This window comes from Gudongella sp. DL1XJH-153, assembly GCF_049310905.1.
Classification (GTDB): domain Bacteria; phylum Bacillota; class Clostridia; order Tissierellales; family Tissierellaceae; genus Gudongella.
Window position 1 is genome coordinate 57672 of the sequence record NZ_JBMEMN010000004.1, and the last position, 57671, is coordinate 115342.

The following is a 57671-nucleotide window of genomic DNA, read 5'->3' on the forward strand; positions in this document are numbered from 1 at the left end:
ACAAATACGGTTTTAATGAGTCTGACATGCCCTTTATCAGGAATCATATTAGACTAGCGATGGGCCAAGACCCAAAGGGTGAGAAATCCTTTGATGATGAATTGAGTGTTCTCAACAGCTCAATGAAAATCTACCAACCTGTTGTTTCCAAACTGGAAGGTCCTTGTAAGCAATGTAATTCAATTTATTGCGAATGTAACGAGTTGGGAAAGTATGAGTCCGGAATGTATAACAGACTGAATGAAACTATAAGCTGTGGATATAGTGATTTTACATGTGATTTTGGAGCTGTGGCTGACAAGATTGAGTTTATGCCGGTAATTGATCTATTAAGGGACGGGGACTCTCCTGTCTATGTTACTGTTGCTCCAGCTATAGTTGGTCAATTTGGTGAAGAAATAAGTATGGGAAAATTGAGAAGCGCTTTAAAACTTTTGGGCTTCAAAGATATGATTGAGGTTGCTTTATTTGCAGATATTCTTACTATCAAGGAAGCATATGAGTTCAATGATCTCGTTAAAAGCGAAGATGATTTTTTCTTGACAAGCTGCTGTTGTCCGATGTGGTTCAATATGATCAAGAAAGTCTACCCAGATATATATGATTACTTGTCTCCATCGATTTCTCCCATGATTGCATCTGGTAGAGTATTGAAAAAGCTATATAATAATGCTAAAGTTGTGTTTATTTCACCATGTGTTGCGAAAAAAGGTGAAATAAAGGAACCCGACTTGCAAGGTGCGATCGATTATGTGCTTAATTTTAGAGAGCTAAAGGAAATTTTTGATGCCTTGAATCTTGATTTTAGTGATCTATACGATGATGATAAGGATCAGGCATCCTTTGGAGGAAGAGTTTATGCACGAACTGGAGGAGTTAGTTTTTCAGTTAAAACAGTATTGAACAGGCTGGAGCCTACCAGGGTGATCAAGCTAAAATCCCTCAAGGTAAATGGTATCAAGGAATGTAAAAGGGTATTGGATTCCCTTAAAAGTAGAAAAAAAGGTGATCCCAACTTTATTGAAGGAATGGGTTGTGTAGGTGGCTGTGTAGGTGGACCTAAGACAAATATTGATCTTGAGAAGGCTACAAGGCTGGTTAATGATTTTGGAGAGGATTCTTTTATACTTACCCCGTTTGACAATCAAAATGTTATGAAGATATTGGATCAGTTTAATGTCAAATCTATCCAAGAGTTTATGGAAAATGATGAACTGAAGGAAATTTTATCCAGAGAGTAAACAGTAGTGTACCATCCTTATTATCTGAGAAAGGATAAGCCCCCATAAAATGGACAGGCTAAACTTAAATGTCCATTTTATGGGAGCCTATCAGTCAGATGGCATAATATAACCATCTACTAGAACTCATTTTTATTTCCTATATGGGCTACTCAATTTCCACAAATTGTATAGATTATTTTACTCTATCCGGAGGGGACAGATGCCCCATGTCCATTCCATCCATGGTGTCAAAAATTGGGGATTCTGTGTTATCTGCTGCATTGCCAGGAATCATAATATGTCCCATACTTGAAAAATGCAAGTCATTGTTGTTAACATTTATCACACATTCCATATCCATATCATGCATATCCTCCATATCTTCAAAAGCTGGGTTTTTGTCGCTTGCTTTGGCTTCGAAGCCATTTTCTGCAGCAAAAACTGTTCCTGTTGATAGCATCGTCAGTGCCAGCATGAATGCCATAAATACAGATGCTTTCTTCATACATAACCACCTCTCATGTTTCTTTTACTTCCACTAGTATCGTTCATCATATTTACACCCTGCACCTATACTCCAAAACATCCCCTCGATTCCCTTTGTCTTAAGCACAATATTCTTATGGACTTTACAATCCCAAAATTACTGGCTTTTGAAGCTTGGTTTATTTTGTGATTATATTATACTTTTCCATACGATAAATTAGAGTGTGTCTGGTTATTCCCAAAAGTTTAGCAGCATTAGTCTGATTCTGATCTGTTCTTTCCAAGGCTTGCATAATCAGATTCTTCTCTACTTCTTCAAGGGATATCCCCTCTTCAGGCAAAACTATACTTGAACCTACCAAATTGTTTTGACTTTTTATTTCATTAGGTAACAAGTCTTCTGTTATTTCTTGTCCAGATGCTAATATGACACATCTTTCCACTATGTTTTGCAGTTCCCGGATATTTCCAGGCCAATCATATTTCATCATTAAATCCAAGGCTTCATTACTGATCCTAAACCTATTCTTGCCCATTTGAGATGAAAATTTATCTATTGAATATTCAATTAGAAGTGGAATATCATCCTTTCTTTCACGGAGTGGCGATATCTTGATGGGTACAACATTTAGTCTATAATATAAATCCTCTCTGAATTTATTATCATCCACCATTGACTTCAGATCCTTGTTGGTTGCAGCAATTATTCTAAAATCACCCTTTATTGTTGTCTCCCCTCCAACACGTTCAAACTCTTTTTCCTGCAAAACCCTCAGAAGCTTTACTTGCATGGCTTCACTTATTTCACCAATCTCATCCAAGAAAACAGTGCCTCCTTCAGCCAATTCAAACTTACCCTTTTTCCTGGAAACCGCTCCTGTAAAGGCTCCCTTTTCATATCCAAACAGTTCACTTTCCAAGAGATTCTCCGCGAAAGCTCCACAGTTTAGCTTGATTAACGGTCCTTTATTTTTTTTGCTTAATCTATGAATTTCATCTGCTATTAGTTCCTTACCAGTACCACTTTCACCAAGTATTAGAACATTGGCTTCAGTTGGTGCGACTTTGTAAACCAGTTTCAATACCTCTTCCATGGACCTGCTCTTAAATACTATCTTTGAACTGCTTTCATCCAGTCTTTCCCTAAGATAATTAATTTCATCATTTAAGCTCTTGTATTCCAATGCCTTTTTTATGACGACTTTTAACTCATCTATGTCAAAAGGCTTGGATATATAATCCAGGGCTCCAATTTTCATGGCTTCAACAGCAGTGTCAGTAGTACCATGAGCGGTAATCATTATAACAGGGATCTTGGGATTGATTTCCTTTATCTTTCTTAATGCTTCAAGTCCATTCATCTTGGGCATTTTCAAATCCATTATAATTAGGTCCGGTTCCTCAGCTAAACCCTCCACAGCTTCCTCACCGTTATCAGCGCTTATAATTTCATATTCTTCTTTGGACAAAGCTTTTTTTAAGGCCCATATCATATTTGGCTCATCATCGGCAATTAATATTTTCCTGATCACTTTTTCACCTTCTCTCCACTGTTCTAATTGCGAATTCCTATTCATATAATGGTAAGTAAATCACTACTATAGTACCCTCATTAACTACACTATCAATTGTAATGTAGCCATTGTGATCCTGGATAATCCTATTTGATACTGACAAACCAAGCCCGGTGCCATCTTCCTTGGTTGTAAAGAAAGGATTGAATATTTTGCTTAAATCTTCCTTTTCAATCCCAGTCCCATTGTCTCTAAAGCTAATGCTTACACCTAAGTCGCCAACCTCAGTGCTTATCCAGATTTTACCACCGTTTTCCATGGACTGTATGCTGTTTAATAATATATTAATAAATACTTGCTTCAGCTTCTCCTTATCACCCATAATGACAATTTCTCTTCCAATGTCACAAAATATTTCTATTTTCTTATTTATGGCATATTTATTTATTATGATTAATACCTCATCAATTAATGCTCCAGTATTAACTTTCTCAACTATATTCACATCTGGTCGTGCAAAATTCAGAAGTGTTTGGATTACCTTATTAGCCCTATCCACTTCCTTAACAATAATACCTAGACCTTCCACCATGCTTTCCTGATCCTCTTCCTTTTGAAGTGTTTGACTGATTGTTTTTATTATACCCATGGGATTTCGTATTTCATGGGCTATACCGGAAGCCAACTCGCCAACTGCTGATAATCTATCAGCTCTGGCAGTTTGTGCTTCAAGATACTTTTCATTGGAATAGTCTTCAATTACGATTACAAGTCCCTGGATTTTATTGAGTATGTTTAGAAGAGGTGAGACGGTTAACTTAAGGTATTTCTCCTCATCGTCAACCTTGATAACAGTTTTAATATCTGTATATTTGAATTTCTGTAGTTTTGTCTGGTTCAATATATCCACAATACTATAATCAAATACACTTGAAGCATTTACTCCTATTGCATCTTGTACCCCAAGGATCTTTTCACCTTCTCTGTTTAGTGCTGTAATCACTAAGTTTGTATCAACTGCCAAAACACCACTATCAATACTATCTACAATGTTTCTTGTATAGTTTTGAAGTTTTGTTATCTCGACAATATTGTTCTCTAAAAGCTTCTGTTTCCTGTAATCACCCTCTACTAGCCAGCCTGTAATAAATCCAATACTTAAAAATAGCATTATTTCCAGGTATTGATTTATCAGTATAATGCTTAGTTCAGTGTTAAATAAAAAAATATGGGGAGCATATAACAAGGACACAATTATAGAGGTTATAAGTCCTCCCTTTAGTCTATATTTAAATGATGCCAGGATTATTGGGATATAATATAACATCCTATAAAAATTATGAAGCTCTCTTACCGCTGTGAGGTTGGAATAATGCAATAAAGTAATTATCACTAATAATACTCCAATAATCCAAGTATTTTTATTGTTCAATGAATCTCTTAACATAGGCTTGATCAACTCCAAAGTAGTACATTATTATATCAGTCTTACCCTTTATCACATTATATATCATTTGAAGGACTAATCATAACTGAAACTGAATCAATCGAACGCAAATCAATGTTTACGGAACTCGACTGTATTAGATAAATCATTAAAATTAAGCCTGAGACATCAAAATCTTCCGGGCAAACCAACTACTCACAAAAGCAACTACAGAAACTCAACTGAATTTCTGTAGCTATATGCTTTTCCTTATTTTCTATTTTACTTCTACCCCAGTTACCTCATATCCAACATCACTTATTGCTGCTCTGATGTCTTCATCCTTGACGCTGCTTTCAACTTCAATTAAAGCATACTTATCTTCAAGAAGTACATTGACATTTGAAACTCCTTCTAAATCTCTTAGAGCCACATCTACATGATGTGCACAATTCTGGCAACTCATTCCTTCAATCATCACTTTCTTTTCCATATGTTTTTCCCCTTTCAAAATAAATAGTGAACTCTGTCTATAAAGACAATACTATCTTACTGGTCTAAATCTCTTTAGCCTTAAAGCATTCAATAATACTGACACTGAGCTCAGACTCATGGCTGCTGCCGCAAATATCGGACTTAACAATGGTCCGCCAAAGAGATATAATACTCCCATGGCTACTGGAATACCCGCAGTGTTATATGCGAATGCCCAAAACAGATTTTCCTTGATGTTTCTTATGGTGCTTTTACTCAATTGTATAGCTGTTGGTACATCCATTAAGTCACTTCTCATTAAAACGATATCCGCTGATTCCATGGCAACGTCCGTTCCAGATCCAATTGCAATTCCAATATCCGCCTGTGCAAGAGCAGGAGCATCATTTATCCCATCTCCAACCATAGCAACGTTCTTGCCTTCAGCTTGAAGTTTCTTAACCTCACTTGCCTTATCTTCAGGAAGCACTTCAGCCAATACAATGTCAATTCCCACTTGCTTTGCAATTGCTGCGGCAGTTCTCTTGTTGTCTCCAGTAATCATTGCTACTTTTATATCCATTTCATGAAGCTTTTCAATAGCTCTTTTGCTGTTCTCTTTCACGGTGTCAGCTACAGCTATTATTCCTGCAATTGAATTATCTATGGCAATATACATAGGCGTTTTTCCTTCTTCTGCCAATTTGTCAGATGCTGCCTCCAGTTTGTCTATGTCTATCCTTCTTTCTACCATAAGCTTTCTATTTCCAGCGAGAACAGCCTTCCCATCTATGATGACTTCAATTCCATGTCCTGGTATGGCATTAAACTTCTCCACCTTCTTAAATTCCAATCCTTTTTCTTCTGCATCCTTTACTATGGCTTCACCCAGGGGATGCTCGGATCCCTTCTCTGCTGATGCTGTCAATTGTAGCAGATCTTCTTGCTTCACATCATTTGCCACAACTATGTCAGTAACCTTTGGTTTTCCTTCCGTAATGGTACCTGTTTTATCAAATATTATTGTTCTTATTTTGTGAGTAGTTTCCAATGCAGCACCACTTTTTATTAAAACACCATTCTCAGCCCCTTTACCTGTACCCACCATTATAGCTGTTGGTGTTGCCAGACCTAGTGCACAAGGACATGCGATTACAAGTACTGATATAAATATCGTCAATGCAAACACTGTGGTTTGTCCTCCTATGAAATACCAGGCCAGAGCTGAAACAGTCGCTAGTACTATAACCACTGGAACGAAATATCCAGAAATTATATCAGCCATCTTTGCTATTGGTGCTTTAGAGCCTTGTGCATCCTCTACGAGCTTTATTATTTGTGCTAAAGCGGTATCCTTTCCAACCTTTGTTGCCTTGTACTTTATTGTTCCATTCTTGTTTATGCTGGCACCTATGATGTCATCTCCAATATTCTTTTCAACTGGAATACTTTCACCAGTAAGCATGGATTCATCCACTGATGTGATGCCTTCAACCACTTTACCATCTACAGGCATCTTTTCTCCAGGCTTAACAATTATAATATCTCCTACTTCCACTTCTTCTATGGATATTTCCATCTCTTTGCCATCTTGAATTATTGTTGCTGTCTTAGGGGCAAGTCCCATTAGCTTCTTTATAGCTTCAGATGTTTTCCCCTTTGTAACTGATTCAAGATATTTCCCCAGGAGTATAAGTGTTATTATTACAGCAGCGGCTTCAAAGTATAAATCATCGGCATACTCCGTATAGCCTCGAGATATCTGTACTACAGCAAATACCCCATATATCACTGCTGCTGAGGTTCCTATAGCTATCAGAGAATCCATGTTGGGACTCTTTCTGATTAAAGCTTTAAATCCAACAGTATAGAACTTATAACCCGCGATTACAGAAGGTATCACTAGGACAATTTGAATCAAGCCGAAGTTTAGAGGATTCATCATTGGATCTATTGCTGCAGGTAATGGAAATCCCAGCATGTGACCCATTGTAAAATAAACCAATGGGATTGCGAATATGGCTGAGACTATGAACTTTCTCCATAATGTCCTGATTTCTTTTTCTTTTCTCAATTTATCAACATCTTCAGTAGTATCTTTTTCCTCTATGGCCTTGTACCCAGCTTTTTCAATTGCCTTCTTTACTTCTGATACACGCACCGACTGGGGCTCATAACTAATGTTTAACTTCTCAGTTGCAATATTAACATTTGCCATAACTACACCTTCAAGCTTTTTAACAGCTTTCTCAATGTTCTGAGCACATGATGAGCATGTCATCCCTTCTATGTTCAACACCTTGTTTACTGTATCTGACTTTGCTCTGTAACCTGCATCTTCTACGGCATTTTGTATATCCTCAATTTCAACCATGTTTTCGTCATAACTTACACTTAACTTTTCAGTTGCCAGGTTTACACTTGATTCGTGCACACCATTGATTTTGCTTGTAGCTTTTTCAATGGTACTTGCGCATGATGCACAAGTCATTCCTTCTATACGTAATGACTTAGTGACCATAAAAATCTCCTCCTCTTGATCTACAATAACTATTTCCCAATCACTTTTGATAACAAAGTAATTATTTCATCTATTCTTTCATCTCCATTTTCTTTGTTAAATGCTTCTGTTACGCAATGATTCATATGCTGCTTAATAATTAATAGATCTGCTTTCTTTAAAAGCGATTGAGTTGCTAATATTTGATTTGATACATCGACACAGTATCTACCTTCCTCAATCATCCTAATAGTTGCTTCCACCTGGCCTTTTGCAGTTTTTAGGGATTGTAGGGCTCTGTATTGTTCATCATTCATCTAGGTCCCTCCTTTCTCCTTCCCTTGTGGGTAGGGGTGCACTTGTATAATCTTATGATCACATTCTGCCAAGCTTCACAACCTCCATTGAACCTACCTATTACCAACCTACATGAACAAAACCCTATATACAATAAACCCAACTATGAGTACTCCAAATATAACCAACAAAGGAGTTATGCTTTCGTTATACTGGTCAGTATTTTGACTAGCATCTCCTTCGCTGCTCCAATCCTTAACTCTTTGATTATTATGATTGTGACCGCCTCCACAGCATCCCATTTCGATTCACCTCCTCAGAACGATCTTTAGATAATTTTTCTTCCCATCCGCCCCCGGGTGGGGGTGTCTCTTGTTTATATTTTACCCTTCAATTATGACGAAAATATGACTGTTTCACACAATTTCAATTTATTCTTTCCCATGATGGAATAATCAAGAAGCTCAAATTAAGAAATGTATATATTCCCTCCCTTAAATAATTGCCTCTCTAACGAATAATTTCAGATATTCTTAACTCCATTTCTTTGCTTTTCTGGATTTTTTTATCTGCAAAACCTAAGACCAGGTAAGATAGCCCAAGGGAAAGAACACTAGCTCCCGCAGCAATAAGTTCCTTCGTACCATTATATCCAAAGTATTCTGCACCATTTAGACCAAACGACATTCCCAGTATCATTGCCACCAGTGGCATAACATAAACCAACATCACAATTTTTATCAGTTTCTTTGTGTCTGAGTGTAATTTTACCAGCTGTCCAACTGATACATTTAACTCATTCCTTACTCTTACTTCCATTGATGATGTTTCACATCCTCCCTTACAGGAAGAACATTTGTCACCACAGGCTCCCTTTCTGACAATTTCTATAACCGCTGAATTTTCATCAACTGATTTTACAAATCCTATCTTATCCATATTAACCTCCTTGGCCCCTGTTATGCCTACCTTGATTTAACAAGAAATCTAGTTTGTTTTTACAAATTCAATTTCATGGGGCTCCTTGCCTATTTTAATCGTATTCACAACTTCGTAGCTTTCTAGATCTATAACTGATATATCTTCAGATTCAAGATTGGATACATATGCAATATTGCTATTGGGCAATATTGTTATATGATTTGCTTGTCCACTGGTCTCGATTGTACGTACTATTTTCTTCTTATCCATGTCAATTACACTAATATCATTTGAAAATCTGTTTGTGGTCAATATAGCTTTACCATCGTTTGACACAGCAACTCCGTGAGTCCCCTGACCTGCTTGGATTGTATCTACCTCAAAACCTTTTTCAATGTCCACGACTGATACTGTACCATCTTCTACATTAGCTACATACAGGTACTTATCATCAGGTGAAAGTTCTGATTCATTGGGCATTTTCCCAACTTTGATTGTCGATACAATTTCTAAACCTTCCACATCGACCACTGATATATTCGATGACATCACATTATTGATATATGCAAATTTACTATCCTTGGTAAAATCTATATGAGATGGACTCTTCCCATCTGACTCTATGGTTTTTATAATCCTACCTTCCTTTGTATCAATGATACTAATATAGTTGAATTGTTCACCTTCCTTTAAATCACCACTTGTAGCAAACAGATATTTTCCATCTGGAGTTATGTCTATACCATGTAGATTTCTTCCAGTATCAATAGTGTCCAAGGTCTTTCCACTATTTACATCTACAATGAATATCATCCCATCTTCTAGGTTTCCTGTATAAATTTTTTGACCATCTTTGGAAACAGCAATTCCATGGGATACATAATCCCCAATCTTAATTTCATTCACCAATTCACTACTGGAAACATCAATAACAGATATGGATCCATCTCCTGCATTAGGCACATAGGCTAAATATTTACTTTCTCCTATTGTGTTTGAATATACTAAACTCATGGCAATAATGACTACTATTATCAGAATTATTCTATATTTCACGTATACAAGCCTCCCATGTTATCTATATGATTTTTTCGAAGCTATCATTGCAAAAGGGACAATATCTCCAATCAAGATCAATTAACCTCCCACAACAATTGCATGCTCTTTTAACACCTTCATGGCAGTGGGGACAGAATTCAACATCATGATTTATTGCAGTTCCACAGTTCTTGCACGTCTCCTCTTGTTCAATTATTTCATCTGCTTTGTCATCTATCATAAATATCAAATATAATATGATAGCATAAACAGCATATAGTATCAGGTTCATATTCTTCCCTTCCAATCCAATTGTTAATGAGTAATGATTTGTCCCATTATCTTTATCCCAGCAACGATGCCTAGCTCCATATCCAATTATAGTAGATCAGAATTGAAGCAATCATCATCACTAGAATCAATAACACTTCTTTTGTTGATATACTATACTTCTTGTCCTCTACTTCTTCATTGTCTTTATATCTGGTACTCAATAATTTCAAAGATATAAAAGAAATTAGAATTAATCCTATGCTGGTCGCATGGGCTACTGTGAATGGTTCTATGAATATGGGGTTAGTTCTGAAGAATTCAACAATGAACCTATTGATTGAGAAACCAATCAGGTAGGTGAAAAACAGTTGTCCATCATATTTAACAGATTTTCTTCTAGCCCATATTACTCCAAACAATATAAAATTCAGCATTGACTCATACATTTGAGTTGGGTGTAGCACTTGACCATTCCTAAAGATTCCCCAGAAATATTCATTCTTCATTGCATATCCAAATACATCACAGCCTACTCTTCCTATTGCTTGTCCTAGAATAATCCCTGGCGCCATTATATCAGCTGCTCTCCACAAATTAATCTTCTTGACCCTAGCATAAATCAAGGAAACTAAAGCTCCACCAATCAAAGCCCCTTGAATGGATAGACCGCCATCCCATACTGCTATGATTTTACCTGGGTTAGTTAAATAATACTCCAAGTTGAATACCAAAACATAATACAACCTTGCCCCTACTATTCCAAAAATAACTGCATACATCATCAAATCTGTAATTGCATCTGTTGAATATTTTTTTCTTTTTGCTTCCTTAATTGCTACCAAGACACCCAGTACTATTCCTAAACCTATAAACATTCCAAATGCATTCATTGAATAATGTCCAAAGCTAAATATTGTCTTCATTTACTTTTTCCTTTCCCAAGGTCTATAACATCCCTTTCCCACTTAAATGTCATCTTCTCAGGTCCACCTATGCCTTCAAAATCAAGTTGAACACTACCCAAGTCTGATATATCAGTGTCTTGATTTAGATAAGTTTTGGGTAGTTTCAGCAATCCTGATACATGATGTCCTTGACTGGTCGAGTCCCAAATGAAGCCATCATCTATTATGGTCCCATCCCCGAAGCTCAAAATAGCCAATTCATCGTATTTGATTGTTTCCAGGTTAATAAAATGATTGTTTAATGTTATTCTAAAGATCATGAATTCTTCATTATCTTCAATTAAGTTACTGTACACTACTCCCATATCAATGTTATTTTTTCTATCAAATCTGGCTACCAAGTCTTCACTCAATGTTTGATCAGCACTACTCTCATTCCAATCAATTACTTCTTCCATATCCTGTGCAGCTGTATCCATATTTGATTTTTCTTGATCTGCAATGACATCTTGATCTAATTCATCCTTATACTCAGCAATCACTTCATCTTTTATAGCTTTTTCTTGTTCCTCTATAACAACTTGATTTTCTTGATCTTCAATGATCTCTTCCTCATCTTGGATTACTCCATCCTGGTCTGCTATAAGCTCTTCTTTATCACTTGCTGGTTCATCTTGCTCATTACCTGCCAATGTCTCATTTGTTATATCTGCATTTCCAGAAACTACCCAAATACCCACAAATATCACAGTAATTAACAATATTGTCGTTATAAAAAATGGTCTCTTCATTTTCCCTCCATCATTATCTTTGACATTTTAGTACTCACTACTTACTCTTAGTTGATGATTTAGTTGTGTTAACATTTTTCTTGTCTCTTCCCACTGTACAACAATCCAAAGGTTTATTCCCAAACTCTTCCTTATTAGCTTCCTCTAATTTTTTAAGCCATTCCTTTATCTTCTTTTTCATAGCTCTTCCCTCCAAATTGACTGATTAACAATATTTCCCTAGCTTACCATCATTTCTTATGAAAACTCTACACACACTGACCTCCCTCCAACTAATTTTATCTATCATTATATAATTGCAAATAGCGTGCCAAATTATAAATTGTCTATTTTACTGCCTTTAAGCCTATGGGAACTTTCTAGGATGTGTCATATCAAACAGGAGATTGTAGTATTTGCTACAGTTAAGAACACAAAAAAACCTCACTGGTTAATACCAGATGAGGCTTATCAATAAGATTCTAAATATCTGAAATAAATCTATTCTTTGTAAAACAATTTATTAAGACATACTATCACAGCTTTGGTCATACTCTTGAAGTGAATCTATGATTGGCTTATCGCCACATAAGGGGCAATATGAATTCTTGTCTAAATCAATAAGTGTAAACTTAGTATTCAGGGCATCAAAATAAAGAATTCTATCCCTTAATGTTGTTCCAATTCCTGCAGCAATCTTAATTGCTTCAGCAGCTTGTATGGACCCCATCACTCCAGGTACTGGTCCTAAAATACCTGATTCCTCACAGGATTGTCCGCTTCCTTGTTGAGGCATTTCCGGCATAAGACAGCGGTAGCAGTGACCTTCTCTTGGAATAATTGTAGTGCTCAGACCACTGAACCTCAATACTCCTGCTTCAATCATGGGCTTGTTCATAAAAAAGCATGCATCATTTAACAGGTATCGTGTTGGGAAATTATCAAGTCCATCAACTACAATATCATAATTTCTTATTATATCCTTGGCATTGTCCCTGCTTAACCTGTCCTTATGCAAAACAATATCTATCTGAGGATTTATACTTTTCAAGAAAACTTCCGCCGATTTAACCTTGGATTGACCAATGCGAGATGTCGAGTGAAGTATTTGTCGATTAAGATTACTAATCTCTACTGTGTCATAATCCACTAAACCAATGGTTCCAATACCAACCATCGACAACGCAAGGGCCACAGGGGATCCAAGGCCTCCAGCCCCTACAATAAGGACCTTGAGATTATTTATCTTCCCTCTTGTCTTTGACCAATCATTATCTTTACACTCTGCAGTTCTATCTAAAAACAAACCTGTTTCAACAGCTTCAGCTTCTACAAACTCCATATGCAAGAGATCAAAGTAGAGTGAATTCTTATTCAACTCACCTATTCTCAAAACTAGCTTAATAACTTCAATTGCACATAGTGTTCCTAAAAATGATTTCGAAACAGTTCCCTCAGCTGTCCGCTCAGGAAATTTACTTTCTGACATTGTCAAAGCAAATTCTTTATAAGCATCATAAATATCAAATGTCTGCAGCAAGCCTCTCCATTGATTTGGTACAGCTATAATAGATGGAATAAAGACATTTTCATTTTCATAGTACACTGCATTATTCATGATTTTGCTTACAAATCCCAGACTACCTAGAATAATCCTACAAACTTTTTCAGAATTCTCCACTTCATGGGGCGATTTTTTATTTATAAGCTCAATTGAAATATCCCCATTCAAGTCTTTCGCACTAAAAAAAAGTGATTCATAATAGTCCTTATCATCAAAATCGCAAAAAATATGTCCTATACCAGATGCAGCCAAATAAAGAACCAGGGGAAGCGCATCCTTTACTGTTTCTGAATAAATGAGTATAGCGGACTCATTTATTCTTTTCTGACCCTGTCCACTTATCTCTGGCATAATAATATGCCTCATATATCTATTTATCTGATCCTTATTTAAAATCATATGATCACCGCCTCCTACTCTTATAATCAACTATAGCCTCGTGTAGAGCATCAGCAGCTATATTTGAGCATTTCATTTTTCGTTCTGGCAAACCACCAAGGGCTTCAGCTACATTTTCGTTTTTTATCTGGAGTGCATCCCTAATTGATTTTCCTTTAGCCATTACAGTGACCATGCTACTGGCAGCTATTGCCGCACCGCAGCCAAAGGTCTTAAACTTTGCATCAGTTAAAATATCGTCATCAGAAACTACGATATAAATTGTTATTTTGTCTCCATCCAGTGGGTTGCCAACATGTCCTATTCCGTCTGCATCTATAATTTCTCCTACATTTCTTGGATTAGATAAGTGATCTAAAACATTATCATTGTACAATTGTCTAACCTCCCATGATTGAATTATAACTAAAGCTAAGCTGTTTATTTCATTATTTGAGTATTATAATAGCATTGAAAATAATTAGGTGTCAAATATGATGATTTTAATGAGAAATAATAGTAATGCCGAAGTTCTGTGGCGACTGATCTAAGCGTCTAGCCAGTTCGGAGACACTGATATTCATTTGTTCACATAGCCGTCGTATCATGTCCGAGGTTTTCATAATAGTCCCTCCATGCCTCAATAGAAATATTGTAAACCATTTGGTTTCAAATAACAATTGAATGTTTACAAATTGAAAACCCGCAACTCAATAAAAAGAGCTGCGGGTAAAATTGTGTTAAGAATTACTATCCGATATTGTCCTTGAAATCAGGTCCAGATTAAAATGATGGAGTCCTGTTTTTTCTCGGAAATCCGTGGGTGTACGTATATCCTTGTACAGCACACCAGCCAGTGTTTTTTTGTTCCTGCTTCGTTTTATTTCGGGTCTAATCTCAAAAGCATTGCATTGATCGCAACGATAACAGTGGAGAGGGACATGAATACTGCTCCAAGCGCGGGGCTCAAAGTTATTCCGATAGGAGCCAAAATACCAGCGGCTATCGGGATAGCAATAAAGTTATAACCCGCTCCCCAGACAAGATTTTGCTTCATCTTACGGGTGGTATTTCGGGACAATTCAATGAAGGATTCGATATCTCCCGGATCTGATTGGGTCAGAATGATGTCGGCAGAATCCAGGGCCACTTGCGTCCCGGCCCCAATGGCCACGCCCACATCTGCCAAAGCAAGAGAGGGTGCATCATTGACGCCATCTCCTACCATGATAACCGTCTGGCCTTGATTTTTCATGGACTCGATTAGATTGTATTTATCTTCGGGAAATTGGTTTGCTCTATATTGAATGCCTAGCTCTTCCGCCACTCCTTGTGCAGCATTTTCGTTATCACCGGTGGCCATGATCGGCTCGATTCCGTACTTTTTCAGCGCTTGGATTAAATCTCGACTGCTTTCCTTTAGTTCATCTCCCAATGCAACGGCGCCGATTGCTTCGCCATTTTCGACGAGTATGCTCACTGTGGCGCCTTTCGGCGTTTCCATATCCAACGTTTTTCCATATGATTTTTGGCTAATCAATTGATAACGGTGACCATTGGCTTCGCCTTCTACTCCTGCACCTGAAATAACTTCAATGGAATCAAAGTATACAGGGCTGAGACCGTTCTTTTCTGCATGCTGGACGATCGATTGGGCAATTGGATGACTAGAGCCTCCTTCGATGCCGGCCATTAAGACAATAATTTCTTCTTGTGTATAGGCACCGCTCAAATGTGTAACGTTCAGGACCTTAAATTCTCCCGTCGTTAATGTACCCGTCTTATCCAATACCATGACATCCGCTTTAGTAGCTAATTCCAACGCTTCTCTATTTTTAACTAGTAATCCTCGGCTCGCACCCAAACTAGTACTACGTGATACTACCAAAGGAATTGCAAGACCCAAAGCATGTGGGCAGGCAATAACTAACGTCGTTACAGTAAAGATAACGGCTGTAGGTAAATCTGCAATGATCATCCAGGCTACTAGAGCGATTAAAGCTGCTATTACTGCAATGTAGAACAACCAGCTAGCTACTTTATGGGCCAAATTCTCTGCTCGAGAAGGCTGACTTTGTGCTTGGTTAATTAATGTTTGTACTTGCGAGATAAAGGACTTATCGCCTGTTTCTGTTACTTCTACATATAGAACACCACTACCATTTGTTGATCCACCAATGACTTGATCTTTAATATTCTTTTCGATTGGCTTAGATTCACCCGTTAAGAGAGACTCGTTTACACGGGATTCTCCGCGAATAATAATACCATCAGCTGGAACATTTTCTCCTGCTTGAACTCGGATAACATCTCCAACTTGAAGTTCAGACACAGGGCGAGTTCCAATCGAATCATCTTCTAAAACAACATGAGCGTCTTTGGGCAACAATTCTGCTAGAGCTTTTTGCGCATTTCCAGCTTCACCCAATGCCTTCATTTCAATCCAATGTCCAAATAACATAATTAAAATTAAAGTTGAAAACTCAAAGAAGAAGTCCATTACATGTTCGCCGGTCACATATCGAGCGGCCACTGCGTAAACACTATACACATAGGAAACCGTTATTCCCAAAGTAATCAAGGACATCATGCCGGGTGCTTTTGACATAAACTCATCCTTCGCACCCATGTAGAAAGGTTTCCCGCCATAAAGATACAGAATTGTTGCCAAGACAGCTGCTACAACGTCTGCATAAGGAAAGATGATTTGGAAAGGCCATTGAATATCCATCAAGGGAGTAATAAATAAGATTGCAATTCCCAATGGGAGTGATTTCAAGAAAATTTCCTTGAAACTACCATGATGGTGGTGGGCGTGCCCTCCCATTGCACCACGATCATGATCCATGTTGCTATGGTCCATCTTGCTATGGTCCATCTTGCTGTGGTCCATATTTCCATCTTTAAGATTGTTATCTTTTTTATTCATTATTGGCCTCCTTGTAAAATCATACATTCCGTGAACTTGAAAGACTGTTGAGCGCCTCTATACTTCAATGAGATAATTATAACCTAAATTCCACGTCGTTTTTCAAAGTGCATCTAAATTCGCTATTCCATATGTCTTACGAGGAATTCAAGTAGTTACTTGTGCATTTTAACATTTTTCAGCTCCTTTCTCAACTCAATTTCTCTCAATTTCTAATAGCATACCCATTTGTCACAGAAGAATCACAATTGTAAGTTCGATTAATAAACCACTTTTTCTATTATTTCAAGTGATTGTAAAGGTGTCCTGTTGTTTTTTACTAAAGGTAGCATAAGCATTTTTCATACACTTCCCGATAAGGATATTTTTCAGACATCTTCATAATCACAGATCTAGCCGTTTTGATAATCTTGGCAGCAAGAAACACATATTTCAAGCGAAATGTTTTTATCTGCTGTCTGTACTCAGAGACGTCAAGGTAATCAAATTTGAATAACAAAAACAAGTTGTATGAGAGCATCATCATTTGAAATACCGCTTCGTTAGCCCAGAATGATTTTAGCAAAAGGTGGCCCACCGCCATGTCGTATTTAGCTTCTTTGATATAATTTTCAGCATTGCCACGCTTTTCATAGGTGATAACCACGGCTTCTGACAGTAGTTTTGTATTTGTCACAAAGAAAAAATAGTCGTACTCAGAGCCTTCTAAAAGTGATAATTGCGCTCTCTTTTTTTCTGGTTTTAGTACGCGAGATACGACAAACCGTCTGCTTTTCTCCCACTTATTTGGCTTTATAAACAGTTCTGAAGTTTCTCTGCCTTCTGTACCTTTAACAAACTTTGCAGATGAATTTGATAGTTGAGATACAAGCGTCGTATAGGCTTTAGCTTTGATTAAGTATTTGCAACCAAGAGACTCGATTGTTTCAATGATTTCTTCATCGAAGTAACCACTATCCATTCGAAAAAAGATCTCCAATTCATCTGTCTTTAGGGTGGCTACAATTTCTTTAATCAGTTCAGCAGCACCATTTGCAGTGTAAGTATTTCCACTTCTAACAAACCCAGTGATATATGCTTTAAGTTCATCGCAAAATGCGAACTGGATATTGTAACATCTATTGCCGAGCTTTTTAGGATTGTATCCTTTGCTAGCGCCTTCTTGATGCCCTTCGACATTTACAACACTGCTATCAATATCAATCGTGATGGATGTCATTTTGCTTTTCAAAAGTAGTTTTTTGAACCCTTTGAAGTTGATTTCTCTGAACATTTGTGTTGTCTTAAAGTTGAATTTCCCCAAAAACCTTGATATTGTTTCAGGTTCTTTTACAGAGATATCAAATTCACGAACCAGGGGACCGCTTTTTAGGAGCTTCAACCGTTCGAGCTTATCTATTCCTATGAAATGACCGCAAAGCATGGTCTTAATATGATTCATTTTGATTTTGTTCACAGAGTCACTCTCAAAAACGAGATCTTTTTCAATCGTCTCAAAAATGGCATTGTTTTTTGCATTCTCTAGCAGAAGGAAAAGTCCTGCATTTGAGGTTAGATTCTTAGCACTGAAATCAATTTTATTAATCATTAGCCAGCTCCTTCGCAGTGTTTCTATTGTTATATTCTTACCCAATGAACAAGGCAAAAAACATATAAATAGTGTGTTTCTGTTGTTAATTTCTTTCACCCATTGGGTGAAAGACCGGGTTTAGCTTAATCATTATAAATACTTGCTTATAGGACTATTTGGTTTCATTACGCGTGGAATCTAGGTAATGTACATATTGAAACTTCTTGCTAGGTTTGTCTAATGATGAACTGGATCTTAAGTATCAAAAACTGCAAGAGCCTCACCCACTTTATCCTAGGTTGAGGCTCTTGTTAATGGTATTTATTTCGTTGTGGCTAATTATTGGCTAAAATGAAATTACACTGTTCTTTAAATTCTAGCTAATTATGTAAATGGTACGCCCAGAGGGATTCGAACCCCCGACCAACTGGTTCGAAGAGTGCATTTCCTCTATTTTTCAACATCTCTGGGCTTTATCATCCTGTATTAATTAGTGGTAAATTGTCTTATTTTGTACTTCTTCTGGATGATGAAAATAGCTTCGGGAAATCTCAAGTATTGAATTGTACTATCCTTTATCAAACTATATCATGCTTACTGCTCCATCTATTGCTCCGGTTATACACTTAATGCTTGGTTTTTTCAAGGTAGCCGATAGTAAATATCTTTCGGTTAACCAAAGCGTTAAAATACTGTATCAGTTATAAACCTATTCCTCTCCTACTCCACCGATTCTGTGTTGCATAAATCATTAGATTCAGGTTTTGCTCAGTAAAAACTACATATAAGACTACAATTAATTCTTATTTATTAATTTCACCATATCTCTTAACCAATCTTGAGTAATAAACAAGCCCTTCTCATCTTTGCTATCATTAACAAAACTTTCTTTGAGTACCACTTCAGCTTTCCCAAATAATCTTTCTGTAAGTAGCTCTTTTATTTCATACTGGGTTGCCTCTGGCATATTTGCTAAGTATGAATTGATTGAGGCAAGTTCAAGTTGCATCAATCGATTATATCGTTCATTCTTTGAATGAGTCGATGCTTGTTTTGCGCAATATCCAAATGCAGTACCTAAAGCAGAAACAACTATCAGTCTAGCGAAAACTAAAGCCCAACTTATCTCTGCAGAAACTGAATCCATTGATCTAAATGAATTAACGAAATCTATTGAAAAGTAAATTAGTGCAATTATGAATCCTAAAGTTGCTACGTGCCAAATCCATCTATTCCATCTCTCCGTATCAGCTTCTTTTTTAAATCCACTGGCTAATCCATTTATAGACAAAGCTCCGACTATGTTTTCCACTTCTTCTCGATGTTCATCTAAAGAATTCATGTAATAATCCTTTTCTTCGTTGGTTTTTCTCATAAATTCTTCAAATTTACCGCTGTATTCGTCTATTGAAGATATAAAATCTTTTGATCTAGTTTCGGAAGCCTCTAGATACTTATTTTGGAAACTATTTATTGTTTTTTGTCCGTTATCAATGAAATTGTCTATTCTAAGTTTTTCACTCTCAATTTTGGTATTCAAATCTGTTAAGCTATCATGAAGTTCTTCCTTTTCTTTCATTAACTCATCTATAGATTTTTTATGCTCTCTCTCAATGCTTCCCCTAAATGCAGATATGGACCTTCTAATAGATGTAATATCTTCTCTTAATCCTGTAAGGTCTTCACTTGTACTCAGTGAATTTATGTAATTAACATGAATTAGGGCATTTTCTATAGATAAATTTAAATTGTTGAATCGAGAAACAATCTTGTCCTCAATCAATGAACTGGCTATTTGATTTACTTCTTTAAAGTACTTATTGATATTGTTCATATGTGCAATTGGTACCAAATACGGATCCACATTATCAAAAACTCTAGTAGTATAGCTAACAACTGCATCCATTCTATCAATATAATCCATACTGCCAGCATCAAATTCAATTTCTCTAAGTTGTTCTATTTTCTGTTGCACAATTCCTGTTGTTTCATGCATCTCATGAGTTTCAAACCTTTCTATTAATGATACCATCCTTCTACCTCCTTTTGCCCCGTTAGATTTACAAGTTATTCCCATTTAAGATTTAAAACTTACTTATAGCAGCTCACTGTTGATTGTTTCATTAGTTACTAAGGTATTTAGTCTACTACCCTTTTGGATTTTAAATACTTAATCGTCCATTTGCGTAGATTCTATTTAATACTCCACTTCATCTTCATCTGCAACCATCTCATGACTGAAGTCAACCTCCTCATACGCAATACCTGCCATCTTCTCAGCCTGTCTCATCACTGTAGTCATGGCTTGGATTGTCTTATCTGGTGGATAACCATACTTCTTAAGCAATCTCTTTATGATACTTCTCATTGATGCCCTTGAACTTTTTCGTATGCTCCAGTCGATGGTGATATTGTTCCTTATTGCTTGGGTTAGTTCATGAGCTATTTCTTTCAATACCTCGTCTTCCATCATTTCCTTTACTCTTTCATCGGAGGTAAGTGCATAATAGAAGGCTACTTCATTTTCTGAAAGTCCAAGTTTGTTCTCCTCATCCTGAGATGCCTTAATCTCATGAGCCATCTTGATAAGTTCTTCAAGTACTTCTGCATTTGTAAGTGCCTGGTTTCTGTACTTGTTAAGGGCTCGTGTGAGCTTCTCTGAGAACTTCTCTGATTTGACAACATTGGTTCTCTCTATGGTCTTGATCTTTCCTTCAAGTAATTTTCTTAGCATTTCTACTGCAAGATTCTTTTGGTTCATATTCCTTATCTCGTTAAGGAAGTCTTCTGACAGTATCGATATCTCTGGGCGTTCCATGTTCATGACTCCGAATACGTCTATTACTTCTTCTGAGATTATGCTTCTCTGTAACATCTGATTGATCCTAGCATCTATCTCTGCTTTCGATAGAGTTGGTCCTCCACCTTGAAGCTTTACCATGCTAGCTTTAACTGCCTTAAAGTAGCTGACTTCAAGATTGTACTTTATTCCTTCCTTGGAAGCAGCGCACAGTGCATGAGCTTTTCCCAGTTCAAGGGTAATCTTCTTGAATTCCTTCTGGTCTTCTTCTGACTTTCCAAGAATGTGGTCCATTCCACCTACAATGGTTCTTGCTCTTTTAAGCTGTGAGTCTCCCCAGAAGGCTGAATAGTTGTAGCCATGCATCATGTCCCTAAGGATCTCCAATTTCTCAACCATTATCTGTATTGCAACACCTGTATCTATGCCTGTGTTTCTTCTGTCCTTTGATGTATATTGATTCAAGGCTTCCTTGAGGCTTTGGAGAATTCCGATGTAATCAACAACCACTCCTCCTGATTTTTCCTTAAAGACTCTGTTTACCCTTGCTATTGCCTGCATCAGGTTATGACTTCTCATTGGTTTGTCAATATACATTGTATGCAACGATGGCACGTCAAAACCAGTAAGCCACATGTCCCTTACTATTACAAGCTTCAGTTCATCATTGTTATCCTTCATCCTCTTGGCTAGAAGGTCTCTTCTCTGTTTGCCTCCTACGTGTTGTTGTATCTTTGCAGGATCTGCGGCGCTTCCTGTCATTACTACCTTTATCTTTCCCTTATCCAGGTCTTCACTATGCCAGCTTGGTCTAAGGGCTACTATTTCATCATAGAGTTCAGCACAGATTCTTCTGCTCATGCCTACTATCATTGCCTTACCTTCTATGGCTTTTGTCTTTTCTTCATAATGCTTTACAATATCTTCTGCAAGCTTTTTTATTCTGTTTGGTGATCCTACCACTGCTTCAAGTCTTGACCATTTTGATCTTGTCTTATCTCTTAGATTGTCTTCTTGACCTTCGGTTATCTCTTCAAACTCTTCATCCAGTTTACCAAGCTCTTCATCATCTGTTTCAAGTTTAATGATCCTGTTTTCGTAGTAGATCCTTACTGTTGCTTCGTCTTCAACAGCCTGAGTCATATCATATGTATCTATGGTCTGTCCAAATACTCCTGTTGTGGATTTGTCCTCAAGGTCTATTGGTGTACCTGTAAATCCAATAAAGGATGCATTGGGTAGTGCATCTCTTATGTACTTGGCATAGCCATAGGAGATTTCACCTGTCTTTGTATCTGCCTTTGCCTTTAGTCCATACTGGCTTCTATGGGCTTCATCTGCTATTACAATTACGTTTCTTCTATCTGTAAGTACTTTCATTTCACCTTCATCAGGGCTGAATTTCTGGATTGTTGTAAATATGATTCCTCCTGATTCTCTTTCATTGAGGAGATCATAGAGTCCATTTGTATCTGAACTGTTGCCATTTGTCTTGGCTGACTTTTGTGCATCAGAAAGTCTCCTCACATCTGCCTGTAGAGGAGTTTGTCTTAGTATCTCTTTGGATTTGCTAAAGGTTGAAAACAACTGATCATCAAGGTCATTTCTATCTGTTATCACTACTATCGTCGGGTTGTTCAATTCCTTGATAAGGTTTGCTGTATAGAATACCATGGAAAAGCTCTTTCCTGATCCTTGAGTATGCCATATTACACCAATCTTCCTGTCTCCCTGTTCACTTATGGCAAGCTTTGTCTTTTCAACTGCCTTTTTAACAGCATAATACTGATGATATCCTGCTAGGATCTTTACTATTGTCTTCTTATCTCCAAGCTTCTTTCCTTCTATATCAAAATCAGCATCCCTTGATTCTTGGAATAGAATAAAGCTTTGGATTATATCAAGAAGAGCCTCCTTCTTAAGGACTCCATGTATCAACACCTCAAACTGTGGTTCTGATAGTGGCTCAATATTTATTCCATCCTTTGTTCTCCAGTTCATAAACCACTCATAGGTTGATGTTATTGTTCCTACCTTGGCATTGATACCGTCTGATAGGATGCAGAAGGCATTGTAATTGAAAAGTGATGGAATATCCTTCTTGTATGTCTGGATCTGATTGTATGCGCTTTCTATCCCCACGTTTTCATCTATTGCTGACTTAAGCTCCATTACAACGAGTGGTATTCCATTAACAAAGACTATTAGATCTGGTCTTCTGGATTCGTTCTCTATTACTGTAAGCTGATTTACTGCAAGGAGATCATTGTTGTCTGGATTCTCAAAGTCTATTATGTATGCTCTCTTTGTTCTTATATGTTCTCCTTGGGAAAAGGACACTTCAATACCTTCCACCATAAGCTGATGGAAGTATCTGTTGTTCTCTTCAAGCATTGGGCTGTTAAAGGTAATAATCTGTCTGTATGCTTCATCGATAGCTTCTTCTGGTAGGCCTTTGTTTATTCTATTTAGGGCTTCCTTGACTCTACCTGGAAGAATCACTTCCTTGTGGTCCTTTCTCTCCTGGTAGTCTCCTCCAGGTGATAGGTCAGGTCCAAAGGCATAGTCATAGCCCATTGTCAGCAGTAGCTCTATTACTGATTCTTCCAGCCTATCTTCATTAAACAAATTCATATCTTAACAGCCTCCCTTAACAGAGATTATTGTTCAACAGTATCTAGTGGTACTCTTATTTCTCCTGACATAAGCTTGGGTAATAGAGTGTTTCTGATGGATTCAAGCACAGAATTCTGCTTTTGATTCACTAATTGCAACCTGTTGTTTTTCCCAACAAGATTCTCAAACTTTTCAAATAAGCCTTCCCCTGGTTTCAATACTTTGTGTTTCTTAATGTCAGTTTGAGTTATTAATGGTTGTGTGGAACCTCTATTAATTGCAGAGTAATCGATACTATTTAATATTTGATAGACATATTCGTAATACTTAGATTTTATGACCAGAGTATTATCTGAAGCCCAAATTCTATCATTATACCTCTGAACTACACCATGAGTTCCAACTCTACCAATTACTAAGACAGACTCGTTATAATTAAATTCGTTAGTGTAACTCATAATAGAGCTTGCTCCTACGAGTGGAATCTCGAATTCAGATGAAGCTTCAGAAAGCTTTTGTCTTGGTCTCTTACCACTTGATAAGCTTATTATTTCCCCTAGGTTAATCACTTGCCATCCTTTTGGAATCATTCCAAACTCACTTTCAATCATTTCTCCACCACTGGACTTATATGGGTCTCCATCTTCATTGTAGAATTCAAAGTCCACAAACCAATGCTTGAATATTTCCTGTGCCATTTCTTCAAGGGTTTTATTGATTCTATTGTTGACCTCAATCTTCTCATCCAGGGTTGATAGGATGTGGGCTATTGCTTTTTGTTCTTGTAATAAAGGTAATGGTAATTTGAGCTCCAATAAATCTTTTTGATATAAGTGTGGAATTACGGATCCCTCAGTCCTTGATTTTATGAGTTTCTTGAAAAAAGGACTGGTCAAGTAATAGAACAAGTAATATACATCAATCTCATTATTCTCAATTCTTATAACAAATAAACCTGAAGCAACCGTTGACGGTTCTGATAATTCTTTTACAATGGCTAGTTTACCAATAGTACCATCTTTAGTCATTATAATATCATTTGGTCTTAGTATAATTTCTGGTGACTCTAAGTATCTTTCTTCCGAAATATATCCACAACCAAACCAATCAACTTTATTTTCAATTATATTTGATCCATTTATGATTCTAAACTCACTATGTTCAAGGTACTCAGATTTTTTAAGTCCTTTCCAGCCAATTCTCCCTTTAATATAGAGTGAATCTCTTATAGAGTCGTATTTCCATTCAGGAGGTATTAACCCAATTTCAGTTTCTTTAAAACTCATACCCGATACCTCCAAGATTCTTCCTCATCTCTTCTTCAAGATGTCTGGATTTAGCAAATAGCTCTGCCAGCTCTGCTGTCATAATCACCATCTTATCATCAAATGGTATTCCGTCATCCTCCACATCCTCAATTCCAACATATCTACCAGGAGTAAGTACATACTCATGACCCCTTATTTCTTCAAGCTTTGCTGACTTGCAGAAGCCTTTGATATCCTCGTACTCTCCATCAAGGTTTCTCCACTGATGATAGGTTCCCGATATCTTCTGGATATCTTCTTCAGTTAATTCTCGGTGGCGTCTGTCTATCATCTCTCCAAGCTGTCTTGCATCTATAAATAGCACTTCATGGTGTCTACTTCTGTATGTTGGGTTGCTTTTCTTGTTTCTGTTAAGTATCCATAATGATACTGGTATTCCTGTTGAATAGAATAGCCTATCTGGAAGCGCAACAATAGCATCTACAAGATCATTTTCTAGTAGATTCTTCCTTATTTCTCCTTCATTGGAGGTATTTGAACTTAGGGATCCATTGGCAAGCACTATTCCTGCTGATCCATTTGGAGACATATGGAATATCATATGTTGTAGCCATGCATAGTTGGCATTTCCTGTTGGTGGTATACCATACTTCCACCTGACATCATCTGCTAGTCTATTTCCTCCCCAGTCACTAATATTGAATGGCGGATTTGCTAGGATATAGTCTGCCTTAAGGGTCTTGTGTATATCCTGATGGAATGTATCTGCATGGTGTGGTCCAATATTGGCATCAAGTCCTCTGATGGCAAGATTCATTTTACATAGCTTCCAGGTGGTTGAGTTTAATTCCTGACCGTATATGGATAGTTGCTCCACTTTTCCCTGATGGTCCTCTACGAACTTTTCACTTTGTACAAACATTCCTCCTGAACCGCAGCACGGGTCTATGTTCATGCAGATTTTGATACAAAAATAAAAAGCCCTCTCCTGGGTTTAACCCCGGAAAAGGCTTGAAATCAGTGCATTTATAGAAATCCTCGGACTTGCTAAACGCATTAGATCGCTAACATATTGAGTCTTTCGATTAGCGCGTTGGTGATTAAATCTAACTTGAATACCCTTACATTTATTCAGAAGCAATAATTAAAAAGTATAGCTAAAATTAAAAGGTTCAGTGTATACCTTCTTTTTTCATTTATACCTACCTGAATTTGTCAAAATAATTGCGGCTTTTTCATAGTTGAGCTTTAATCCAGAATAAATTTTAGCTATTATTTAGTTTTCCTATCTAATATTTCTTTTAGGAATGGTTTAATTGAAGCCATTATAATCGCAGTAGTTTTTCTTTTTTGAGCTGTGGTAATAGAACTCTTATCCCGTTTATTAAACATCTGTTCCATAAATTTGTAATCCAACTCAGGATTATAATTATTATGACTAGTAGGCTTAAAGGCTCCCTTTTCATAAAGATACTTTAACAACTTCCTAGAAAAGAAATCTCGAGAAAGTGTTATATATTCATTATTATCAATAGCATGAAGCAACTTGAATAATTGCTCTTTTATCAATGCCTCTTGATTCAAGTCATCTCTTTCAAATTTTTTTATACATGAGCTACCTATCGGGTATAACTTGTTATGATTTTTAACGTTTTTTATTGTAAAAAGATATTTTAAATCTTCCTTGCCACAAATACAAGCTGAACGATGACTTTCATCTTCTTCACAGTCGTAGATTTCCCATTCAAGTATAGCGCTCTCCCAACTCGATGCTTCTGAATTATCAATTACTCGTCTTATTAAGTTCCTATAATATGGGCTATTGATGCTCAATCGTATAACCTCCTTAGTATATACTATTAGTGAGTATTTAAAAGAAACCTCTACACTTTGAAGTCTAGATTATGAGATGAAAAACTATTTCACTCGATGTTTATTGCTGGGAAGACGTTGTGAAATCCCCGCATCTTCAAGGCGCTTATTCCACTGGTGCAAAGTTTCGTCTGAATGTGAGGCTATGAGCCACCGATACAACATGTGTTCGGGCGTCTTTTTCCATTGGTGTCCTGCTTTTTCAATTAAATCTTCAGCATAAAAATGGTGTAGGTTTAACCCTATGCATAGCGCCATAACTGTAGGCAACTCTTTTATAAGCGACTCATTATTCCTATAGTCGCTAATTATTCTTGCACTTAATCCAGACCTCTCTGCCAGAATTTCATTCGTTAATTTCCTTCTTTTAATGTGGTATTCCAATGTTTTAGAGAAGCTACCAGGCATATTCATAAGTTCCTCTGATAATACTTTAGAAAACTCACTAATTCTTTCAGTTTCCATCAAGCGACTCTTCTCATCCTGTTGATCTTTATACTTTGGATTGTACTTTGCCTCAATAAAAGGAGCTGCATCAACATCTCTACAAAGAAAACACCTTCTATAAAATGAATCATCATAAAGCTTACTGATTCTATTAGCTCTATCAAAAACCAAGCAACATTCATCAACATGTTCTAAGGCATACTCTGTCAATTCAAGTAAAGTGTCATCATGTCGTATTACATATTTAGGATCATTTATGCAGAACATGGAGTTAACATAAACGACTTTACCCGAGTATACCATCTCAGAAAGTTCTTCTGACATACTCGCTTCATACAATGCGTTCATCTCATCAATAACAAAAGTTTGATTTTTATCTAAAGTCCCATCATTGAATGAGTATGGAGGGTAATACTTTCCACCTACATATACAAAAGTTCCAGCCGCTTGTTGAAAACCTATGTCAATCGCTCGTAGTTTTGCGGCTAACTTTGACACATTGAAAAAGTTAGCAAGTTCTTCAATAGCTAGTTGCATAATCTCACCATTTCGTAACAGAGGGTTTTGATTACGCAAACAATCTAGTATCTCATTTAATTTCTGAGTTGTTGTGTTTAATGGCATCATAATCCTGGGTGCCAGTACGTTTGCTTGCCACTCCATCCATTGTAATGCTTTGTCAATACCATCTGTATCATTCCCATAAACTTCTACAGCTTCACAGCTTATTGCACTCAAATCAGAGTTCAATAACTTTTGAAGTTCGAAGAAGTTTGAATGAAGTTCATGGTGGATACACTCATGAACTATTGTGTTGTTTATAGAACCAATATTCCGCATAAAATACACATCTGGATTTACCAAAATAGTCCCAATATCAACAGCTTCTATTCGAGTATCAATCATGTTCTCCTCGAACACTTCTATTTCGATTTCATTAAAAACTGACATACCAAAAATATTAGAGGGCAAAGGAGCATAATACATTGTAAGGCACATATTATCTAACAACTCATCCATATCTATTGGCATCGGTTTTTCTAATGCTTCAGGGTAATTTCTTTGTAAGAATTTCTCAGCTTCTTTATCAAGGTCTTCTGAGTAAATATATGGAACCAAATACTTTGATAAAGCATTTTCTTTGGAAAATCTTTCTCTGCTGTAATCTCTAACATCAATTATCATTACTTTCCGTAACCCGGATATTAAATGCCCGTAAAAAGATAAAATAAACCATTTTGACTTCATATCAGCATCATAGTCTTGTTTACCCATCCCTTTTAAAACAACATCAGCATTAATAGTTGCATTAAAGAAAATCTGTCGATGTTCGATACCGTAAAAAGAAATACTTTTAACACACAAATTTTTCAACTTAATGTACGATGGGTCCAAGACAGTATATGAGTTAAAATCAAATGTTCTCCCTTTATTATGGATGAATTCCTTTATTGCTTCACTTATTTCGTTATAATATACATCTCCGAGATACTCTTCGAATGATTTGTAGGCCTTCTGCACCTTATCTCACCCCCCCTGCCAAACTTAAAGCGTCTTGTAGTATTGGTTAATCCTCGACTTTTTCAACAACAACGATACCGCTGATCATAACAGAATGGTCTGTTTCTCCACAATATGGACAGTCTACATTTTCTCTGTCTTTACCGCCTGGATAGCCTCCCATAGACTCTCTCCAAGTAAATTTGCCATTGTATTGTTTACAAACAATCACATCTGACATAAGTCACCCCTTCACTTTGCTTATCGATTAATAGTACTGCTCGATGTACTTATAGGCTCTGTCAAAAACTTCTTTATCCTTGATTTTATACTTTATCCAGACAACACTTCTAAGCGCTTTCTTCACTTCCTGCTTCCCAGCTGTGGTTCCCTGCCAACCTTCGAAACGAACAATCTTGACGATATCATCTATGTCTGCAACAATTCGCTCAACAATAATTGGTGTCTTGGAATTCCTTACCCCATCAAAAAGCTCAGTCAATGCTGCCTTTCCTTTGTCTAGCTCTTCCTCAGGCACAACATCTTTTTCAGCTTCTGCAGCCTCCCGCGCAAGTTCCAATAACAGTTTTAAAAATTCAATACTGGTTATTAAACCCTGTTCGTGTTTCTCACGGAGATTCTCAAGCTTTTCGCCTAATTTAACAAATTTGATGTCATTACTGTGCTTCCGAATCTTTGCGACTAAATCAATTTCAACTTTAATAGTTGTCTTCCTCAAGTCTTTTTGTTTCTCAATGAATTCATCAATTAGATCTGCATCCATTTTGAGAATTTCCATATCATCATGAACTTGTCCTACTTGTAAGTTTTCATGAACAAGCTCCAATGTCTTAGCACCAAGTGAAGCCCATATTAATGCACCTCGACCATCTGTAGGTTTTATAGACTCAAATACTCTCGTAAGCCATTGAAAATCATATTTCATTGGATTTAAAAACGGATCCGGTGACACTGCGTCCCAGGCTTTGTTAAGTACTCTATAATCAGCTCCAAATTCGTCTTTGACCTTATTGTTAGGTAGGCATTCTTGAGCGGCTATTAAGCCTTCCCAACCTTCTATGGTTCGGTCTACTCCCATGAAGTAGCTTAAGCATTTTCTCATTAAGGCTGGAACTTGTTTCTTAACTTCTTCAATATTTGTAATAACTTTCTTCATGCTTGATTCATCAAAATCTAAGGCTGTCGCTACATTGTCAAATATACCAATATAGTCAACGATCAAGCCATGAGTTTTACCTTCATCATAGGTTCTGTTCGTACGACAAATTGCCTGTAACAAATTATGATCCTTCATTGGCTTATCAAGATACATTGCCTGTAAAATTGGTGCATCAAAACCTGTTAGAAGCTTTGAAGTTACAATTACTAATTTCAATGGATCATTAGGCTCTCTGAATCTGTCCAAAATTTTTCCTTCAGCATCTCTGTCACGTCTAAACTCTTTGTACTTATCCTCTTTGTCATTGTTTGTGTCCATTACGATTGTAGTAGCATCAGAACCCAGTAATTTATCAAGTTCTTCTTTATACATAAGACAGCAAGTTCTGTCATAACAAACAACCTGTCCTTTATATCCGTTCGGCTCAATTTTTTCCTGGTAATGTTTGGCTATGTGCTCACAAACTTTTCTGATTCGTTTGCGGTCATACATAATCGCTTTCATATTGACTCTTTTAGATAACTCCGCTTTATCTTCTTTAGATAGGTTTTCTGTTAAAGCTTCAAATTCTGCATCTATCTTTTCTCTATCAACATGAAGATCTACAGGCACTGGTTCGAAATTCAATGGGAGTGTCGCATTGTCACGAATAGAATCTGAGAAAGAATACTTGCTCATGTATCCACTCTTATCTTCAACCGCACCAAATGTGTTAAAAGTATTTCTATCAACGCGATTTATTGGAGTACCTGTAAGGCCAAAGAAAAAAGCATTAGGTAATGCCAACCGCATTTTACTACCCAAATCACCTTCCTGGGTTCTGTGAGCTTCGTCAACCATAAGAATAATGTTGTCTCTACGATTTAACTCTTTTTCAACATCACCAAACTTGAAGATTGTTGTAATCGCTATTTTTCTTTGATCACCTAAGAAAAAAGTTTCCAAGTCTTCTTTTGAAGAAAGGCTTATAAGATTAGGAATATCTGATGCATTAAACGTAGCAGTAATCTGCGTCTCAAGATCTATTCTGTCGTCAACGATCACAACCGTTGGATTGTTTAATTCAGGGATCATTCTTAACTTCTGTGCTGCAAAAACCATTAGTAGTGACTTACCTGACCCTTGAAAATGCCATATAAGCCCTTGCTTTGGGTACCCTGCTTTAACACGATCAACAATTAAATTTGCACCTTCATACTGCTGGTAACGACAAATCACTTTATACTTACGATATTTTTTATCAGTTGCAAAGACCGTAAAAAACTGAAATATATCCATTATTTTTTCAGGTGTAATCATATCAGCAATACTAATTTTTACATCAGCGAGGCTTCCTTCACTTTTATGATCTGGCGTATGCCAAGGCCCCCACATTCCAATAGGCATAGATACTGATCCATATCTAAAACATTTACCTTCTGTGGCAAAGTTAAATATGTTTGTCACAAACATTCCTGGTATGCTTTTTTCATATGCAGCTATATCGCCTGCAGCATCAAGCCATGTTATTGCATTACGCACTGGTGTCTTAAACTCACCGATTACAACGGGGAATCCATTAATAAGAAGAACTACATCAAGTCTCTTGCCATTCTCCTTTTGAGGATATACCCACTGGTTTGTCACAACATATTCGTTCAGCGCTAAATTTTCTTTGGTCATCGTTCCAAAGAATCTTATAGGTATCATACGTCCATCTTTGCCAAACGGATATGAATTCTCCTCAAACACTAATTTTTTAAACAATTCATTCTGCGTTATCAGATTGTGTGGTTGTACTGTCAAAATAACTGTGCGCAACTTGTAGATTACTTCATCTGCTCTAGATGGTTCTTCTGCAATCTCTGGATTGAGACGTATCAACGCATCTTTCACCATGGATTCTACCATCACATCTGAATAATTTCGTGGTAGTTCTTCCGCGGGTATGTACTTCCAGCCATTGTCCTGTAGTGATTTAAGTGCCATTTGCTCTATTGTATTATCTTCGTTAAACATCGATCTTCCCCCTATCTTAAATAGCATTTAGATGTTAATGTAAATCAATATTCCACTTATAGACGATGTCTCAATCTTATTAACCAAGGTTCTTAGCCATCAGAGCCTTAATTGTTATTTCGAGATTAGCAAGATTTTGTTGTAAGTCGACTTTTGATTTGTTCGTTTGTTTGACAAAGTCAGCAAATTGATTCTGGAGCTCAATTGGCGGTAACGAAATTGGAAATTCTGATAAATACCCTATGGGAACCCTAAGCTGTCCTCCTGAACCAGTCATAACTTTCCGTGCATTAGTTCTAAAAGATTCAAACATTGTAATGATGTATAGCCAAAAAGGATTTGATATTCCTTTCAAAGGCCGCAATACATGAAACTCAGTAGATCCGGCACCAATCCCACTGCTTAGTCCGGTTGCTATTGCACCTTTCCCATTTTCCATACAAGGGGTTATCTTAGCAAATAGAACATCATTTTCTGCAAAATAAGTAAATCCTTTTCTTACTTCGCCATACGTCTTTAATATGGATGTATCAATATCACCGTTTTCAGATACCGATGGCATTGCCACAAAAGAAACTAGTGTATCGTCTAAAATATCTCGTGGCCGCTTCGGATTAAGTTCGCAGCAATGTCCTAGTGTTGTCAATCCCCAACCATATTCATCCTTTCCAAGTTCACCAAACACCTCAGTAAACTGTGCCTTAACAAGCTCATCTGTTAGAGATATTAATCTTTTGTATTTTTCTTTTGTATCATTAGCAGCCCATAAAAGTTCCGAAAACTTTTCTTGTTTATCAATTTGGGGTAGCATAAACTCGTACTCCAATAGTACTTTAGGGGATAATCTTTTAGACATCGTCCCATCAGAAAATTTCTCAGCATATCCCCAGAAATCATCCGTATTTAAAACGAATGGTATAAGGCTTCTTAAAAGCCTATCCTCAATGCGCAAAATAATGGAATCACCTGAAGTTATTCCGTCAAACCTTACAATAGATGCCCTTTTTAAATATACATTACGTCTGGCGATTAAAATATCCCCTGATTTGAAGACTTTCATAGCAGATTTTAATTTGCTAGTATCACCAAACTGCTTAATCTCAATTTCACCAGATACATAATGCTCAAGACCTACAAATTTTTCATATCCAGAACTTGCCGGATTATCCACACGCTCGGATATAACCTTTACTACATCTCCAAGTTTATATTTTATCAAGATATATCACCTCCATTCTCTAACACCATGTATTTTATCGTCTCATAAGATTCTCTAAAATTATCACTACTCCCAAGCCATTCATCTAGGGCTTCTTCTAAAGTATATAAAGTTTCTTCATCTTCAACACCATTAGATCCACTTACATAAAGAGGGATGCTCAGTTTACTACCATATTGGATAATCTGTTCTAGTGTTGCAATCGATGAAAACCCATCTTGAACTTTAAATTCTGTGTAAGTTTGTGCTATCTTCTGTATATGATCTTCTTCCAAATAACTCTCTGAATTTTTCCGAGTCACTTCATTTTTTGCATTAATAAATAATACCTGTCCTTTACGAGAATTTGGTTTCTTCATTCGACATATTATAATACATGCCTCCATTGGAGAATTGAAAAACAGATTTTTCCCAATCCCAATGACGCATTCAACTAAATCATTTCTTACAAGATTTTCACGCATTTCTTTTTCTTCATCTCTAAACAATATGCCATGAGGGAATAAAATGGCGCATCTTCCTGTTTTGGGATCCAGACTCTTCAAAATGTGCTGAAAAAATGCATAGTCCGCTCTTCCTTGGGGTGGCGTACCTAGAAAATTTCGACCATATTTATCGGCTGAAAACGCGTCTCTATCCCATTGCTTTATGGAATATGGTGGATTTGCTAAGACCAGATCGAACTGCATTAACTCACCGCGCTTTACAAATGCAGGTTTTTTCAAAGTATCGTCATTAACAATATGAAAGTCTTTTACGCCATGCAGAAATAAATTCATCCTTCCAATTGCTGATGTAAGAGCGTTGATCTCTTGCCCATATACTTTTACATTTCTCCACTCAAGATTTTGTTGCTTCAAATAAGCTATAGCAGAAATCAGCATACCTGCGCTCCCACATGTAGGATCGTATATACTTTCGCCTGATTGTGGTTTAAGCATTTCAGTCATCAAGTGAACAACAGTCCGATTTGTATAAAACTCTTGCGCAGTGTGCCCACTATCGTCTGCAAATTTTTTAATCAAGTATTCATAGCCTTGCCCTAGTTCATCCTCAGGACAATTTTTCATACTGAGCGTCTTTGAAGAAAAATGCTCAATTAGATCTTTTAATAATTTATCAGGTAATCTATTCTTATTAGTCCACGCACCATCACCAAACACGCCTTGTAATTTTTCAGGATTTGCCTTTTCAATAGCTCTAAAAGCATTTACAATTTCTACGCCAACATTCTCTGATACTTTGCGAACATCTTTCCAATGATAACCTTTTGGTACAATGAATCTATGATTTTCTTCCCATTCAAGAGCTTCCTCATCCCCATCATATTTTTCAAGGATTTCTTCACATTCCTCATCATATACATCACAAATTCTTTTAAAAAACATTAGCGGAAAAATATATTGCTTATAAGAACCAGCATCAATATGCGTTCGCAAAAATACTGCTGAATTCCATAAATATGATTTTAACTCGTCTAGCGTAATTCTATTGCTCACTAATATATCCCCCTTCTGATAGTAACAATTTCAGGTTTTCTTCTGCTGCAATTGTATCTTCGAGAGCAGCAAAAAATGTCTTTTTTACTTCCTTAGGGCAAACCATATCCATTGGTTCTCTTTCAATATAACTACTCACAGAAAGCGTAAAATCTTTTGCCTTAATATCTTCAATAGATACTATCTTAGATTTTTCAACAACTGATTGGTAGCGTTCAAAGAGGTTGTAAGTTTCCTCAACATCTTTCTCCGTCATTATATTTTGTGCTCTTTGAGCAGTGAAAATTTTTGATGCGTCAATTAGACAGATTTTCCCTTTATGTTCTGTTAATTTATTATTGTTTAATACTAGAATACATGCAGATACATTCGTACTATAGAATAAGCCACCGACTAAAGTTATGACGCATTCTAATTTGTCAGACTCTATTAGTTGCTTTCGAATTTCACCTTCTTTGCCTTCATGAAAGAGGACTCCCTGTGGAAGAACAACAGCACATCGTCCATTTTTTTTATCCATAGACGTAACCATATGCTGAAGCCAAGCAAAATCTGCGCTAGAATCGGAAGGATTACCCCACATATTCCGACCATAAATGTCTGATGAAAATTGATCTGCACCCCACTTCTTTAAAGAAAAAGGTGGATTTGCTATTACGCAATCGAATGTCTGTAGTTGCCCTCTATTTAAAAATAGTGGCGATTTCAAAGTATCTCCTTGCTTAATTTTAAAATCCCTTGCTCCATGTAGAAACAGATTCATTCTCGCAATAGCTGATGTTGCTAAATTTTTCTCTTGACCATAAATTTTACCATAAGTGCTTTTATCATCATGCATATTACGTATCGCTTCAATTAGCATTCCGCCAGTTCCACAAGCTGGATCATATACACTTTCTCCTGGCTTCGGATCAAGCAATTTGACCATTAACTTTACAACTGAGCGCGGCGTATAGAACTCTCCCGCATTTTTTTTTGAAAGGTCAGCGAATTTTTTAATTAAATATTCGTAGCTGTCTCCCATTACATCAGATGAGTAGTTTTCGTTACCTACTCTAATTTTTGACATGTGCTCAACAAGATCTTTCAAGCGCTCATCAGATAGTTTGTTTTTATCTGTCCAATTTGCATCATCAAAACTAGAAAAAACACCATAGAGCGTATCAGGATTGGCGCGTTCAATTCCGTTCATAGAGTTAGCTATTGCGACTCCAACATTCTCACTTACTGCACGAACATCATCCCAATGACACCCATCTGGAATTACAAAACGATGATTCTCAGGGAAACTTGCGAATTCTTCATCGCCACCTGATAATTCTAATGCGGCTTGCGTTTCCTCATCGTAAACATCCGATAAACGCTTGAAGAAAAGGATCGGTGTTACATAACTCTTGTACTCGTCCTGATTGATTGGACCGCGTAAAATATTACAAGCTTCAAAAAGATGAGAAAACAGTTTCTGGCTTGATGTCTCTTCTGGCTGTGAAGAACTTTTCTTAAGCGCTTCATCAGCTGCATCCATTGCAGATTGCATCATTACTCCTCTACCCCCGATTCTTTTTTCTGTTTTAACAGCTTCTTCTTTAAAGCTTACGCTTCCTGAAGACTGTATCTTTTCCAATTTTGAAGGATATCTATTTTCAAATTCTAATAATATATTAAGAAGTCGTTCATCAAGATATGTCAGTGCATGCTTCCTAATATGAGTTGGGACTCCGTAGTAGGCTTCTGCGATACCACCAGTAATCGCAGCCAGCGTGTCACTATCTCCTCCAATCGAGATTGCATTACGAATTGCATCTTCGAAACTTGTTGATTCAAAAAATGCCACAAGAGCTTGTGGTACAGTTTCCTGACAAGTCTCATTGAATTTATAAGTGTCTCGAATTTCATCAAGAGTGAAATTTATTGGATAGTAGTGCTTATCTATGTAGTCACGAATCTCCAAGATATTTCTTCCGCTACGAGCCAAAAACACTGCAACTGCTGTGGCTTCTGCACCTTTTATACCTTCTGGATGATTGTGTGTGACCGCTGTTACTTCATGAGAAAGCATTTTAACTTCATCAATGGAGTTCCCAACAAAACCACAGCCACTAACCCTCATCGCAGCCCCGTTCCCATAACTGTTATATGGTTCAGGTGAATCGCTATAAATCCATTTATTAAACATTCCTCCATAACCACAATTCGGATAAGGACGTCCGACTGTCTGCATACACCTAACAGCGTGTTCACTTAAATCGCTGTAATCACTCTTGCAGGCCATTAGTGCATCACAAATAGCTAAGGACATCACAGTATCGTCTGTGAAAAAACATTTATAAGTTAATAAATCAAAATCTTTTGAGCGATGATTATCCCATTCAAATCTAGAACCGACAATGTCGCCTATAATAGCTCCAATCATGTTATCTCCTCCAAGTTGCAAGACTTTTGCCTTTCGGACGTGTAGCCATCGCAAATAATTTAATGTTCATACCTTCACAGTTCCTTATAATAGGACTCTTTATTGTTTAACTTTAAAAATACTATTTTGTAGACGTTCTTCAACTTCACGCCATCTATCTTCAGCAAGACGAACAGTTTCAGCATACTTTGTATATTCTAATTTGTATTCATCAGCTATTACTTTTTGCTCATCAATTCTCAGTAGAGGAACTTCTAATGTCTTCAAGTCTTTATAGCTGGTGTTAATGACGACTGTCCCTTGTTGCTTTCCGGCTAAGACTTTGTTTCCCATTGGGCTATCCAAGAACACTTTCAAATATATTCCTAGAAGTAGTTTGTCATTTGGTCTAATTACAATAATGTTAGACGACGCTATACACGGGTAATTTTGTTCTTCGAAAACTGCTATTCTTATAGTCGTCCCTCGGGCAGGTAATAAGAGATCCCCATCTTTGAGTACATAATTTGCTACTTTTCTCTCTTCCTCTTCAATATGATCTAGGCCATCATAATCAATTTCAAAATCCTTTAGGTTTGATATATTAACGACTCCAATGCTTCCGTTGGGGTCTTTTTTGTTGACCGCTTTTCCTCTAAAAACTTCAGCAATGTTGCCCAGCTCTTCCTTTTTAATGTTTGAGTCTTGATAACGCTGCCAATCTGCGTCTACCATGGCAAAGAAATGATCAACATTCCAATATCCCATTTCCATTAACTCATCTAACATCACAAAGGTATCTTCAGTAAGAACCAGTTCATTGATTCCGTCTCGTTTGGTATTTTTTCTAGCAGAATCATATCTTTTAATCATTACATCTTCGGTTCTTCCAGTTGTAATTGTAAACATATAGGTCTTTATGGCTGTAGCCGTAAATATTCCTGCTGGCAATTCAGCAATTTCTTCTAACTTATACATGCCTTGGATAAACTCTCTTAAGTCTTTTACCGTTCCAGATGCAAAAGTTATTCTTGCAGGAAGTATTATTACAAGTTCACCAGAACTGTTTAAGTGCAGAAGCAAGTTCTCAACAGCAATCATTTCATACTCTCTGCAGATAAACTCTCCATCGTCTTCAGCGCGTTCCCTAGCTCCAAAAATTGGTACAGCTAAGATTAGATCGAATTTCCTTGATGTAAATTCATAATCATATATGCTTGTCTGCTCCACAACTACATTGGAATATCCCTTAAACATTTCATCAAGAAGCGCTTTACTAACGCTGTTCATAGTTGTTATTACAAATTCGCAATCAGAATGATTATTCACCAACTCGGAAAGGTTGGGTGTGAATTTTTCAGCTTCAGGAATCAACACCAATTTAGTAGTTGGCTTGAAATGTTTTTCAAACTCATCAATCAAAACGCTTGGTATATAAAACATCTCTTTTGGATCAGCAGATGCAAGAGCTTCTTCCCAATCCATATCTTCATCATCCATAGCCAAAAAGGCACTATAAAAAGCCTTTGAATCTTGAAAAGGGTTCTTCATATCATGGCTATCTGCTATTGAAAGCATGATTTCATAAGCTTTTAGTTCACTATGCTTTTTAGAGGTAGTCACAAACTCCTCTTTTGTCTTCTTTAAAAGGAAGAGCGCAACAGGTAGCTCAGATAGAACTGTATATCCTCTTAATGCATTATAGCGAGTCCAAATTTGGTTCATTCGCTTGTCGTTACGCATATTAATGACCTCCTCAGATAAATCTCCAAATACTACTCTAAATAAAATATAGCACCCCCAACGAACCGTGTCAATCATTATTTTATTTTGGTATTCAAATACCAAACTTATTTATTGAATTTATCAAGGAACAAAAATAATTTAAAAATAATTTTGAAAAAAGTGAAGTCCCACTTCCTGTTACTTTTTCAGCCTTATCAATACCGTTACATCTTTGTTGGTGTAACGGTTGATTATTTTGCCCCGATTTCAGGAAGTCCCACTTCGTTTAAAAACATATTTCACTCAATTATGATTAGTACATAGTTACAACAAAACATCATTTAACAGCCATGTACAGGCATCTTCCAAGTGTTAAGTGATGAAAAACTAAATACGCATGCTCCAGCCACTTGGAAGTGCTGGTGCCAGTTTGAGATGGAGATAACTCCTGACTACGGTACCAGTCTGCCTTGTGGCTTATTAGCTATGGCATATGAGCTCTCCATCTCGGTTTTAAGCCGAAGGAGGGCTATTTATATGTCAATCAACGAAAACCAAAGTCAACCAAAGAACAAAGACTTCTACGATGGAGCATGGCATCTAACCATTGAAGATCAAGTTGTTGAAGTCACAGAGGAAGTGTATCGCGCTTACAAGCAGCCCCTGTGGGCAGAGAAAAAACGCCAAGAACGCGAGAAACGCTGCATCATCAGTAATGGTAAAGGCGGCACAAAGAGATGTACTCGAAATTGTCGTGAATGTGATCTGGAACGTGCTGAAAAAGGTTTACCGCTAATTGATCGGACAGGCGGTGTTCTGTCATTGGACAAGTTCAGTGCTGATGGTTTCGATGTACCAGATTCAATAAACATTGATGAACTTGTGGAAGACAAGCTACTTCTTGAGGAATTATTCGCTGCCCTGGATGAACTAGATCCGGAGAATCGCCGTATTGCTGAGCTCTTTAGCATAGGAAAAACCGAACGAGAAATTGCTATGTGCATTGGTTGCGCTCAAAAGACAGTCAATAATCGCAAACTCAAACTTTTCTCCCAACTAAGAGAAGTCCTGAAAGACTGGATGTAATTCATTACTCAAAACGCCCTCTGGTGTCCTGTGGATGTCAGAGGGCATCATAAAAACTATTTTTCAAAGTAATTACTCAAACTTCTCACTTTTGTCCTGTGAAGGTTGAGGGGAACAAAACAGCCCTCGGAACGGAGGTTAAACAATGCAGAATCAAGCAAACCAAACTGATACTCAGAGTCGGGATCCTGAAATGGATGAAGAGCTGGCCGATGTTCTTACCGCCATCAGCGTAGTGTCAAAGCGCCTTGCTAAGAAGCTTACAACGCTATCGCAGCAAGAGAAAGAAAAAGGAGGAAAACCAGATGGGCAAAATGAGTGAACTCTCTCTATTAGTTAAAGAGCTGAACCAATGTGGTGAAACGCTGATAGGCATATCTCAGTCTCTTTCCAGCATGTTCAGTAGTAACGATGAACCAAGACCAACTAAACCAGAAACACCTGCACCAGAAGAAAAGGTCATAACACTGGAAGAAGTTAGAGCGGTTCTGGCTGAAAAAAGTCGAGATGGCCACACAGCAAAAATTCGGGAGCTACTTCAAAAGTATGGAGCTGATAAGCTATCAGAAATTAATGCTTCCGATTACCCAGCACTTCTAGCAGAAGCCGAGGTATTAGGAAATGGGTAAGCATGCACTTCTTTCAGCCTCTTCATCTCATAGGTGGTTAAACTGTCCTCCCTCTGTCCGGCTCAGTGAGTCTTATGAGGACAAAGGAAGTAGCTACGCTGCTGAAGGCACCGATGCTCATACCCTATGTGAGTACAAATTAAAAGTTGCTCTTGGACTCCCAGGCAAGGATCCAACAGAGAATCTCACCTACTACTGTGAAGAAATGGAAGAATGTGCGAATGGCTATGCAGCTTACATTCTAGAGCTGGTAGAAGCTGCAAAAGAAAAATGCGCAGACCCGGTTGTTCTTATAGAGCAAAGGCTGAACTTCTCTAAGTACGTTGAAGGCGGCTTCGGGACCGGAGATTGCTTGATCATAGCTGATTCGGAGATCCACGTATGTGACTACAAGCATGGACAGGGAATTTTAGTCGAAGCAGAAGACAATCCCCAGATGAAGCTCTATGCGCTTGGTGCTTTAGAAATCTTCGATGGGATTTATGACATTGATACTGTTTCAATGACCATCTACCAACCTCGTAGAAACAACATTTCTACCCACACGGTTACCAAAGAATCTTTATACCAGTGGGCTAATGAGATTCTTAAGCCAACAGCAGCGCTTGCCTTTGCCGGTGAAGGAGACTTCAAGTGTGGTGAGTGGTGTGGCTTTTGCAAAGCAAAGCACGAATGCCGCACTAGAGCTGAGCACAACATGGAGTTGGCCAAATACGACTTCAAGATGCCCCCTCTACTGGATGATTACGAGGTTGAAGACATCCTAAGTAAAATCGATGGTCTAATCTCTTGGGCATCAGATATCAAAGATTACGCACTGCAATCAGCAGTCAGCGGTAAGCAGTGGAACGGATGGAAGCTGGTCGAAGGACGCTCCAATCGAAGATACACCGATGAAACTGCGGTTGCTAAAGCCGTCAGTGCAGAAGGCTTTGATCCATTTGAACAAAAGCTTCTTGGCATTACTGCCATGACCTCTCTTATCGGTAAAAAGCGATTCGAGGAAGTTCTAGGAAGCTACATTGCAAAGCCTCAAGGGAAACCTACACTAGTTCCAAAGAGTGACAAACGTCCGCCAATTAATACAGCACAACACGATTTTAATGAAATTTAAGGAGGAAAATCATATGTCCAATAATGCAAACAAATCAAACAGCAACCCCATGAAAGTTATCACAGGTCCTGACACTCGCTGGTCTTACGCCAATGTCTGGGAAGCAAAGTCCATCAACGGTGGTACCCCAAAATTCTCGGTGTCTCTCATCATTCCAAAATCAGATACTGCCACTGTAGCTAAAGTCAAAGCTGCCATTGTGGCTGCTTACCACGAAGGTGAAGCAAAGCTCAAAGGCAACGGTAAGTCCATCCCACCTCTTACCAGCATCAAGACACCCCTTAGAGACGGAGATTTGGAAAGGCCAGACGATCCAGCCTATGCTAATGCCTACTTCATCAATGCAAACTCTGCTACTGCTCCAGGCATTGTAGATGCTGACAGAAATGTTATCCTTACTCGCTCCGAGGTTTACAGTGGAGTATATGGTAGGGCAAGCATCAACTTCTATGCCTTTAACAGCAACGGAAACAGAGGAATCGCCTGCGGTCTAAACAACCTCCAGAAAATCAGAGACGGTGAGCCTCTTGGTGGAAAGTCCAGGGCTGAGGACGATTTCGCCACTGACCTTGATGAGGATTTCCTCTCTTGAGGACAATAAGCATCGATATCGAAAGCTATAGTAGTGTAGACCTCGCCAAAAGCGGGGTCTACCGCTATATAGAATCATCTGACTTTGAGATCCTGCTTTTTGGATACTCCATAGATGGTGGCGATATCGAGGTGATCGACCTTGCCAGTGGTCAAAAACTTCCTGAAGAAATACAATCAGCCCTCATTGATCCATCCATTACTAAGTGGGCTTTTAATGCCCAGTTCGAAAGAATTTGTTTGTCTAAGTGGCTAGGCTTGCCCAGTGGCCAATACCTCAGCCCAAAATCCTGGCGATGCACCATGGTCTGGTCTGCATATATGGGTTTACCCCTGTCTCTTGAAGGTAGTGGCGCTGTCCTTGGACTTGAAAAGCAAAAACTATCTGAAGGGAAAGACCTGATCAGATACTTTTGTAAACCCTGTAATCCAACAGCTACAAATGGTGGTCGGTCGAGAAATCTACCAATCCATGCTCCTGATAAATGGTCTGAATTTAAGTCCTACAACCTTCGCGATGTCGAAGCTGAAATAGCCATTCAAGAAAAACTATCAAAATTCCCCGTATCTGAAGAAGTATGGAGCGAATACCACCTTGACCAGGAGATCAATGATCGTGGTGTTTCTTTGGATATGCCTTTTGTAAACGAAGCAATAAAGATGGATACCCGCTCTCGTTCAGAGCTGCTCCAGAAAATGAAAAGACTAACGGATCTTGATAACCCTAACTCCGTAGCACAGATGAAGAACTGGTTGTCGGACCAGGGACTTGAAACAGACTCATTAGGTAAAAAAGTAGTCTCAGAACTCCTTGAAACAGCTCCTCCTGATCTTAAAGAAGTATTGGAGCTAAGACAATCACTGGCCAAGTCTTCAATCAAAAAATACTCTGCTATGGAAAACGCTGTGTGTGCAGATGGCCGTGCTCGAGGTATGTTCCAGTTCTATGGTGCTAATCGAACGGGACGATGGGCAGGAAGAATTATTCAGCTTCAGAATCTTCCGCAAAACCATCTACCTGATTTAGAACAAGCACGAGCTCTTGTTCGCTGCGGCGATTTTGAAGCTTTAGAAATGCTTTATGATCCAATACCCGAGGTTCTTTCTGAACTCATCCGCACTGCCTTTATTCCTACTGCTGGTCACAAATTCATCGTCGCAGACTTCTCTGCTATTGAAGCCCGGGTTATCGCTTGGCTTGCTGGTGAAAAATGGCGTCAGCAAGTTTTCGAGTCTGGTGGTGATATCTACTGTGCTTCTGCTTCTCAGATGTTTGGTGTTCCTGTTGAAAAACATGGAGTTAATGGCCACTTAAGGCAAAAAGGTAAGATCGCAGAACTGGCCCTCGGATATGGCGGGTCCGTTGGTGCTCTTAAAGCCATGGGTGCTCTGGAGATGGGTCTTAATGAAGATGAGCTACAACCTCTGGTTACTGCTTGGCGTACTACCAACCCAAATATAGTTAGGCTTTGGTGGGACGTAGATAAGGCTGCCATGAAAGCGGTTAGAGAACGGACTGTTACTGAAACACATGGTATCCGCTTTTCTTCCCAAAGTGGGATGCTCTTTATCACCCTCCCTTCTGGAAGAAGACTCTCCTATGTAAAACCTCGCATTGGAACAAATATGTTTGGTTCAGACTGCATCACCTATGAAGGCGTTGGTGGCACAAAAAAATGGGAACGCATTGATAGCTATGGTCCAAAGTTTGTTGAGAATATTGTCCAGGCAACCAGTCGTGATCTTCTGTGTTATTCCATGCAATCGCTCAAGGACTACAACATCGTCATTCATGTGCACGATGAAATTGTCATCGAAGCTGGTATGGAAACATCGATTGAGTCTATCTGTAATCAAATGAGCCATACCCCACCTTGGGCAAAGGGGCTCTTAATGAGGGCTGATGGTTATGAAACGAATTTCTATAAAAAAGATTAGTCCTTTTACTACTCACAGGGGAGGTTTCTGTCCTGTGAACAGTAGAAGGCACTTAAGCCTTCAAGAAATGGAGGTAATGAATATGTTTTATGTAAAAGAATCAATCAACGACACATTGGAAATCAAGGTAGAAATCCATGATGACAATGTCTTTACCACCTGCCCAGATTGCGGTGTTGAAATCTGTGTGGACATCTCAGAATTATTTAGTGATGGAGAAAGCGACCTTTATGGAACTTCGATCTTCTGTCCTGAGTGCAGCAAATCAATATTAAATGAAAGGCAAGGCTGATGTTATGGGAATCGATAAATTCAACGCTGAAGGTTACTACGATCCCACAGCTTATGATGCCTTAACTAAAATTGAACAAAGAGAAAAAGCTGCAAGAACTTTTCGTCCACTTGTCTATATCTGCTCACCCTACTCCGGAGATATTGAAAGAAACACCGACTCTGCCAGACGATATAGTAGGTTCGCGGTTGCGATGGGGTACATCCCTATCGCTCCGCATCTACTTTTTACTCAGTTTCTTGATGACAGTGATCCTGATGAACGAGAACTTGGTTTGTTCTTTGGAAATGTACTGATGTCAAAGTGCTCCGAGGTTTGGGTGTTTGGGAGTCACATTTCCTCCGGCATGAGAGCAGAGATAAACTGGGCAAAACGTAAGAACTACCCAATTCGCTACTTTTCATCTCAGTGTAAGGAGGTTTTGTAAATGAAGATTTCTTACGGTAACAGTCGTATGGATAAAAAGTGGAAAAACAACGAGATCTCTTGGGAGGACTTTTGCACCAGAGTTAGCTCCACCATTCGTACTACTGAAACCATAGAAGAATACAGAAAAATGTCTAAAGACCAGCAAGCTTCCGTCAAAGACGTCGGTGGTTATGTGGCTGGCCACCTACGGGATGGTCGTCGTAAAAAGGGAAACGTACTGTGCCGCTCCATGATCCTCCTTGATATGGATTATGGCAAGCCTGGTATATGGGATGACTCCATCGCCCATCTTCCATATAAGTGCTGCGCATATTCTACCCATAAGCACACGCCGGAATATCCTCGAATCAGACTTGTTATTCCACTCTCTCGTGAAGTGAGTGAGGCTGAGTATCCCGCTGTGGCAAGAATGGTGGCCAAGGAAATCGGCATTGATCTCTTTGATGACAGCACCTATGAACCCCATCGATTAATGTACTGGCCCTCCACATCGCAAAACGGAGAATTTCTGTACAAAGAAAAAGATGGGGATCTCTTAAACCCAGACGATTATTTAGCTAACTATGATGATTGGCAGGATGCATCTACTTGGCCAGTGTCCTCTCGTCAGTCAGAAGTTGAAAAACAAAGTATCGCTGAACAAGCTGATCCACTTTCTAAACCGGGAATTGTTGGGGCTTTCTGTAGGACCTATAGCATCACAGATGCCATATCAGCTTTTCTATCTGATGTTTATGAGCCTTCAGCTATGCCGGGACGATATGACTACATCCCCGCTGATAGCGCTGCAGGTGTGGTGGTTCATGATGACAAGTTTGTCTACTCCCATCATGCCACGGATCCATTATGCGGAAAGCTCCTCAATGCCTTTGACCTGGTAAGGCTCCACCATTTTAGAAACCTTGATGATAAGCATCCAGAAGAAACACCTATAACAAAGCTTCCTTCCTACAAGGCCATGACAGAATTTGCCTCAAAGGATGAACAGGTAAAGCTTCTCTTGGTTCAAGAAAGGCAAGCCCGTGCTATGGATGATTTTGATGATGAGGATACAGATTGGCAGAAAAGGTTGGAATATGAACCTCGCTCTACTGTTCTAAAAAACAATCTGCACAACATCACGCTAATTCTACAGAATGATCCTAATCTACAAGCGTTGGTATTTAATCAGCAGCTTGATGGTATGGAGATCAAAGGTAGCGTTCCTTGGAACCACCCTTCAAAATATTGGCGGGACGCTGATGATGCCCAGCTTATTAGCTATATTGACTCCAACTACGGGACCTTCTCTCAAAGGAACTATCAAATTGCTGTTGCCAAAGTTACTGACGACAGGTCCTACCACCCCATTCGAGAATACCTGAACTCTTTACCGGAATGGGACAAAGTACCAAGACTAGATACCTTGCTCATTGATTATCTCGGCGCTGATGACAATAAGTACGTCCGTGCTGTTACAAGAAAAACCCTGTGCGCGGCTATCAGTCGTGTTCAAAATCCTGGGTGTAAATTTGACTCCATGCTCGTCTTAAACGGACCACAAGGCGTCGGTAAAAGTACGCTAATCTCAAAGCTCGCTGGCGAATGGTTCTCCGACAGCTTAAACCTTGGAGATACAAAAGACAAAACCGCTGCAGAGAAATTGCAGGGCTACTGGATACTTGAAATTGGTGAACTGGCAGGTCTTAGAAAAGCTGAAGTGGAAACCCTGCGTTCTTTCCTCTCAAGGCAAAATGATATCTATCGTGCGGCTTTTGGAAAACGCGCAACCCCTCACCAGCGTCAGTGCATCTTCTTCGGTACCACCAACGCAGAGTCCGGCTACCTTAGAGACACAACAGGCAATCGTCGTTTCTGGCCTGTGAAGACTCCCGGTGGTGGCAGTAAACATTCATGGCAGATTACCACTGAAGAGATCCAGCAGATATGGGCTGAGGCCCTGGTATACGTCAAGGCTGGCGAAAAGCTCTATCTAGACTCCTCCATGGAGCAGCTGGCCAAGGCTGAACAGCGTGAAGCCCTGGAGTCCGATGAGCGTGAAGGCTTAGTAAGAGAATACCTTGATACCCTTCTCCCGGATGATTGGGAACAAATGGATCTCTTTGAAAGAAGAAACTTCCTAAGTGGCGTTCAGCTCGGTGGTATTGGCCGCACTGGCACCAACAAGCGACAAAGCGTCTGCAATATGGAAATCTGGTGTGAGTGTTTTGGTAAGGATCGGTCAAATCTTAAGCGCACCGACTCCAACGAACTCTCTGCAATTCTCATAAAACTGGACTGGGAACGTCTACCGAAAAAAGATAGAACCACCCTTTATGGACCACAGTATATGTTTGTTCCTAAGTCTGTTCCCAGGTCTGTTCCTGGAAACAGCTAATTCTAGGAACTGTTCCTGGAACAGATTTTGTTCCTGGAATACCAGGATAGGAACACTTTCAGGAACACCCCAAAGGGGCCGCCGCTAGGCCCCCACATAAGTTTTGTTCCTGTGTTCCTAATATCTTTATCTAATTAGAAATATAAAAATAATACCAGTAAGACTCGAAATACGCACATTTGCGCGCGTAAGGGATTTCTGGGTTATAGGAACAGCTTAACTAAGGAGGTCAATGAAATGAAAAATAAAGAAGTCAACTCTGCATATATTGCTAGGTGTCAAAGGCAACTGAAAAAATGGAATGCCCCACTGGACGGTTGGTATTGTGATGATGTGATTGATATTGAAGATGAAAACTCCAGCGATGACCTTTATACCTGTGAACTTTGTGGTTGCACTAGAGTCAGGTTCATTCATGTGATGCATCATGATGAGTATTTTGAAGACATTAAGGTCGGCTGCATATGTGCCGGCATCATGGAAGGCGATGTCCTTGCTTCTAAAGAGCGAGAGCGTCTCATGAAAAATCGGGCAAAACGAAGAAGTAACTTTCCAAACCGTAAATGGAAAGAAAACCGCTATGGTGGGTTTAGTCTTAAATACCAAGACACCTGGGTCAACATTCAGCAAAGCAGATTTAACCAGAACCATTACGGCGTCAGCTACAATGGGAAATCCATCTGGAAACATAAAGGACGGCCGATCACAAGCTTTCTAGCTGCTACCTACGCTGCCTTTGATCTTGTGGATCCAGTAGAAAGGATCTATGAGCTATGAATGAAAAAGCCATTGAACAAAAGCTAGTACTCGCAGTAAAGAACATGGGCGGCATTGCACCAAAGTTTGTCAGCCCTGGCTTTGATGGCATGCCAGATAGGTTAATTCTTCTTCCTGGAGGTAGAATTGCTTTTGTTGAAGTCAAAGCATCTGGAAAGAAACCTCGACCTTTACAACTGGCTAGACATAAGCTCCTTCAGGGTCTTGGATTCAAGGTTTATGTACTCGATAGCCTAGCAGGAATAAAGACAATATTATCCGACATGGGAGGTGATGCCAAATGAAGTTCATACCACATGATTATCAGCAATACGCAAGTGCCTACATCGAAAACAATCCTATTGCTGCCATATTTCTTGATATGGGCTTGGGTTAGGAAAAACTGTGCTGACCCTCACCTCCATAAGCCATTTACTCTTTGACAGCTTTAAGGTTCATAAAGTTTTGGTGGTTGCCCCTCTTCGTGTTGCAAGAGATACGTGGCCCCAAGAATTGGAGAAATGGTCACACCTAGATCATCTAATCTGGTCTGTGGCTGTAGGTACTGAAACAGAAAGAAAAGCTGCACTTTTGAAAAAAGCTGATATCTACATCATCAACAGAGAAAATGTCCAGTGGCTTGTGGAAGACAGCGGCATCCCTTTCAACTATGACATGGTGATTATCGACGAGCTTTCATCCTTTAAGAATCACAAGGCTAAGAGATTTAAAGCCCTGATGAAAGTCCGGCCCCACATCAAAAGAGTGGTGGGTTTAACTGGTACTCCTACTGGAAACGGACTCATGGATTTATGGGCTGAGTTTAGGCTTCTGGATATGGGTAAACGACTGGGAAGATTTATTGGCAAGTATCGAGACGACTACTTTATTCCAGATAAGCGTAATGGCCAGATCATCTTTAGTTACAAACCTCTACCCTTTGCAGAGGATGCCATCTACCGACAGATTTCAGACATTACCATATCCATGAAATCCACTGACCATTTGAAGATGCCAGAACTCATTAGTTCCGAGTATCCAGTAAAGCTTTCAGAACAAGAGCGTAAACGCTATGAGGAATTAAAGCGCGACCTGGTCCTTCAGCTTCCAGGTGGAGATATCACCGCAGCCAATGCTGCTTCTCTTTCAAGTAAACTGTCTCAAATGGCCAATGGAGCTGTCTACTCTGATACCCAAGAGATCATAAGGATCCATGACAGAAAGCTTGATGCATTAGAAGATCTCATTGAAGCCGCTAATGGAAAACCCGTCCTGGTTGCCTATTGGTTTAGGCATGACCTTGAGCGCATCACTGAAAGACTGGAGCAAAATAAAATAAAGTTCTCTCGCCTTGATTCTTCTGAAAGCATTAGGAGCTGGAACAGTGGTGAATTACCAGTAGCTTTAATTCACCCCGCTTCTGCAGGACATGGCTTGAATCTTCAAGAAGGCGGCTCCACTCTCATTTGGTTTGGCCTGACTTGGAGCCTGGAACTCTACCAGCAGACCAATGCCCGCCTATGGAGACAGGGGCAAACAGAAAATACCGTTGTTGTTCAACACATCATTACCAAAGACACCATCGATGGCCGTATTCTTAAAGCACTAAGAGAAAAGAACAGCACCCAAGCTGCACTAATCAATGCCGTAAAGGCAGATCTGAAAATCTAAGACAACCTATGACAATCCGCGCCAATCCGAGTGAAATCTAAAATATTCGGAGGGCTGATATGAATAAACAAAACGCAAGAGAATACTTCTCAAAAGCTTATCGCATTGATCATCGGATCCGTAGTAAGTTTGAACAACTGGAATCTTTAAATTCACTGGCCACAAGAGCCACATCGACTTTGAGCTCAATGCCAAGGAATCCGAACCGCTCAACATCCACAATGGCTGATGTGATTGCCAGAATCATCGACCTGCAGGAAGAAATCAATCAGGACATCATTAGTCTTGTAGATACTAAACGTGAAATTATGACCATCATCAAGTCCATAGAAAACTCTGAGTACCAGACGCTTCTTGAGAAGCGCTACCTTTGTTTTCTAACCTGGGAAAAGATCGCAGTGGATATGTGCTACACCATCCACCATCTCTACAAAATGCATAACTCTGCCTTGGAAGTTTGCAGTAAGATTTTAAACTAGGATACCTAAAACCATAGAATGATACCCACCACATGTGATTATATGTAAAATGGAGGTTTATAAAAATGAGCTATCGTGAAGCTAAAGAAGACAACATCAGAATCTCAAAAGCTGGAAGAATGACCTACTACTTCCCCCACTGCCGCTTCTGTGGTGATGAAGTAAGATCCTTAAACTATCTCAGGGACAGACACTATGTCTGTAAAGAATGTAAGCCCCACAAAGAAATCCTATTAAAAACCGGTATCTTTGATTAGTTGGATACTAAATAACATAGAATGATACCTGCGATGTGTGCTTATATATAAAGTGAGCCACAATGTAAACAAGCCTTCTTGGGACCACCCCACGAGGGCTTTTCTTATGCCCAAAAGGAGGTGAACCGATGCCATACAAACCTAAGCGTCCTTGTGCTTACCCAGGCTGCGGTCGGCTTGCAGACAGCGAGCAATACTGTGCCGAACATAAGAAGGTGGTAACAAAACGCTACAACCAGTACCAACGAGACCCTGCTTCCAACAAACGCTACGGTAGGTCCTGGAAGCGCATCAGGGATCGTTACATCAAAGCCCATCCTCTTTGTGAGGAGTGTGATAAGAACGGAAGGATTAAAGCTGCCGAAGAAGTCCACCACATCCTCCCTCTCTCCAAAGGCGGTGGTAATGAAACCAGTAACCTAATGGCCCTTTGTAAGTCATGTCACTCTAAGATAACAGCTGAGAGTGGCGACCGGTGGGGGAGGTAAAATCTCTACAACTTTTCAATCCGGACAGCGGCCTGGGGTGTCGTGTTAAAAAACGCAGATTCAAACGGGGGTATAGCCCCCACTTTGTAAAGGAGGTGTGATCATTGGCAAAAGACGGTACGAACAGAGGTGGCGCTCGTGTTGGTGCAGGGGCAAAAAAGAAACCTCTGGCTGATAAAATAGCCGAAGGCAATCTCGGTGGCAGGAAACTGACAGTGATGGAGTTTTCCGATACGGCAGATCTTGAGGGTCAAGAAATGCCTGAACCAAATAAGATGCTCGAAGCCATTCAAAAAGATGGCAAGGCTCTGGTGGCAGGTGAAATCTACAAAGCCACATGGCAGTGGCTGGATAAGCGTGGCTGCGCTGCTCTGGTTTCTCCACAGCTCCTCGAAAGGTATGCCATGAGTGTTGCCCGTTGGATTCAGTGTGAAGAAGCCATTACTGAATATGGTTTTCTTGCTAAACACCCTACCACTGGTAATGCCATTCAAAGTCCTTATGTATCCATGGGTCAGAACTACATGAACCAAACCAATCGTCTGTGGTTTGAGATATTCCAGATCGTAAAAGAAAACTGCACTGGCGATTACAAAGGAGCAAATCCTCAGGATGATGTAATGGAGAGACTTCTTTCTGCTCGTAGGGGCAAATAAAAATAGATTGGAGATAATGATATGAGTAAAAACTACAGAACCGCAGAAAGTGTCTGCAAGGGACATCCTGATAAGCTTTCTGATTTAATCGCTGACAGCATTTTGGATGCTTGCCTTCGAAAGGACAAAGCTTCACGTGTGGCCTGTGAGGTCATGGCTACTAAAGGTAAAATCATCGTGGCGGGCGAGATCACCTGCAGCGAGAAAATTAACATCCGCCTTATCGTAAAAAATGTACTTCGTGAGGTGGGATACAGTCCTTGGAAATTTACAGTATTTGTGTTTGTACATCATCAAAGTGTAGATATTGCCTCTGGTGTAGATACAGCACTAGAAGCAAGAAATGGAATTATTGATCCATACGGTTCCATCGGTGCTGGTGATCAAGGCACGGTATATGGCTATGCTACCAACGAAACCCGTGAACTGATTCCGCTACCTTTACTGTTATCTCATAGAATCGTAAAGCATATTGATGAATGTCGCAAAGGAAAAATCATCAAGGGCATTTTGCCAGATGGCAAAGCACAAGTGACCGTTGAGTATGATGGAGATAAACCTATCCGCGTTAAGACTGTTGTGGTTTCCGTGCAGCACCACGAGGACAAAACCCAAAAGCAATTAAAAGCAGATATCTTAAACAACGTGCTCTGGCAGTGCTTTGAGGACTTTCCACTGGATGATGAAACGGAGATCCTCATCAATCCATCCGGCAGATTTGTTGAAGGCGGCCCTGCTGCTGATACTGGGCTAACTGGAAGAAAGATTATGGTGGACACCTATGGTGGTCTGGCTTCTCATGGTGGCGGCGCACTCTGCGGAAAGGACCCAACAAAGGTTGACCGAAGTGGTGCTTATATGGCCAGGTACATTGCTAAGAATATTGTTTGGAGCGGGCTTGCTGATAAATGCGAGGTCGCTATTTCTTATGCCATTGGAAAAGCAAATCCAGTTTCAGTAAATGTGACATCCTTTGGTACAGCTAAAATCAGTGACGAGGATTTAAGTGAACTGGTAAAAGAGATCTTTAACTTGAGACCCGCTGCTATCATTGAAAAGCTGCGCCTTAGAAATGCAATCTACTCCGATACAGCAACCTACGGTCATTTTAACTCATCACTCTTCCCGTGGGAAAACGTGGATTTCAATTTAAACTTAAGAAAGGCGGCGGAGAAGTTTCTCCAAGAGGGTGATTCAATATGAATATACAAAGAATAAAGCTGTCAGATCTGAATCCGGCAGCATACAATCCTAGAAAAGAACTAAAGCCTGGAGATCCAGAGTTTGAAAAGCTAAAAGCCTCCATTGAGAATTTTGGCTATGTGGAACTAATCGTCGTTAATGCGAATAATGATAACACCGTGATTTCAGGTCATCAGAGACTTAGTGTACTTCAGCATCTAGGCCAAAAGGAAGCGGACTGCGTTGTGGTAGACCTGAATACTGAACAGGAAAAAGCACTAAACGTTGCAATGAACAAAGTTTCTGGCGACTGGGATAAGGATAAGCTAGCTCTTCTTATTGCTGACCTGCAGGGTGCTGACTTTGATGTCTCCCTTACTGGTTTTGATCCCTCTGAACTTGATGACCTGTTTAAGGATTCGTTGAAGGAAGGCATCCAGGATGATGAGTTTGATGTGGATGCAGAGCTGGAAAAACCCGCAATGACAAAACTCGGTGACGTCTGGAAGCTTGGTCCCCATAGACTGGTCTGTGGTGATTCTACAAAGGCAGAAACCTTCACGCTACTTATGGATGGAAAGCTGGCAAACCTTGTGGTGACAGATCCCCCTTACAATGTGAACTATGAAGGCTCTGCCGGAAAAATCAAAAACGACAATATGGGTGATTCTGCATTCTATGAGTTCCTACTGGCGGCCTTTACCAATACGGAAGCCGTGATGACGCAGGACTCCTCTATCTATGTTTTCCACGCAGATACGGAAGGGCTGAATTTTAGAAAGGCATTCTCTGAAGCTGGCTTCTACCTCTCCGGCACCTGTATCTGGAAAAAGCAATCCCTGGTCCTTGGTAGGTCTCCTTACCAGTGGCAGCATGAACCTGTGCTCTTTGGGTGGAAGAAGAAAGGCAAGCACAACTGGTACGCCGATAGAAAGCAAACTACTATCTGGGAATTTGAAAAACCTAAGAAGAATGGCTCTCATCCAACAATGAAGCCGGTGGCTCTTGTGGCCCATCCAATTCTCAATTCAAGTCTTAGCAACTGCATCGTCCTCGATCCCTTTGGCGGTTCTGGTAGTACGCTTATTGCCTGCGATCAGACCAACAGGATCTGCCACACCATTGAGCTTGATGAGAAGTTTTGTGATGTTATCGTTCAAAGGTTCATTTCTGGAGCACAGACTTCAGATGATGTCTATCTCCTGCGTGATGGCAAAGAATACCGTTACAGCGACCTCCCTGAAAATAAATAACACAACTATCGAAAGATACACTTGCTATTTACATCGCTTAGAGTGATATATGTAGTAAGCCAAAAACAAGGAGGTCAATACCATGAAAATCAATTACAACGTAACCGGTAACGAACGTAAAAAGCTGGTGAAGCTCATCAGTGAAATCACAGAGGTTCCCTCAAAATACCTGGGCGTTCCATCTTGTGCTTACCAGGTCGGACCCTACCACATCGGAAAAGACGGAGAGCTAACCTTTGACACCGAAGTGGATCAGGACAATATCAATACGCTGATGAAAAAGCTACAAGATGCAGGGTTTGAAGCTGAGGTGGATGAACCCGCTCCTGCTGAAGCAGAGACCGAGGAAACTGGACTCATCATCCAGATTCCAAAAGACTCCCTCTCCGATGAAGACTTAGAGAAGCTAGCCAAACTGTTAGAAGCAAAAGGGAGCCTCATCAAGAAAGCACTGAATGTGGATGCACTTCCCATTGAAGCCGACGAGGTTCGCATCAGCTTCCCTTGGTTTTCAAAACTACCAGATCCAGACGAGATAAAAGCCTACTCACAGTTCATTACAAAGCTGTGTGAGATGGCGAAAACCCAAAAGAGAATCACTGTGAAAGAAAAAGAAGTCGACAATGAAAAGTACGCATTTAGGTGCTTCCTTCTCCGCCTTGGATTTATTGGAGAGGAATTCAAAACCCACAGAAAGATTCTTCTTCAAAACCTTTCAGGCAGCAGTGCCTTCAAAGGAGGTGCTCCAAATGAAACCGATCAGTAAAGAAAGACTGGCCCACCTACGCAATCAGTACCCCGCTGGCGCCAGGGTTCAGCTCCTTCGGATGGATGATGTGCAAGCACCACCAGCGGGCACAAAAGGCACCGTGTGGGGCGTGGATGACACAGGCTCCATCATGGTTCAGTGGGATAACGGCAGCAGCTTGAATGTGGTTTACGGCATTGATTCCTGCAAAGTAATTGATGAAAAGTCCAGTGAGGAGGCATAGTAATGAAGGCATTATTTGGTCGAAAGTTCTACAACCTTATGGAACTAAAAGAAGCAACAGAAGAAGCAAAGGAAGATGGCGTCATTGGTTCTGATTACACCGTGATTCGAGAAGTTGAACTCAGTGATAAAGAGTTTAAAAAGTTCACCAGTGATTTTCTAGAGGATCAACCTTGGATCAAGAAGTCAGATGGAGGCACCAACGAAAAAGGCGAGCTCCGATGCATTAGGGTCATTAACAAAGACACCGGTGAAAAGATACTCACCAATCCTGAAGGCTACGAATTCCCGCGCTACACAGCGATTGAAGATTAAACTGAAGACCTGCTCTTTACTACAGAAATGACTTGCTATTATTCTCATTTAGAGTGATATATGTAATACCAAAACAAAACCACACTAAATGGAGGATGAGAACATGAAAGAAATCAAGGCATTTGAGGAAGCCAAGGCAACTGGCGCAAATTTTAAGGAGTCTGGAATCAACAGCACCATGTACTGGGCCTACGAAAGAAGCAAGGAAGCAGGAAACGACACCATCGACTTTTCTGAGGTCATTTGGGATTACGACATTGAACCCATTGTTAAAGCCTGCAGAGCCTATGGAATCGACCACATCACCATATCAAGCACCTTCTCAGGGCTTATCGCAACCCTTGCCGAATTTGAAAAGCACGGCTGCAAGATGGACGGACTTACCAGGGTTAAGACAAGCTACACCGACTGGCAGACCGGCGAAAAGCAAATTCTACCAGCAATCTTGGTTAGGATTTAAGGAGGGCTTTAACCATGTGGAGAGAAGGTAAAATCGAAGTCGAAAACAGAACCATCCCTTACTGGATCAAAAGCTTTGACTTAGGCTCCCCTTACGGCATTGATGAAGGTAGAATTTCAAAACTGATGCTAAAGCGAGATGGCCAGATCATTGCAAACTTTGATAGAGGCTGGGACATTGAACCCATCGATGAAAATGCAAAGGCTGCACTTGAAGTTTTGATGAAGAAATACAATTAACAACAAGAGAAAAACGCATAACGGAATAGGGCTATTTAGCTCTTTTCCTCGTTACAGAAGACCTTAGGGTCTATTTTTTATGTCTTTTTAAAGGAGGTGTCCGCATATCCGAAAACTAAAGAAGTACAAACCAACCTCTTACATAGCGAAGGATTCTCATTACAGCAAGGAGATGGCGGACTATGCAGTTGGTTTTATTGAATGCCTTTCCCACACCAAAGGAACCTGGGCAGGAAAACCCTTTGAACTGATAGATTGGCAAGAGCATATCATCCGTGATTTATTTGGAACCATAAAATCAAATGGCTATCGCCAGTTTAATACTGCCTATGTAGAAATACCAAAGAAGATGGGGAAAAGTGAGCTGGCGGCGGCTGTTGCCCTGCTCTTAACCTGTGGAGATAACGAAGAACGTGCTGAGGTTTATGGCTGCGCTGCGGATCGTAACCAAGCTTCCATCGTTTTTAATGTGGCTGCTGATATGGTACGTATGTGCCCAGCCTTGTCCAAGCGGGTAAAGATTCTAGACTCACAGAAAAGACTGATCTACCAACCCACAGGAAGCATCTATCAAGTACTTTCTGCCGATGTTGGAAATAAGCACGGCTTCAACACCCATGGCGTTGTATTTGATGAGCTCCATACTCAACCTAACCGAAAACTCTATGATGTTATGACCAAAGGTAGTGGCGATGCCAGGATGCAGCCCTTGTACTTTCTAATCACCACTGCTGGAGATAATCAAAACAGTATCTGCTGGGAGGTTCATCAAAAAGCACTGGATATCATGGCAGGAAGAAAGAACGATCCTACCTTCTACCCCGTCATTTATGGCGCAGCACTAGAGGATGACTGGTCCGATCCTAAGGTCTGGAAGAAAGCAAATCCATCCCTTGGCATCACTGTCAGCATGGACAAAGTAAAGATGGCCTACGAGTCTGCGAGACAAAACCCTGCTGAAGAAAACAGCTTCAGGCAGCTTCGATTAAATCAATGGGTTAAGCAGGCCATCCGGTGGATGCCTATGGATAAATGGGATGCCTGCGCTTTCCCTGTTAATCCAGAAACACTTAAAGGCCGCATCTGCTATGGCGGGCTGGACCTCTCCTCTTCCACTGATATTACAGCGTTCGTACTTGTCTTCCCTCCACAGGATGAAGATGACAAGTATGTGGTTCTTCCATACTTCTGGATACCAGAAGACAGCATAGATCTTAGAGTTAGGCGAGATCACGTGAATTATGATGTTTGGGAAAAACAAGGCTTCCTTTTAACTACCGAAGGTAATGTGGTGCACTACGGATTCATTGAGACATTCATTGAGGAGCTTGGGATGAAATATAACATCCGCGAAATTGCCTTTGACCGCTGGGGAGCAGTTCAGATGACACAGAACCTAGAAAATCTAGGTTTCACCGTTGTCCCTTTTGGACAGGGCTTCAAAGATATGTCTCCTCCGACTAAGGAGTTGATGAAGCTGACATTGGAAGAAAAGATAGCTCATGGGGGTCATCCTGTTCTCCGCTGGATGATGGACAATATTTTCATTAGAACTGACCCTGCTGGAAACATTAAAGCAGACAAAGAGAAATCCACAGAGAAGATTGATGGTGCTGTGGCTACAATCATGGCTCTTGACCGAGCGATCCGCTGTGGTGGAGAAACTAGCACTTCTGTTTATGAC

The 57671-nt window shown here is 39.4% G+C and carries 52 protein-coding genes and 2 pseudogenes (2 of these 54 cut by a window edge); 25 read left to right on the forward strand and 29 right to left on the reverse strand.

The window, feature by feature from the left end; translation table 11 throughout:
• Positions 1-1241, forward strand: partial view of a [Fe-Fe] hydrogenase large subunit C-terminal domain-containing protein gene (locus ACOEN1_RS03310; RefSeq protein ID WP_422485002.1) — the 3' portion only. The gene continues 127 nt to the left of window position 1, outside the view; 1241 of the gene's 1368 nt are visible here — the last part of the coding sequence; the start codon falls outside the window, past its left edge; its stop codon occupies positions 1239-1241.
• A 175-nt stretch (positions 1242-1416) separates the two neighbouring features.
• On the opposite strand, the gene ACOEN1_RS03315 is transcribed toward ACOEN1_RS03310, so the two are convergent.
• The 29 genes and pseudogenes from ACOEN1_RS03315 to ACOEN1_RS03455 all read right to left on the reverse strand — a co-directional run bounded on the left by ACOEN1_RS03315 (position 1417) and on the right by ACOEN1_RS03455 (position 38802).
• Positions 1417-1728: a hypothetical protein gene (locus ACOEN1_RS03315; protein WP_422485003.1), complete on the reverse strand. Its 312-nt coding sequence runs from the start codon at positions 1726-1728 to the stop codon at positions 1417-1419.
• A 160-nt stretch (positions 1729-1888) separates the two neighbouring features.
• Entirely contained in the window at positions 1889-3241 is a 1353-nt protein-coding gene (locus ACOEN1_RS03320) for a sigma-54-dependent transcriptional regulator (protein WP_422485004.1), read from the reverse strand.
• Positions 3242-3278: 37 nt separating this feature from the next.
• Positions 3279-4394 (reverse strand): two-component system sensor histidine kinase NtrB, encoded by a 1116-nt coding sequence (locus tag ACOEN1_RS03325; RefSeq protein WP_422485005.1) that lies wholly within the window; start codon positions 4392-4394, stop codon positions 3279-3281.
• A gap of 532 nt (positions 4395-4926) precedes the next feature.
• Positions 4927-5142 (reverse strand): heavy-metal-associated domain-containing protein, encoded by a 216-nt coding sequence (locus tag ACOEN1_RS03330; RefSeq protein ID WP_422485006.1) that lies wholly within the window; start codon positions 5140-5142, stop codon positions 4927-4929.
• Between the two features lie 51 nt (positions 5143-5193).
• Positions 5194-7644: a heavy metal translocating P-type ATPase gene (locus ACOEN1_RS03335; RefSeq protein WP_422485008.1), complete on the reverse strand. Its 2451-nt coding sequence runs from the start codon at positions 7642-7644 to the stop codon at positions 5194-5196.
• 29 nt (positions 7645-7673) lie between these two features.
• Positions 7674-7940: a metal-sensing transcriptional repressor gene (locus ACOEN1_RS03340; RefSeq protein ID WP_422485009.1), complete on the reverse strand. Its 267-nt coding sequence runs from the start codon at positions 7938-7940 to the stop codon at positions 7674-7676.
• Positions 7941-8048: 108 nt separating this feature from the next.
• A complete protein-coding gene (locus tag ACOEN1_RS03345) occupies positions 8049-8222 on the reverse strand; it encodes a hypothetical protein (RefSeq protein WP_422485010.1) in 174 nt (57 codons plus the stop codon).
• A 208-nt stretch (positions 8223-8430) separates the two neighbouring features.
• A complete protein-coding gene (locus tag ACOEN1_RS03350; protein WP_422485011.1) occupies positions 8431-8859 on the reverse strand; it encodes a SoxR reducing system RseC family protein in 429 nt (142 codons plus the stop codon).
• Between the two features lie 48 nt (positions 8860-8907).
• A complete protein-coding gene (locus tag ACOEN1_RS03355) occupies positions 8908-9897 on the reverse strand; it encodes a YncE family protein (protein ID WP_422485012.1) in 990 nt (329 codons plus the stop codon).
• A 22-nt stretch (positions 9898-9919) separates the two neighbouring features.
• The gene (locus ACOEN1_RS03360) at positions 9920-10171 is read right to left on the reverse strand and encodes a zinc ribbon domain-containing protein (protein WP_422485013.1); all 252 of its coding nucleotides are present in this window, start codon (positions 10169-10171) and stop codon (positions 9920-9922) included.
• A gap of 70 nt (positions 10172-10241) precedes the next feature.
• Positions 10242-11075 carry a prolipoprotein diacylglyceryl transferase gene (gene lgt / locus ACOEN1_RS03365; protein WP_422485014.1) on the reverse strand — a complete coding sequence of 278 codons (834 nt, stop codon included), beginning with the start codon at positions 11073-11075 and terminating at the stop codon, positions 10242-10244.
• Positions 11072-11848 carry a hypothetical protein gene (locus tag ACOEN1_RS03370; RefSeq protein WP_422485015.1) on the reverse strand — a complete coding sequence of 259 codons (777 nt, stop codon included), beginning with the start codon at positions 11846-11848 and terminating at the stop codon, positions 11072-11074. The genes lgt and ACOEN1_RS03370 overlap by 4 nt, the downstream gene beginning before the upstream one ends.
• Before the next feature lie 37 nt (positions 11849-11885).
• Complete coding sequence (locus tag ACOEN1_RS03375) at positions 11886-12029, reverse strand: LDCC motif putative metal-binding protein (RefSeq protein WP_422485016.1); 144 nt, start codon at positions 12027-12029, stop codon at positions 11886-11888.
• 321 nt (positions 12030-12350) lie between these two features.
• Positions 12351-13790 carry a ThiF family adenylyltransferase gene (locus ACOEN1_RS03380; RefSeq protein WP_422485017.1) on the reverse strand — a complete coding sequence of 480 codons (1440 nt, stop codon included), beginning with the start codon at positions 13788-13790 and terminating at the stop codon, positions 12351-12353.
• Positions 13791-13794: 4 nt separating this feature from the next.
• Positions 13795-14166, reverse strand: coding sequence for an iron-sulfur cluster assembly scaffold protein (locus ACOEN1_RS03385; protein WP_422485018.1), 372 nt, complete (start codon positions 14164-14166; stop codon positions 13795-13797).
• Between the two features lie 130 nt (positions 14167-14296).
• Positions 14297-14392 (reverse strand): annotated as a pseudogene (locus ACOEN1_RS03390) (XRE family transcriptional regulator); the annotation flags it as partial.
• A 257-nt stretch (positions 14393-14649) separates the two neighbouring features.
• Positions 14650-16698 (reverse strand): heavy metal translocating P-type ATPase, encoded by a 2049-nt coding sequence (locus ACOEN1_RS03395; RefSeq protein ID WP_422485019.1) that lies wholly within the window; start codon positions 16696-16698, stop codon positions 14650-14652.
• Positions 16699-17017: 319 nt separating this feature from the next.
• Positions 17018-18286 (reverse strand): IS1380 family transposase, encoded by a 1269-nt coding sequence (locus ACOEN1_RS03400; protein ID WP_422485020.1) that lies wholly within the window; start codon positions 18284-18286, stop codon positions 17018-17020.
• A gap of 778 nt (positions 18287-19064) precedes the next feature.
• Positions 19065-20300: a hypothetical protein gene (locus ACOEN1_RS03405; protein ID WP_422485021.1), complete on the reverse strand. Its 1236-nt coding sequence runs from the start codon at positions 20298-20300 to the stop codon at positions 19065-19067.
• Positions 20301-20465: 165 nt separating this feature from the next.
• Positions 20466-23702 carry a type I restriction endonuclease subunit R gene (locus tag ACOEN1_RS03410; protein WP_422485022.1) on the reverse strand — a complete coding sequence of 1079 codons (3237 nt, stop codon included), beginning with the start codon at positions 23700-23702 and terminating at the stop codon, positions 20466-20468.
• A gap of 26 nt (positions 23703-23728) precedes the next feature.
• Entirely contained in the window at positions 23729-24970 is a 1242-nt protein-coding gene (locus tag ACOEN1_RS03415; RefSeq protein ID WP_422485024.1) for a restriction endonuclease subunit S, read from the reverse strand.
• Positions 24960-25907 carry an N-6 DNA methylase gene (locus ACOEN1_RS03420; protein WP_422485025.1) on the reverse strand — a complete coding sequence of 316 codons (948 nt, stop codon included), beginning with the start codon at positions 25905-25907 and terminating at the stop codon, positions 24960-24962. Before ACOEN1_RS03420 ends, ACOEN1_RS03415 begins: the two co-directional genes overlap by 11 nt.
• Positions 25908-26224: 317 nt before the next feature.
• On the reverse strand, positions 26225-26785 hold the full coding sequence (locus ACOEN1_RS03425) for a hypothetical protein (RefSeq protein ID WP_422485026.1): 561 nt from the start codon (positions 26783-26785) through the stop codon (positions 26225-26227).
• Positions 26786-26869: 84 nt separating this feature from the next.
• Positions 26870-28792 carry an ImmA/IrrE family metallo-endopeptidase gene (locus ACOEN1_RS03430; protein ID WP_422485027.1) on the reverse strand — a complete coding sequence of 641 codons (1923 nt, stop codon included), beginning with the start codon at positions 28790-28792 and terminating at the stop codon, positions 26870-26872.
• Positions 28793-29039: 247 nt separating this feature from the next.
• Complete coding sequence (locus ACOEN1_RS03435; protein ID WP_422485028.1) at positions 29040-31949, reverse strand: type I restriction endonuclease subunit R; 2910 nt, start codon at positions 31947-31949, stop codon at positions 29040-29042.
• Between the two features lie 79 nt (positions 31950-32028).
• Complete coding sequence (locus ACOEN1_RS03440) at positions 32029-33168, reverse strand: restriction endonuclease subunit S (protein WP_422485030.1); 1140 nt, start codon at positions 33166-33168, stop codon at positions 32029-32031.
• Positions 33165-34667 (reverse strand): type I restriction-modification system subunit M, encoded by a 1503-nt coding sequence (locus ACOEN1_RS03445; RefSeq protein ID WP_422485031.1) that lies wholly within the window; start codon positions 34665-34667, stop codon positions 33165-33167. Before ACOEN1_RS03445 ends, ACOEN1_RS03440 begins: the two co-directional genes overlap by 4 nt.
• Positions 34657-37080: an N-6 DNA methylase gene (locus ACOEN1_RS03450; protein ID WP_422485032.1), complete on the reverse strand. Its 2424-nt coding sequence runs from the start codon at positions 37078-37080 to the stop codon at positions 34657-34659. The genes ACOEN1_RS03445 and ACOEN1_RS03450 overlap by 11 nt, the downstream gene beginning before the upstream one ends.
• 99 nt (positions 37081-37179) lie before the next feature.
• Entirely contained in the window at positions 37180-38802 is a 1623-nt protein-coding gene (locus ACOEN1_RS03455; RefSeq protein ID WP_422485033.1) for a restriction endonuclease subunit S, read from the reverse strand.
• 519 nt (positions 38803-39321) lie between these two features.
• On the opposite strand from ACOEN1_RS03455, the gene ACOEN1_RS03460 reads away from it, so the two are divergent.
• The 24 genes and pseudogenes from ACOEN1_RS03460 to ACOEN1_RS03575 form a co-directional block, all read left to right on the forward strand.
• Positions 39322-39870 (forward strand): hypothetical protein, encoded by a 549-nt coding sequence (locus ACOEN1_RS03460; protein ID WP_422485034.1) that lies wholly within the window; start codon positions 39322-39324, stop codon positions 39868-39870.
• A 145-nt stretch (positions 39871-40015) separates the two neighbouring features.
• Complete coding sequence (locus ACOEN1_RS03465) at positions 40016-40192, forward strand: hypothetical protein (RefSeq protein ID WP_202623308.1); 177 nt, start codon at positions 40016-40018, stop codon at positions 40190-40192.
• The gene (locus ACOEN1_RS03470) at positions 40176-40499 is read left to right on the forward strand and encodes an rRNA biogenesis protein rrp5 (RefSeq protein WP_422485036.1); all 324 of its coding nucleotides are present in this window, start codon (positions 40176-40178) and stop codon (positions 40497-40499) included. The genes ACOEN1_RS03465 and ACOEN1_RS03470 overlap by 17 nt, the downstream gene beginning before the upstream one ends.
• Positions 40492-41613: a DUF2800 domain-containing protein gene (locus ACOEN1_RS03475; RefSeq protein WP_422485037.1), complete on the forward strand. Its 1122-nt coding sequence runs from the start codon at positions 40492-40494 to the stop codon at positions 41611-41613. The genes ACOEN1_RS03470 and ACOEN1_RS03475 overlap by 8 nt, the downstream gene beginning before the upstream one ends.
• A 13-nt stretch (positions 41614-41626) precedes the next feature.
• Entirely contained in the window at positions 41627-42205 is a 579-nt protein-coding gene (locus ACOEN1_RS03480) for a DUF2815 family protein (protein ID WP_422485038.1), read from the forward strand.
• A complete protein-coding gene (locus ACOEN1_RS03485) occupies positions 42202-44142 on the forward strand; it encodes a DNA polymerase (protein ID WP_422485039.1) in 1941 nt (646 codons plus the stop codon). The genes ACOEN1_RS03480 and ACOEN1_RS03485 overlap by 4 nt, the downstream gene beginning before the upstream one ends.
• Positions 44143-44224: 82 nt before the next feature.
• Positions 44225-44434, forward strand: coding sequence for a hypothetical protein (locus tag ACOEN1_RS03490; protein ID WP_422485040.1), 210 nt, complete (start codon positions 44225-44227; stop codon positions 44432-44434).
• Positions 44435-44438: 4 nt separating this feature from the next.
• A complete protein-coding gene (locus ACOEN1_RS03495; RefSeq protein ID WP_422485065.1) occupies positions 44439-44861 on the forward strand; it encodes a DUF4406 domain-containing protein in 423 nt (140 codons plus the stop codon).
• Positions 44862-47240 (forward strand): VapE domain-containing protein, encoded by a 2379-nt coding sequence (locus tag ACOEN1_RS03500; protein WP_422485042.1) that lies wholly within the window; start codon positions 44862-44864, stop codon positions 47238-47240.
• Positions 47241-47477: 237 nt separating this feature from the next.
• Positions 47478-48017: a hypothetical protein gene (locus ACOEN1_RS03505; RefSeq protein ID WP_422485043.1), complete on the forward strand. Its 540-nt coding sequence runs from the start codon at positions 47478-47480 to the stop codon at positions 48015-48017.
• Positions 48014-48301: a VRR-NUC domain-containing protein gene (locus ACOEN1_RS03510; RefSeq protein WP_422485044.1), complete on the forward strand. Its 288-nt coding sequence runs from the start codon at positions 48014-48016 to the stop codon at positions 48299-48301. Before ACOEN1_RS03505 ends, ACOEN1_RS03510 begins: the two co-directional genes overlap by 4 nt.
• Positions 48298-49667, forward strand: a pseudogene (locus ACOEN1_RS03515) (SNF2-related protein). The gene ACOEN1_RS03510 and the pseudogene ACOEN1_RS03515 overlap by 4 nt, the downstream one beginning before the upstream one ends.
• A 59-nt stretch (positions 49668-49726) precedes the next feature.
• Positions 49727-50146 (forward strand): DUF1492 domain-containing protein, encoded by a 420-nt coding sequence (locus ACOEN1_RS03520; protein ID WP_422485045.1) that lies wholly within the window; start codon positions 49727-49729, stop codon positions 50144-50146.
• A gap of 65 nt (positions 50147-50211) precedes the next feature.
• The gene (locus ACOEN1_RS03525) at positions 50212-50403 is read left to right on the forward strand and encodes a hypothetical protein (RefSeq protein ID WP_091264186.1); all 192 of its coding nucleotides are present in this window, start codon (positions 50212-50214) and stop codon (positions 50401-50403) included.
• A gap of 128 nt (positions 50404-50531) precedes the next feature.
• A complete protein-coding gene (locus ACOEN1_RS03530) occupies positions 50532-50891 on the forward strand; it encodes an HNH endonuclease (protein WP_091264183.1) in 360 nt (119 codons plus the stop codon).
• Positions 50892-50995: 104 nt separating this feature from the next.
• Positions 50996-51547, forward strand: coding sequence for a P27 family phage terminase small subunit (locus ACOEN1_RS03535; protein ID WP_025434920.1), 552 nt, complete (start codon positions 50996-50998; stop codon positions 51545-51547).
• A gap of 21 nt (positions 51548-51568) precedes the next feature.
• Entirely contained in the window at positions 51569-52750 is a 1182-nt protein-coding gene (gene metK, locus ACOEN1_RS03540) for a methionine adenosyltransferase (protein ID WP_422485047.1), read from the forward strand.
• The gene (locus tag ACOEN1_RS03545; protein WP_422485048.1) at positions 52747-53982 is read left to right on the forward strand and encodes a site-specific DNA-methyltransferase; all 1236 of its coding nucleotides are present in this window, start codon (positions 52747-52749) and stop codon (positions 53980-53982) included. The genes metK and ACOEN1_RS03545 overlap by 4 nt, the downstream gene beginning before the upstream one ends.
• An 82-nt stretch (positions 53983-54064) precedes the next feature.
• On the forward strand, positions 54065-54748 hold the full coding sequence (locus ACOEN1_RS03550; RefSeq protein WP_422485049.1) for a virulence protein: 684 nt from the start codon (positions 54065-54067) through the stop codon (positions 54746-54748).
• Positions 54732-54974 (forward strand): DUF4314 domain-containing protein, encoded by a 243-nt coding sequence (locus tag ACOEN1_RS03555; RefSeq protein WP_422485050.1) that lies wholly within the window; start codon positions 54732-54734, stop codon positions 54972-54974. The genes ACOEN1_RS03550 and ACOEN1_RS03555 overlap by 17 nt, the downstream gene beginning before the upstream one ends.
• A 2-nt stretch (positions 54975-54976) precedes the next feature.
• Entirely contained in the window at positions 54977-55288 is a 312-nt protein-coding gene (locus tag ACOEN1_RS03560; RefSeq protein ID WP_422485051.1) for a hypothetical protein, read from the forward strand.
• 103 nt (positions 55289-55391) lie between these two features.
• A complete protein-coding gene (locus tag ACOEN1_RS03565) occupies positions 55392-55748 on the forward strand; it encodes a DUF7698 family protein (protein WP_422485052.1) in 357 nt (118 codons plus the stop codon).
• 14 nt (positions 55749-55762) lie between these two features.
• On the forward strand, positions 55763-55987 hold the full coding sequence (locus ACOEN1_RS03570; protein ID WP_422485053.1) for a DUF7678 domain-containing protein: 225 nt from the start codon (positions 55763-55765) through the stop codon (positions 55985-55987).
• A 106-nt stretch (positions 55988-56093) separates the two neighbouring features.
• Positions 56094-57671 carry the 5' portion of a terminase large subunit gene (locus tag ACOEN1_RS03575; RefSeq protein ID WP_422485066.1) on the forward strand. 24 nt of this gene lie beyond the right edge of the window, so only the first 1578 of its 1602 coding nucleotides appear in the window; its start codon is at positions 56094-56096; its stop codon lies off the right edge, out of view.

Coding starts and splice junctions, on each gene's coding strand:
- ACOEN1_RS03315 (WP_422485003.1), bottom strand. CDS start 1,728: ATGAAGAAAGCATCTGTATTTATGGCATTCATGCTGGCACTGACGATG.
- ACOEN1_RS03325 (WP_422485005.1), bottom strand. CDS start 4,394: ATGCTATTTTTAAGTATTGGATTTATTACAGGCTGGCTAGTAGAGGGT.
- ACOEN1_RS03330 (WP_422485006.1), bottom strand. CDS start 5,142: ATGGAAAAGAAAGTGATGATTGAAGGAATGAGTTGCCAGAATTGTGCA.
- ACOEN1_RS03335 (WP_422485008.1), bottom strand. CDS start 7,644: ATGGTCACTAAGTCATTACGTATAGAAGGAATGACTTGTGCATCATGC.
- ACOEN1_RS03340 (WP_422485009.1), bottom strand. CDS start 7,940: ATGAATGATGAACAATACAGAGCCCTACAATCCCTAAAAACTGCAAAA.
- ACOEN1_RS03345 (WP_422485010.1), bottom strand. CDS start 8,222: ATGGGATGCTGTGGAGGCGGTCACAATCATAATAATCAAAGAGTTAAG.
- ACOEN1_RS03350 (WP_422485011.1), bottom strand. CDS start 8,859: ATGGATAAGATAGGATTTGTAAAATCAGTTGATGAAAATTCAGCGGTT.
- ACOEN1_RS03360 (WP_422485013.1), bottom strand. CDS start 10,171: ATGAACCTGATACTATATGCTGTTTATGCTATCATATTATATTTGATA.
- lgt (WP_422485014.1), bottom strand. CDS start 11,075: ATGAAGACAATATTTAGCTTTGGACATTATTCAATGAATGCATTTGGA.
- ACOEN1_RS03370 (WP_422485015.1), bottom strand. CDS start 11,848: ATGAAGAGACCATTTTTTATAACGACAATATTGTTAATTACTGTGATA.
- ACOEN1_RS03375 (WP_422485016.1), bottom strand. CDS start 12,029: ATGAAAAAGAAGATAAAGGAATGGCTTAAAAAATTAGAGGAAGCTAAT.
- ACOEN1_RS03380 (WP_422485017.1), bottom strand. CDS start 13,790: ATGATTTTAAATAAGGATCAGATAAATAGATATATGAGGCATATTATT.
- ACOEN1_RS03395 (WP_422485019.1), bottom strand. CDS start 16,698: ATGAATAAAAAAGATAACAATCTTAAAGATGGAAATATGGACCACAGC.
- ACOEN1_RS03400 (WP_422485020.1), bottom strand. CDS start 18,286: ATGATTAATAAAATTGATTTCAGTGCTAAGAATCTAACCTCAAATGCA.
- ACOEN1_RS03405 (WP_422485021.1), bottom strand. CDS start 20,300: ATGGTATCATTAATAGAAAGGTTTGAAACTCATGAGATGCATGAAACA.
- ACOEN1_RS03410 (WP_422485022.1), bottom strand. CDS start 23,702: ATGAATTTGTTTAATGAAGATAGGCTGGAAGAATCAGTAATAGAGCTA.
- ACOEN1_RS03415 (WP_422485024.1), bottom strand. CDS start 24,970: ATGAGTTTTAAAGAAACTGAAATTGGGTTAATACCTCCTGAATGGAAA.
- ACOEN1_RS03420 (WP_422485025.1), bottom strand. CDS start 25,907: ATGAACATAGACCCGTGCTGCGGTTCAGGAGGAATGTTTGTACAAAGT.
- ACOEN1_RS03435 (WP_422485028.1), bottom strand. CDS start 31,949: ATGTTTAACGAAGATAATACAATAGAGCAAATGGCACTTAAATCACTA.
- ACOEN1_RS03450 (WP_422485032.1), bottom strand. CDS start 37,080: ATGATTGGAGCTATTATAGGCGACATTGTCGGTTCTAGATTTGAATGG.
- ACOEN1_RS03455 (WP_422485033.1), bottom strand. CDS start 38,802: ATGCGTAACGACAAGCGAATGAACCAAATTTGGACTCGCTATAATGCA.
- ACOEN1_RS03460 (WP_422485034.1), top strand. CDS start 39,322: ATGTCAATCAACGAAAACCAAAGTCAACCAAAGAACAAAGACTTCTAC.
- ACOEN1_RS03465 (WP_202623308.1), top strand. CDS start 40,016: ATGCAGAATCAAGCAAACCAAACTGATACTCAGAGTCGGGATCCTGAA.
- ACOEN1_RS03470 (WP_422485036.1), top strand. CDS start 40,176: ATGGGCAAAATGAGTGAACTCTCTCTATTAGTTAAAGAGCTGAACCAA.
- ACOEN1_RS03475 (WP_422485037.1), top strand. CDS start 40,492: ATGGGTAAGCATGCACTTCTTTCAGCCTCTTCATCTCATAGGTGGTTA.
- ACOEN1_RS03480 (WP_422485038.1), top strand. CDS start 41,627: ATGTCCAATAATGCAAACAAATCAAACAGCAACCCCATGAAAGTTATC.
- ACOEN1_RS03490 (WP_422485040.1), top strand. CDS start 44,225: ATGTTTTATGTAAAAGAATCAATCAACGACACATTGGAAATCAAGGTA.
- ACOEN1_RS03495 (WP_422485065.1), top strand. CDS start 44,439: ATGGGAATCGATAAATTCAACGCTGAAGGTTACTACGATCCCACAGCT.
- ACOEN1_RS03500 (WP_422485042.1), top strand. CDS start 44,862: ATGAAGATTTCTTACGGTAACAGTCGTATGGATAAAAAGTGGAAAAAC.
- ACOEN1_RS03505 (WP_422485043.1), top strand. CDS start 47,478: ATGAAAAATAAAGAAGTCAACTCTGCATATATTGCTAGGTGTCAAAGG.
- ACOEN1_RS03510 (WP_422485044.1), top strand. CDS start 48,014: ATGAATGAAAAAGCCATTGAACAAAAGCTAGTACTCGCAGTAAAGAAC.
- ACOEN1_RS03520 (WP_422485045.1), top strand. CDS start 49,727: ATGAATAAACAAAACGCAAGAGAATACTTCTCAAAAGCTTATCGCATT.
- ACOEN1_RS03525 (WP_091264186.1), top strand. CDS start 50,212: ATGAGCTATCGTGAAGCTAAAGAAGACAACATCAGAATCTCAAAAGCT.
- ACOEN1_RS03530 (WP_091264183.1), top strand. CDS start 50,532: ATGCCATACAAACCTAAGCGTCCTTGTGCTTACCCAGGCTGCGGTCGG.
- metK (WP_422485047.1), top strand. CDS start 51,569: ATGAGTAAAAACTACAGAACCGCAGAAAGTGTCTGCAAGGGACATCCT.
- ACOEN1_RS03545 (WP_422485048.1), top strand. CDS start 52,747: ATGAATATACAAAGAATAAAGCTGTCAGATCTGAATCCGGCAGCATAC.
- ACOEN1_RS03550 (WP_422485049.1), top strand. CDS start 54,065: ATGAAAATCAATTACAACGTAACCGGTAACGAACGTAAAAAGCTGGTG.
- ACOEN1_RS03555 (WP_422485050.1), top strand. CDS start 54,732: ATGAAACCGATCAGTAAAGAAAGACTGGCCCACCTACGCAATCAGTAC.
- ACOEN1_RS03560 (WP_422485051.1), top strand. CDS start 54,977: ATGAAGGCATTATTTGGTCGAAAGTTCTACAACCTTATGGAACTAAAA.
- ACOEN1_RS03565 (WP_422485052.1), top strand. CDS start 55,392: ATGAAAGAAATCAAGGCATTTGAGGAAGCCAAGGCAACTGGCGCAAAT.
- ACOEN1_RS03570 (WP_422485053.1), top strand. CDS start 55,763: ATGTGGAGAGAAGGTAAAATCGAAGTCGAAAACAGAACCATCCCTTAC.